Source organism: Hymenobacter mellowenesis (assembly GCF_030581005.1).
In the GTDB taxonomy this organism is placed as follows: Bacteria; Bacteroidota; Bacteroidia; order Cytophagales; family Hymenobacteraceae; genus Hymenobacter; species Hymenobacter mellowenesis.
This window is the reverse complement of the sequence record NZ_JAUQSX010000002.1, coordinates 173,015-229,232: the sequence shown is the minus strand read 5'-3', so window position 1 is coordinate 229,232 and position 56,218 is coordinate 173,015. Positions and strand designations below refer to the sequence as shown.

The window sequence follows — 56,218 nt, the reverse complement described above, 5'->3', positions numbered from 1 at the left end:
GCCGCGCCGGCCGCCGACGCGGCGCGCTACGTGGTCAGCCCCTCGGCCTCCTGCGTGGGCATGGTGCGTAATAGCTACTCCGAATTATTTGCCGGCACGCCGGAGCTGGCGGCCTGCCGGGGCGTGCAGGGCCGCACCTACGAACTCACCGAGTTTCTGGTCGATGTGCTGGGCATTACGGCCGTGCCGGGCGCCCGGCTGGCGGGCAAATACACCTACCACGACTCCTGCTCGGCCCTGCGCGAGTGCGGCATCCGGCCGCAGCCGCGCCAACTGCTCGACGGCGTGGCGGGGCTGGAGCGCCTCGAAATGGCCGAAACCACCACCTGCTGCGGCTTCGGCGGCACATTTGCGGTGAAGTTTGAAGCTATTTCGGTAGCCATGGCCCAGCAGAAAGTGGAGCACGCCCTCGACACCGGCGCCGACTACCTCGTGAGCACCGACGTGAGCTGCCTCATGCACTTGGAAGCCTACATCAAGCGCGAAAAGCTGCTGCTCAAGTGCCTGCACGTGGCCGATGTGTTGGCCAGCGGCTGGTAAGATTTCGCGGGGCGGCATACGGCGTAGCGGCGGTCATGCCGTTATTAGGGTTCAGTTTGCCTTGTATTCGAACACAAAAAGAACGTCATGCAGAGCACAGCGAAGCATCTTTACCACGAGAGTAAATAATTACGTTGCGCGGTAAAGATGCTTCGCTGCGCTCTGCATGACGTTCGGGCGACTTCCTAAATAGCTTCAATACTCCTCCCATTGCTTCAACACTACCTCTCCGGCCGACTTTCCCAATACCTGCTGCTGCTGGCCTGCCTGGCGGGCATCGCGGGGCTGCTTTCCTCGCGGGCGTTGGTGGCCATTGCGCCCATCGTGGGTGTGGTAGCCGCCCTGGCCAATCCGGAGTTGCGGCGCGACTGGCGCAGCTATTTCCGCAACGGCTCGGCCATGCGAGCGGCTGCCATGGTCGGCTTCCTGCTGCTGAGCGGGCTCTATACCAGCGAGTGGCCGGTGTGGCAGCACGAGCTTTTCCGCAGCCTGGTGTGGTTGGGGGTGCCGCTGGCGTTTGCGGTGGCGGTACCGCTGGCCGGGTGGCAGCGCCTGGCCGTGGGCAGCACGTTTGTGCTGGCCACGGCGGCCGTGGGCCTGGCTACGCTGGGCAATTATTTGCTCGACCCGGCCTCGGCCAACGAAGCCATTCGCATCGGCCAGAACGTGCCGGCCATCACGCACGTTTTTCACATTTCCTTCGGGCTGATGCTGGCGCTGGCTTTTTTCTGGGGCCTGCTGCTGCGGCGCGACGCGCTGGCGGGGCCGGTGCTGCGTGCGGCGCTGCTGGCGGCGGCCGTGGCGGCGGCGCTCACGCTGCACGTGCTGGCGTATCGGACGGGGCTGCTGGTGTTTTACGTGGGCTTGCTGGCGGTGGCGCTGCGGCTGCTGGGGCGGCGGCACTGGGCGCTGGGCGCGGGCGTGCTGGTGCTGCTGGCGCTGGGGCCGCTGGTGGCCTACAAAGTGCTGCCCTCGGTGCAGGAACGAGTGAAATCCTCGATTTGGGATGTGCAGAAATACACCCTTAAGCAGGACATGAACGACTACTCGCTGGCCCGCCGCCTGGCCGCCATCGAAACCGCCACCAACATCATCAACGAGCACTGGCTGCTGGGCGTGGGCCCCGCCGATACCCACGCCGCCATGCTACGCCAGTACGCCTGGCACGACTTCGGCCTGCGCCCGGCCAACCGCGTGGAGGTGCACAACCAGTACCTGAGCACCCTGCTGGGCGGCGGGCTGCTGGGCTTCGCGCTGCTGCTGGTGCTGCTGTTCTGGCCGCTGGCCAAGCCCTGGGCGCAGCGCCATCCAGCCATCGGCTTTTTCCTGCTGGCCCAGGCCACCACCATGCTGGTCGATGCCGTATTCGACCTGCAAACGGGGCTGAATTTCTTCGTCTTCGGCTACGGCTTTCTGATTGTGGCGGCCGAGCGCCGGGCGAGTTCCGAAACGATGTAGAGACGCAACACTTTGCGTCTCGTCGTTGAACAGTAGAACCCGCGCCGAACTAGCCACAACTGCGCAGGCTAAACAACATCAGCAACGACTAGACGCGAAGTGTCGCGTCTCTACATCGGCCAGTTGACAGGAACAGCTATTACAGCGCCTTCCGAATCCGCTCTTTCAGTCCTTCGGTGGCTTCGAGCAGCGGCAGGCGCACGGCCGCGCCGCACACGCCCAGGGCTTCGAGGGCCGCTTTCACGCCTACGGGGTTGCTTTCCTCATACATGAGCGGATTGAGGGGCAGCAGGCGGAAGAGGCCGGCGCGGGCGGCGGCGAAGTCGCCGGCCAGGGCGGCGCGGGTCATATCAGCGAAGCGCTTGGGGAAAGCGTTAGCCAGCACCGAGATGATGCCTTCGCCGCCGCAGGCGATGAGGGCGGGCGTGAGCATGTCGTCGCCCGAAAGCAGCAGGAAATCCTGGGGTTTGTTGGCGGCGATGGCGAGGCACTGCTCCACGAGGCCGCTGGCTTCCTTGATGCCGATGATGTTGGGGTGGTGCGCGAGGCGCAGGGTGGTTTCGGCGGTGATGTTGGAAGCCGTGCGACCGGGCACGTTGTAGAGGATGAGGGGCACGGGGCTGGCGTCGGCCAGGCGCTGGTAGTGGGCCACCAGGCCGGCCTGGCTGGGCTTGTTGTAGGCCGGGCTGGCCGAGAGCACGGCGGCCACGCCCTCCAAATCCGTGCTGCGAAACAGCTCCACGGCCTCGGCCGTGTTGTTGCTGCCAATGCCGTATACCAGCGGCACGCGGCCGGCCACGTGCTCCTTGGCCACGCGCAGCAGCTCGGCTTTTTCGGCGGCCGTGGTGGTGGGCGACTCGCCAGTGGTGCCGTTCACCACGAGGTAATCGACCCCGCCTTCGATGCAGAAATCCAGCAGGCGGCGCCAGCCGTCGTAGTCCACGGCGAATTTGGGCGTGAAGGGCGTGATGAGGGCCACGCCGGTGCCGTGAAAGCGCGGAAGGCGGGAATTTGTGTTGGTCATGCCGGGCATTGGGAAGTAGTTTTGTGCAAAGGTAGGGGCGCGTCGCACGCGCCCGGCCCGCCAATGCCGGCGGCAACCCCCGTTTTTTCCCCGCCCGTGCCGGCGGATGCGTGCGACGCAGCCTAGTTTCCATGAAATTCACTTCTGCTTCCCTCCTGCTGGCCGCCCTCGCGCTGGCCGCCTGCGACACCAAAACCGCCACCACCGGCGAAACCGGCACCAGCGCCGCCACCCTCGAAAAAGCCGACACCGCTAACGCCACCGACCCGGCCGCCGCCGAAACCTCCGGCACCAAAGCCATTGCCGCCGACGAGGCCAACGCCACGCCCGCCCCAGACCCCAGCACCATTTCGGCCGCCAAGGCCGGCGATGCGGCCGGCATCTTGGCCCGCCCGCAGGTGCCCATCCTCTGCTACCACCAGATTCGGGACTGGACGGCTCGCGATTCTAAAGGCGCCAAAGATTACATCGTGCCCATTGCCGCGTTCAAGGCCCAGATTAAAATGCTGGCCGACTCGGGCTACCACACCATCTCGCCCGACCAGCTCTACGCCTACATGACCACCGGCGCCAAGCTGCCGAGCAAGCCCATCATGCTCACGTTTGACGACACGGACCTCGACCAGTTCACGGTGGCCCGGCCCACGCTGGCGCAGTACAACTATAAGGCCATGTACTTCGTGATGACCGTGAGCCTCGGCCGCCCGCGCTACATGAGCAAGGCCCAGGTGAAGCAGCTTTCCGACGAGGGCAACGTCATCGGCTCGCACACTTGGGACCACCACAACGTGAAGAAATACCAGGGCAAGGACTGGGAAACCCAAATCGACAAGCCCACCAAAACGCTGGAGGAAATCACGGGCAAGAAAATCGTGTACTTCGCCTACCCCTTCGGCCTCTGGAACCCGCAGGCCTTCCCCGAGCTGAAAAAGCGCGGTTTCGTGGCCGCCTTCTCGCTGGCCGAGAAGCGCGACCAGCAGGACCCGATGTTCACCATCCGCCGCATCATCGCCAGCGGCTACTGGTCGCCCAAGACGCTGCGCAACAACATCGTGCAGAGCTTTTAGGCTGCATGAATTCAAGCGGGCGTTTCGCAAAACCGTTTGCTACAGAAATAGCCTGGCTGCTTGGCAGCTGGGCTTTTTCGTATCTGTTGGTCGGGGCATTGCTTGGGCTTGCAGGTCCGCTGGGTTACCGGTTGTTCTGGGCCAGCCCACTCGAGATTCAGATGCACAACACCTATTTCATATTGGGTGTCTTTGAAGCCACACTGCCCTTTTTTCTGTTTACGGCGCTGCTGGTCACCGGCATCCGGGCTTTGCGGGGCAGCCACCGACGCGCTGCTACTGTCACCTTGGGCACCCTGTTACTCTTTATGCTATTGACAGCAGTGGCAATTGGTATTGCCTATTCCAAATTTCGCACCAACCTGCATTGAATCAACCTGTTATTTTAAACGCATACGCCAGCCCCGCCGCCGGCGCCTGGGCCGGCAGCGCGATGCGCAGGCCCTCGGCCATAGCCTCGAACGCCAGTGCGCCGCCTGCGTGGCCCAGTAGCTCGACGCGGCGCACCGGCTGGGGGCGCAGGGCGTTGCCGGCCGCCAGGGAAGTGATGAGCAGCTGCCCATCGGCCGGCCAGCCCAGGGCGGTGGCGTAGAGCACGTCGCCTTTGGTGGCGAAGCGAATATCTTGGGCGCCAAAGGCTTTGCCCTTGCCTTCGTTGAAGCCTTGGGCACTGAGCTTGGCGGCGTTGGCCTGGGCGGGGCCTTCGCCGAAGATTTTCCAGGGGCGGGTGCCGTATATGCTCTCGCCGTTGGCCTGCATCCAGGTGGCGATTCCTTCGACCACGGCCCGCTCCTGCTCGTCGATGCTGCCGTTGCCGCGCACGGGCACACTCAGCAGCAGGTTGCCGTTTTTACTTACCACGTCGATGAGGGTGTGCACCACGGTTTGGGCGCTTTTGTAGCCGTGGCGGTCGTAGATGCGGCGGTCGTAGTGCCACTGGCCCAGGCAGGTGCAGGTTTGCCAGGGCAGCGGCTCAATCTGGTTGCTCTGGCCGCGCTCGATGTCCCAGACCATGCACTGGCGCTGCTGCTCCGTCAGGATTTTGCCGTTTATCACGGCCTCGTTGCGGCCGCCGTGGCGCTTCATGCTGGTATTGTAGAAGTGGGCGGCCAGGCGCAGGCCAACGTCGTTCACCGGCCACAGCGGCAGCGCGGTATCATCGTAATAGATGAGGTCGGGTTCGTACTTGTTAATCAGCTCGGCGGTGCGGTTGAAGAACTTTTCGCAATATTCGGCGCTGGGCTTGGCGGCGCCGTTGCCCCAGTCCCACTGCCGGTGAATGGCGCCGTTATCCTGGCTGTTCTCGCTGAGCGGGTGGTTTTGGGCGTAGAGGGCCTGGGGGTCGTAGCCCTGCCACCAAGTGCCGGGGCCGGTGGCCGCCGTGAGGCGGCCATCGTAGGGCACGCCGGCCAGCGGCCCGGCCTTGTCGGCCCGCTGGCTGGGCTCGAACCAGCTCCAGGCGTGGGCGGCGTGCACGCTCACCCCGAAGCGCAGGCCCTGCTTTTTGGTGGCCTTGGCCCAGCCGCCGATGAGGTCTTTTTTCGGGCCCAGCCGAGTGGAGTTCCAGGGTTGGTGCTTGGAGTTGTAGAGGTCGAAGTTGTCGTGGTGGTTGGCCAGGGCCACGAAGTATTTGGCGCCGGCTTTTTTGTAGAGGGCCAGCAGCTCGTCGGGGTTCCACTCCTCGGCTTTCCACTCGTTGATGACGTCTTTGAAGCCGAACTTGGACGGGTGGCCGTATTTCTTGACGTGGAAGTTGTATTGGTCGCTGCCTTCCTGGTACATGCCGCGGGCGTACCAGTCGCCGTGCTCGGGCTGGCACTGCGGCCCCCAGTGCGCCCAGAGGCCAAACTTGGCGTCGCGAAACCACTCCGGCGTCTGGTATTGCTGCAACGATTCCCAAGTGGGCTGAAACGGGCCGGCGGCCATGCGCTCGGGCGCGGGCGCCAGCGGACTCCAGTTGAGGCCGGCCACCACGCCGGGCAGCCAGGCCGCGGGAGCAGCCAGGGCGAGGTTCTTGAGCAGGGTTCTGCGGTTCATAGAATCAAGAGTGGACCTGAGCCTTTAAATGCAAATTTTAATAGCTGATTATCGATGTATACACCTGATTTACAATACTAAACCATGTCAACACTTACGTTCCCAGTCCACTCGCTTAGAGTTTATTTCAGCTTTACCGGCCGAATGCCCGCGTGCGTGGGCACCACCGGCCGGATGCTGCCGTCGGGGTTAAACTCTAGCTTATCGATGCACACTTCGCGGTTGAAGCCGGCCGCCTTGCCCATGCCGATGCCGCGCGGATAGGTGAAACGATGGTACACCAGGTACCATTCGTCGCGCCCCGGCACCTGGATGACCGAGTTGTGGCCGGTGCCGTAGATGCCGGCCGCCGGGTCTTTGGCGATAACCGAGTTGCTGGCCGGTACCGTAATCGGGCCCAGCGGCGAATCAGCGGTGCCGTAGCGCACCTGATAGTTGGGGCTGCGCGTGTCGTCCTCGCTCCACATAAAGTAGTATTTGCCGTTGCGGAAAAAGGCGTAGGCGCCCTCGCGGAAGGTCCCGTCGGGCGTCATCACGCGGGTAGTGCCGGGTTTGAGACTCGTCAGGTCGTCGTTCAGCTCGGCCCCGGCCATGTAGCCATTGCCCCAATACAGGTAAAGCTTGCCGGTTTGCGGGTCGCGGAAGGCGGCGGGGTCAATCTGCTGGCCGCCCTTTACGCCCTCGGGCAGCTTGTCGAGTAAGGGCTGGCCCGAGTCCTTGAATGGCCCGGTGGGGCTGTCGGATAAGGCAACGCCGATTTTAGCGCCCGCGCAGAAATAGTAGGCATAGCGGTAGCCGCCGGCCGTTTTCTGTTCGAGGATGGTGGGGGCCCAAGCGCTTTTCTTGGCCCAGCTCACGTCTTTGGGCAGGTCCAGAATCACGCCCTCGTCCTTCCAATTCACCAAATCCGACGACGAAAACGCCTTGAAGTAAGTGCCTGACCAGTTGGTGAACCCGTCGGAAGTCGGGTAGAGATAAAACCGGCCGGTTTTCTGCGAGTACAGAATGTCGGGGTCGGCAAAGTAGCCGGGCAGGGCGGGGTTGTGGGTTTCGGCCACGCTCACCCGGTAGCGGCGCTGGGCGGCCCCCTGCCCCACCGTGTAGGTCACGGGGCCTTTGGTGAAGTTTTGTGGGCCACTGGGTGTCACGGGCAGCGCGGGGTTGCTGATTTTCAAGTCAAACGCTTGCAGGCTGGTGCCCGGCAGCGCCAGGAAAGCCACCTTGCCGGCGGCGCTGTCCACCACAGTATTGAGCTTGCGCAGGGCGGGGTTGGCGGCCGTCAGCAGCACGTCGGAGGGCGTCAGCCAGCGGGCGGCCAGGCGCGTGGCCTCGGCGGCCGTGATGGGCAGCACCGTGCCGTGGCGCGGGTGGAAATTCATGCTCACCTCCTGGTCCACCACCGTGAAGTGCTCCAGGTCGGGGGTGCGCGTGAACTGGTACTTGCCGCTGGTGTACAGGTCGTACATCAGCACGTAGTCGTTGGAGTTGTTCAGCTTGAAAGTACCGGCGCCCTCCACCGGGCTGCTGGTTTGCTGCACGTATTTATCGCGCAGCACGTAGCCGCTAGTCAATTGGTCCGATACGGCGATTTTGATGCCGTTGCCCTGGCCTTCGGTCTTGAAGAAAAGGTAAAACCTGCCGTCCCGGGCCACTATGTCTCCGTCGATGCACGAGCCATTGGTGAGCGAGAAAAACAGCTGCTTCGGCTCGCCTTCCAGGTCAGTAAAGTCCTTGTTGGCGTAGGCGTAGTAGATTTTGTCGGGCTCCGAGCCGTATTGCAGCGAGAAGTACACCAGATACTTACCCGCCTTGGCGTCGTAGATGGTTTGGGGCGCCCACACCCGTTTCAGGTTGTCCTGACCGGCGTAGCGCTTCTGAAAATTGACGGCGCTCGACTTCCAGTTAATCAAGTCGTTGGACTGCATCAGCACCATGCCCCGGTTCGAGTTCCAGCCCTTGGCCGACACCATGTCGGTAGCCACCATGTAGAAGGTTTTGCCGTCGGCTCCGCGCAGAATATGCGGGTCGCGCACGCCGCCCGTCTCGCTGATGGCGGCCGAACTCACCACTGGCCGGTTGCCGTTCAGGGCCGTGTAGTGGTAGCCATCGGGGCTGAGGGCGAAGCGAATGGCTTCCTCAGCCTTGTCGTTGCCGGTGAAGTAGGCGAAGAGGTAGGCGCTGGGCTGCACCTTTTGGAGCGGCTTCGCGCCAGCCGCCAGCCCCATCAGCAAACTAGCCCAAAGCGCGGCAAAACGGCCCCCGTTCCCAATAAAGAAAAGCGCACTTAACACCTTATGCATGGCTGTATTGAAAGGTTGAATAACACCTAACCAGAACCCAATGAAGCACAAAGGCCGGAGCCTGTCCTCACCGACAAACTCCGGCCGCAGCGCTAGCCAATCCCACAATTGTTAGGCACCGATAACAACCCAAAAGTAGTCGAGCACGCCGGCCAATGAGGCGTATTATTTAAGCTTACTAGGGGGATAAAATAGTCAATGCGTCATTTTGAGGGCAATTGAAGTGGTAAGTCGGCTTCAATTGCTCCCAATTAAGCTTAAAACAACGTGCCCTGCTCCCCCAGCCCTGCCGCCGGGCCCGGGGCAATAGCGGCTTCAGCAGCCCCGGCCTCATCGGCCGCTGGCAGCAGGGCCATCAGCTCGCTTTCCGAGATGATGGGCACTTTAAAACCCAGCGCCTTTTCGCGCTTGGCGGGGCCCATGTTGTCGCCGGCCACCAGGTAGCTCAGCTTCTTGCTGATGGAGCCCGTGATTTTGCCCCCGTTGGAAATGATGAGCTGCTGCAACTCGTCGCGGCTGTGGTTTTCAAACACGCCCGAAATCACGAAGGTGAGCCCCGCCAGCCGGTCTGAAGCCGGTACAGGCGCCTCGCCGGTCACGGCCAGCTGCACGCCGGCCGTGCGCAAGCGTTCAATCAGCTCGCGGTTTTCGGGCTGCTGAAACCAGTGCGCGGCGGCCACGGCAATCACGCCGCCCACCTCCGGCACAGCCGCCATTTCTTCAGCCGAAGCTGCCATCAGCGCGTCGATGCTACGGTAATGCGCGGCCAGCTTCTGGGCCACGGTTTCGCCCACGTAGCGAATGCCCAGCCCAAACAGCACGCGCGGAAACGGTACCTGCTTGCTGGCCTCAATCCCGGCAATCAGGTTGTCGATGCTCTTCTGGCCCAGGCGTTCCAGCGTCACCAACTCCGGCCGGCGGGCCGGCAGATCGTATATATCGGCGGGGGTGCGCACAATTCCCAACTCGAAGAAGCGACCCACCGTTTCGGCGCCCAAGCCGTCTATATTCAGCGCCTTGCGCGACACGTAATGCTCCAGCCGGGCTTTGAGCTGCGGGCCGCAGCCGCGCTCGTTGGGGCAGCGGAAGTGGGCCTCGCCCTCGGGCCGTACCAGCGGCGTGCCGCAAGCTGGGCACTCGGTGGGGTACTTAATGGGCACCGCATCAGCGGGGCGGGCGCTCAGGTCGACGCCGGTGATTTTGGGGATGATTTCGCCGCCTTTTTCCACATAAACGGTGTCGCCGAGGCGCAGGTCGAGCAGCTCTATCTGGTTGGCGTTGTGCAGGGTGGCGCGCTTCACCACGGTGCCGGCCAGCGGCACGGGCGTGAGCAGGGCCACCGGCGTCACGGCGCCGGTGCGGCCCACGTTGTATAGCACCTCGTTGAGGCGGGTGCGGGCAGCCTCGGCGGGGTACTTGTAGGCAATAGCCCAGCGCGGGCTTTTGGCCGTGTAGCCCAGTTGGTCCTGCTGCCGCAGGTCGTCTACTTTAATGACGATGCCATCAGTAGCTACGGGCAGCTCGAAGCGCTTCTTAGCCCAGTAGTGCACAAAATCCAGCACTTCTTCAATGTTGGACGCCCGCCGCCAGGTGTCCGAAACCGGCAAGCCGTAGCGCGTCAAGGCTTCCAAGGCCGCGCTGTGGCTGGGGAAGTGGCGGCCCGGCGTGAGCAGCGAGTAGGCATAAAAGCGCAGTTTGCGGGCCGCTACCTGGCTGGAATCCTGCAGCTTGAGGGTGCCGCTGGCGGCGTTGCGCGGGTTGGCCAGCAAGGCCTCGCCGTTCTGCTCACGCTCGGCGTTCAGCTCGTCAAACACCGGCAGCGGCAGAAACACCTCGCCGCGCACCTCAAAATCCTGGGGCTGGTCGGGGCCGGGGCGCAGGGCCAGCGGCAGGGTTTTGATGGTGCGCACGTTGGCCGTCACCACATCGCCGCGGGTGCCGTCGCCGCGGGTCACGCCCTGCGTGAGTTGGCCGTGCTCGTAGCTCAGGCTCATGGCCACGCCGTCAATTTTCAGCTCGCACACATAGCTGTAGGGCGCGCCTTCTAGACCCTTTTGCACCCGCTCGTCGAACTCCCGCAGGTCGTCTTCGGAATAGGTATTGCCCAGGCTGAGCATGGGGAAGCGGTGCGCCGCCGTGGGAAACTGCTTGGTGATGGTACCGCCCACGCGCCGGGTGGGCGAGTTGGGCTGGGCCAGGTCGGGGTGCTCGGCTTCGAGCTGCTGCAGCTCGGCCAGCAGGGCGTCAAACTCCTGGTCCGATACTTCGGAAGTATCGAGCTGGTAGTACTGGTGGTTGAGGTGGTGCAGCCGCTCGGTGAGGGCCAGCATGCGTTGCTGGATGGCAGGTGTATCGGGCATTGGAAGAGAATGCAAAGCGGTTTCAACGAAAGAACGTCATGCTGAGCGTAGTCGAAGCATCTCTACCGGGTAAGTAACTAATTACTATTGCGGTAGAGATGCTTCGACTACGCTCAGCATGACGTTCTACTTTTTCTAATTCTTGTCAGTGCTTAGTTCTGTACCAGCACGCCGTCGGCCAGAAAACTCACTTCTTCTTTGGGCTGGGTGATGGCAGCAATCTCCTTTTCCGACTTGCCGGCATCGCGCAGGTAGTGCTGCTGGTCGGCCACGGTGGTGGTGGTGCGATGGGCCCAGCCGCTCACCACTACGTCGTGGCCGCTGAGGTCTTTGGGCACAAAAAATGCGTAATCCTTGAAGCGCACGCGCATTTCCTTGCCGTCGGCGGTGGGAAGCGTCATCCAGCATCCTTTGGCTTGGCACACAGCCGAGGCCTTGCCAACCAGCTTCACCTGGGCCGAGTCGCGGGTGCCGAGGGCGGTGGGCAGGGCCGTCATGGGCAGGGCGCCGTCGGGCGTGACGGCCGCGCCGTAGGTCTGGCCCGGGGCTACCGGCGCGATGCTGGCACCGGAGTGGCCCTCTTCGCCGGCTTCTTCGTCCTCGGTGGCGCCCTTGGGCACCTCGGCGTTATGGCCATTCACTTCCTCCTGGCCCTGGGGCACGGGCAGCACCGGGTTGATGGGAGCCGACGGGAAGAAGCGGAAATACGCCAGTATCAGCACGAGGACAACGGCGAAGGAAATCAGGAATTTCATGAGGAAAAGGGTGTTTTTTTGAAGCAAGCACTACCTGCGGCCAGACTTAACAAAAGCCGAATCGAAGTGCGTTATTGGTTAATAACAACCGCCTTACGCAGCTTGCGGGCGTAGGTGATGCGGCGCTCGGCGCCGCCAGCGCCCGTGTAGTCGAAGCCCACGGCGGTGGGGTCGGCGCGGAGGGCGGCCCAGGTGTTGGTGTCCATTTCGGCGGGCTGCTCGGTGCCGGCCGGCACGGCGGGCTGCATGAAATGCGCATCGGCAAAAAAGGCGTTCATGCCCTGCAGAATGGCAATTTCCTGGTCGCGCACGCTGGAGGCTTGCGGGTCGCTGAGGGCTTTTTCGCTGAGCAGGGCGCGGGCGGGCATCACCTCGTGGCGCAGGGTGTCGCCCTTGCTGTCGGTCACAATAAGATGGGCCTGGGCCGTGAGAACGCGGGGGCCGCGCAACTCCAGCACGAAATTGTCCTTGGTGGCGGGATCCGAGAAAGTGTGTGCCGTGCTCACCGTATTAAGCACGGTTTTGCTGCTCACGCGGGTGCGGGAACCGGCGGGCGGCGGCGTATAAGTGGCACGGGGGTCGACAGTCGAACTGCTGACTTCGCGCTCCGTGCTCACGCACGAAGTGAACTGCAACGCCAGCCCGGCGGCCAGCACCCATCCAGCGGTTTGTTTAAGGGGGAATGTTTTCATGGGTAATGCCCGGCGCGGAGTGTGGCCGGGCGCACGAAGGTAAGGGAGGATAAGGAGGCTGTCGCCATCTGCCAGCGTGGGCAGTGCCTTCCAGCAGCAGTATTTTTACGAAATACTGAAACCATTGGGTTTACCCCGCGCTCACCGCAATATCAGAACAAACCGATTTCAACCCCCAGCGCCCAGCGGGGCAGCTCCGGCCAAGCTGCGTAGGCCGGGCCAAACGCGGGCGTGAGGCGGTAGCGGGCCGTCAGGGCATAGCGGTCGAAGCCCAGCCGGGCGCCCGCGTTCCCGGTCCAGCGCCGCAGGTACGGCAGGCCCACCTCCGTTGTTTCGACGGAGCCGATGCCGGGCGCGGGCTCATCTTCGGTGCTGTGCGTAGTGCGGGCCACCCAGCCGCCGCCGGCTATCAAATCGAGGTAGCTGCCCACGGAGTTGCCGCGCCGGCCGGCGTTCAGCCGCAGGCTGACTTCCGAGTACAGCTGGTGCAGGTTCAGGCCTTCTGCCCGGTGCCGGGTGGGCGTGGGCACCACCTTGTAATCGGTTTGGTCCAGTTCACAATGCTGGAAGGCGTAGCCCAAATCCAGGTTCAGGGCCACGTTTTGGGTGAAGCGCACCTTGAAGCGCCCCCCGCCCCGCAGCTCCGCCGACGCCAGGCCCGTGCGCACCTCGGCCCCCCGGCCGGCCGGGCCGGCCAACAGTCCGTAGCCAAAATAGGCGTGGCCAAAGTAGCGCCGGTTGGGGCCGAAAGTGGTTTTGATAGTGTCGTTGGCCACGTTGGCCTGCACCAGCACTTGCTGGGCCTGCACCAGTGGCGCACCTGCCAGGAAAGTCAGAGCCACCAAGGCAAACAGACGCCGGGTTTCAGAGCTGCCCGCGTGCCGGCTGGCCCCGGCCCAAATCAATTGCAAGACGTCCTTCTTCATTCCGAATACGTGCCGGTATAGCCTTTGAAATGCACCCGCAACACATCGCCGCCGCGTAGCAACCGGCGCGGCACCTGCACCACCAAGCGCTGCGTCACGGCGTGAGCTTCGTAGCGGCGCAACACGCCCCGGTGGTCGGCCAGGTTCCAGTAGAGGTAGGCCGGGTAGTTAGGCTCGGGCAGCGGGTTGAGCGGGGCGCTGCCGGGCGCCACCGGCTGCTCGTGGCCCACGCGCGGCACCGAGTTGTCGTTGGCCGGTTTGGCTTCTTCCGGCGGGGTGAGGCTGGGCAGCACGGCGCCGCTTTGCTCGGCCACCAAGGGCAGCATCTCGGCCGGCCGCAGGGCTGCTTCGGGCCGAATCACAACGGCAACCAAACTGTCGTGGGGCACAAAATCGAACGTCGGCACCAGCGCGGCCGTTGGTGCGGGCAGCGCAAAATGCGCCAGCCGGGGCCTGCCAAAGCCGTGCGCGTAATCGAAATAGGGGTACAGGTCGGCCGATTTTTCCAGGGCCTGAAACAGCTGCATGGCCGTGAGCTGCCGGTTTTTCTGCCACAGGCATGCGGCAAAACCTGCCACCAGCGGCGACGAGAACGAGGTACCTTCCAGTCGCTCGTAGTCATCCGTAGTGGTGGTGAGCACGATGCCGAAGGCGGCCAGGTTGGGCTTGGGCCGGCGGTCGGCGGTGGGGCCGTAGGAGCTGAAATCGACGTGTAGGCCGGTTTCGGGGTCGAGGCCGCCAATGGCCAGCACCGAATCGGCATCGGCGGGCGTGCCGATGCGGACCCAGTCGTCGTCGCCGTCGTTGCCAGCGGCACTCACCACCAGCAGGCCCTTGCGGGCGGCCAGGTTGGCGGCGCGGGCAATGAGGCTGTGGCGGCCGTCCATCTGCTCCGGAAAGTAGCGCTGCTCAGTGTAGGCCAGCGAGGAGTTGATGATGTCGGCCCCGAGGCGGTCGGCCCATTCCACGGCGGCCAGCCAGGCTTCTTCCTCGGCATACCGCTCCCGGTGCAGCTGCTCGGTGCGGGCCAGCAGGTATTCGGCGGCGGGCGCTAAGCCCAGGCAGGGGCCGGGCACATCGCCCGGTCCGCCGGGCAGCCGGCCCGCCAGACAGCCCATTACCTCGGTGCCGTGGCTACCGCCGATAAAGACGTTGTCGGTATTACGCAGGAAGTCATGCATGGCCACGATGCGCTTGCCCGCCACCAGCTCCCGAAAAGCCGGGTGCGTGGGCAGACCTTTGAAGCCCACATCGAACACGGCAATGCGCAGCCCCTGCCCTTCCAGACCGGCGGCGCGCAGCGCGGGACCGTCGAGGTGGGCCGTCTGGCGGCGCGCCAGCAGGAAATCATTCGGCGACAGCGGCTTGTGCGGCAGCAGTGGCTGTCGTGGCTCGTTGTCAGGTTGTGGCTCTTTACTAGCAGGTGCATGCGCCGCCACCTGTACCTCCCGGTACGGCCACGCCGCCACGGCGCGCACGCCCGGCAGGCGCCGCAACGCCGCCGCCTGGGCCGCCGTGGCTCGACACGCCACCGCATTGAACCAGCGGCTGACCAGCGTCACGGTATCGACCCGCGCCCGAATGGCGGCCACGTAATCGGCCCGCACAGGCAAATCAGACGCTTCAAAAGCGGGCAGGTGCTGGCGCTGCCGGCGGGCCCGGGCCTCCGGTGCGAAGTATCGTCCGGGGTTGAATTCGACCCCGGTTTTATCACTGAGCGTAATCCAGTAGCGGGTTGGCTGCTCCGCCGGGTGCGCGGCCGGATTAGGCTGGGCGGCGGCCGGCCCCAGCAGCCACAGGCACAGCAAGCCGCTCAGCAGCCTGCGTTTCTGTGCGCCTATCGCCTGTTTAATATCAACCACTTACAGTCCGTACTTGCTCAGCAGATAAATCAGCGAGGCCATGCTGGCGCCGCCCAGCTCCAGCTCGCGGCGGTTCACCTTGTCGAAGGTGTCGGCGGCGGTGTGGTGGATGTCGAAGTAGCGCTGCGAATCACACTTGTAGCCAATCAGGGCCTTGGGGTGCACGGCTTCTTTGAGGGGCCCGATGTCGGTACCGCCGTGGCCGGCCGTGATGTCGTCGGCGTTGTAGGGCTTGAACAGCAGGGACCACTTGGCCACTTTGGCCAGCGTGGCCGCGTCGGATTCCAGGCCGAAGCCGCGGGGCGTGAAGCCGCCACCGTCCGACTCGATGGCCGCGACGTGGGTTTCCTGGTTCTGGGCGGCCAGGCGGGCGTACTCGGTGCCGCCGCGGTTGCCGTTTTCCTCGTTCATGAAAAGCACCGCCCGGAGGGTGCGCTCGGGCTTGAAGCCGGCGGCGCGCAGCAGGCGCAGGGCTTCGATGCTTTGCACGCAGCCGGTGCCGTCGTCGTGGGCGCCCTGGGCGAGGTCCCAGGAATCGAGGTGGCCGCCCACGGTGATGATTTCCTGCGGGAATTTGCTGCCCTTGATTTCACCCACCACGTTGTAGCTTTTTTCATCGGGCAGCGTAACGCACTCCATTTCCAGCTCAAACTGCAGCTCGGGGTTGGCCTTGAGCAGCTGGCTGAGCTTGTCGGCCCCATTTGTGCTGATGGCGGCGCCAGGAATGGTGGCGGGCCGCATGGTGCCGGTGTGGGGGTTGTCGTCGCGGGCGCTGCTCATGGAGCGGACCAAGGCCCCCACGGCACCGCGCTTGGCCGCTTCGGCAGCTCCCATGGCGCGCTGGTCCACGGCCCCACCGTAGGCCGCGCCGGGCTCGATGAGGGCGTCGTTGAAAGGGCGGTTGAAGAACACGAATTTGCCTTTCACAGCGGCATCGGGCAGCTTTTGCAGCTCGTCGAAGCTATGCACTTCCACCACACCGGCCTTGAGCTTGCCGCCCGTGCTCACCGAGCCGCCCAGCGCGCACACCGGCACCTTGATGCCCTTGTCCTTATTGCCCACGATTTCGCCCTTTTCCCGGCCGCCACGCACCCAGTGCGGCACCATCACCTCCTGCAGGTACACGCGGTCGAAACCGGCTTTTTCCATGGTGGCCTTGCCCCATTCCACCGCCATCTGGGCCTGCGGCGAGCCCGCAAGCCGCCCGCCAATGTTGTTGGTGAGGTAGCGCAGGTTGTCGTAGCTCTCGCCGCGCAGCAGGGCTTCGTCGAAGATTTTGCGCAGGGCCACCGAATCCGACACGGGCGCGGCGGCTACCGCCGGGGCAACGGCGGGTGTGGCGGCAGGGGCTTTGGCTTTTCTACGAACCTGGGCCTGGCCGGAGGAGGCCGTGAGCAGCAGGCCGGCAGCCAGCAGAAGGGATAAGGATGGGCGCATAACCACGAAGAACGCAACTTTTACCTAAATGCGCCCCGGCCGGCGTCAATCCAGGGCCCGCCACAGGCCCCGCTCGCGCAGCATGCGGGCCACCGCCGAATCGGGGTTGAGCAGGGTCAGCAGCTCAGCGGCGCGTCTGTTTCGTAGCCCTCCTGGCCGATGGACAGCTCGACGGTGACGTGCTCAGTGCCCAGGGTGCCGCGGAAACGATGCTTGCCCACAAGCAACAGCGGCCCGGCGCTGGATGCACCGGGCCGCTGGGCCATTGTAGCACTAACGGGCACCCCCGACAAGCTGACCAGTAGCAGCAAATGCTGCGCTGTGCCCCAGCCGAGTTGCGCCGCGAGGCTTATTTCTGTGGCGCAGCCGGGGCCGTCATGCCCTTGGCAGTGGCGTCAGATTTCACTTTCACCTTGGTCTTTGTTTTGCGCTCGGCGCCGTAGCCGCGGGTTTCCACGATGGGCTGCATGCCCTCGGCGGTGAGCACCGTGAACAGGTACTCGTATTCGTTTTCGCCGATTTCCTCGACGGGCGGAATGGCGCCGAAATCGTCAATGAGCGACAAGATGGTGTTGGAATGGCCCACGATGACCACCGATTTGCCGGCGTAATCCTTCAGCACCCGGTCGGCGAGGTCGCGCCCACGGCGCGGGTCATACACCTGCGGCTCCAGCTTGAGGGCGCCGGCCAGGGGCTCCAGCGTGGCGCGGGTGCGCTTGGTATCGGTGGTGAAAAGGGCGCTGGGGTGGCGCTTCTCCAGCGTCTGGCGCAGGGCCAAGGCGCGCGCCTGGCCCAAGGGCGAGAGCGTAGGGTCGGCCGCGTCGGAGGTCGAATCTTTTTCGGCGTGGCGCACGATGTAAACGGTGGTCACGATGGGCTTGACCTTGGTTTTGGAAGATGAGGCGTTGGTTTGCGCCAGGGCCGAACCAGGGGTCAACAGGTTGCCCAAGGCAGCCAGCGCCACGACAAGGAATGTAGACAGGGATAGGCGTGTGGTCATAACAAGCAGGAAGAAGTCGAAATGCGGTGAAGTTGCCCCAGCAAATTACACCACAAACCTGAAACCGCCGCCCGTGTTGGCTTCATGCGGCCTTCAGGCAGCCGTGCCGTAAGTTGCATCCGCTTACCTCAACCATTGCCCCCAACCCCGTCCCATGCACGTTCTGCTCATCGAAGACGAAAAAAGCCTGCACCAGGAAATGCGCCAGTTTCTGCTCCAGGCCCAATATTTGGTCGACTCGGCCTATACGTACGCCGAAGCCTCCGAAAAACTGTACGTGAGCAGCTACGACTTCGTGCTGCTGGACCTGGGCCTGCCCGGCGGCGACGGCCTGGATTTGCTCAAAGAAGCCCGCCTCAACGAAAACCAGGAGGCCAGCTTCATCATCCTCACCGCCCGCGGCGCGCTCGATGACCGGATTCGGGGCCTCGACCTCGGGGCCGACGACTACCTGCCCAAGCCCTTCTCGCTGCTGGAGCTCACCAGCCGGATGCAGGCCATCACGCGCCGCAAGTTCAACCTGAAGCGGCCCGAAATCAGCTTCGGCCAGGGCTTTAGCATGGACCCCAACGCCCGCATCGTGCGGCACGGCAGCCAGGAGGTGCCCCTCACCAAAAAGGAGTTCGACCTGCTGCACTACCTGCTGCTGCACCGCGGTCGGGTGCTTACGCGTCTGCAGTTGGGCGAGCACCTGTGGGGCAACGTGCTGGAAGACGATTCCGACTCGAACTACATCGACGTGCACATCAAAAACGTGCGCAAGAAGCTGGCCCAGTTCGGCCCGGCCGATTTTCTGGAAACGGTGCGCGGCATCGGGTACCGGGCGGCGGAATAGGCAGGCAGCTTTCAATTCAAAGAACGTCATGCTGAGCGCAGCCGAAGCATCTCGCTTGTGGTAGTAATCCAAACGTCAGGATTTACTATTGCACGCGAGATGTTTCGGCTGCGCTCAGCATGACGTTCTTTTTTGTCCGTCTATCCCACCAATCCTCCCCCCCACCAACCCGCCACCGCATGCGCCTCGAAGCCAAACTTGCCATTTCCAACGCCGTTTCGAAGATGCTGCTGGTGCTGCTGGGGGCGCTGGTGATTCCGCCCATTGTGCAGCAGGTGGCCGTGGCGCACACCGATTCGCACCTGCGTGAGAAGAAGCGGCTGGTGCAAACGCTCATTGCCCGCGACGGCCTGCAGGCGTTTGAGCGCGGCGAGCGGGCCGAAACCTACGCCGACTACAACATTTTTAAGCAGGAATACATCACCCTTACGCCCCTGCCCGAAGGTGCGCCGCTGCCACCGGAGCGCATTTTTGAGGAGCCCCGGCAGGTCGACCAGCAGGTGGAGGACTTCCGGATTCTGAGTTTCGCGCTGCCGGCGGGTGGGCTGCACCAGCGCGCTTTCCGGTTGGAAATAGGCTCGTCGCTGGAAACCGTGGAGCTGCTCACGGCTACGCTGCGCCAGCTGGCGCTGTGGGTGCTGGTGGCGGCCTCGCTGCTCACGGTGGTGAGCGACGCGGCGGTGGCGCACTACCTGCTGGGGCCGCTGCGCGAGCTGATTGTGCGCAAGCTGCGCGGCATCCGGCAGCCGTCGGACTTTAATTTTGAAGTAATTGATACGCAGACCACCGACTTCCGACGGCTCGATGACCGGCTGAATTCGCTGATGCGGCAGGTGCAGTCGGCCTTTGCCAAGGAACGGGAGTTTATGAGCAACGTGAGCCACGAGCTGCTCACGCCCGTCAGCATCCTGCAGTCGCGCTTCGAGAACATGCTGCAGGACCCTACCCTGCCCGAAGCCCACGCCCAGCAGATTGTAGAATCGCAGCGGACCCTGCACCGCCTGCGCAATACCGTGCGGACCCTGCTGCTCATCGCCAACATCGAAAACGAGCAGTACCTGCGCGAAGAATCGGTGCGCCTCTCGGAAGTGGTGGCCGACGTGGCCGAAGAGCTCGACGACCGCCGCCAGCAGCGCGATATTGACCTGGAAGTGGACCTGACCGGGCCCGACGTGCGCCCCCACGCCAACGCCAGCCTGATGCACACGCTGCTGCGCAACCTGCTCTCGAACGCCATCAAATACAACCACGAGGGCGGCCGCATCCGGGTGCTGGGCCGGCCGGCGCCCGGCGGCAGCTACACGCTGCGGGTGGAAGACACGGGCCCGGGCATTGCGGCCGAAAACATTCCGTACCTGTTCGACCGGTTCCGGCGCTTCAATTCCAACGCGCCGGGCTCGCCGGAGGGCTACGGCCTGGGCCTGCCCATTGCCCAGACCATTGCCGGCTTCCACGGCGCCACGCTGCGGGCCGAATCGGTGGTGGGCCAGGGCACGGCCTTCGTGCTGGATTTTGGGCCGAATGCGAGCCCGACGGCCGGTTTCATGCCGTCTTCATAGGGTCGGAAATAACTTTCGGGTGTAATCGAAACTCCCGTGCGTAATCTTCTCAAATTTCTCGTAACGGTCCTGCTGCTGGTGCTGGTGGTAGCGGTGGGCACCGAGGTGGCAGCCCTGCACCACAGCGCCGACCCGGACCCGGACACGCTGGTGGCGCCCGTGGTGGTGCGTAAAGCGCCAGACGTATTGCCCCCGGTAAAACTGGTTCGGACCTTGCCCAAGCCCTCCGCGCAGCGCAGCATGGCGAAGGGCCGCTAGCAACGGTCATTCAAACCGTCATGTCGAGCGCAGCCGAGACATCTCGCGTGCTGAAGTAATTAAAACCGTTTCCAAAATTGAGTTACTACCCCACGCGAGATGTCTCGGCAAGCTCGACATGACGCGCTGCCGGGTTGGGTGACTTTCCGAATGACTCCAATAAAAAAAGCCTCAGTATGTAATTACTGAGGCTTTTTTTATTGGAATCAAATCAAGTAGCGGCGTTAGTGCTCATTGGCCACGCCGTAGTCTTCGGGGGCTACCGGCTGGGGCGGCGCGGCTACTGTGCCGGCTTCGGGCAGGGGCAGCTGCCACTGCTGACTGAGGTGGGCCAGGCCGTGGGCGGCGGTGAGGTCGAACTGGCAGGGCACTACGGACACATAGTTGTGGGCCAGGGCCCATTCGTCGGTGTCGGTGCCGTGGTCGAAGTTCACGAACTCGCCACGCAGCCAGAAGTAAGGACGCTGGTAGGGGTCGAGGCGGCGGTCGAACTCCTCCTGCCACTTGGCGCGGGCCTGCCGGGCCAGGCGCAGGCCGGCAATGGGCGTGTCGGACTTCTTGGGGATGTTTACGTTCAGGGCCGTGCCGGCGGGCACGCCGTGGGCCAGGGCATGCTCACACACCTGACGCACCCACTCGGCCGCGTGCGAGAAATCGGCCTTGGGGCCGTAGTCGCACAGCGAGAAGCCCACAGCGGGCAGTCCTTCAATGGCCGCCTCGATGGCCGCCGACATGGTGCCGGAATACAGCACGTTGACCGACGAGTTGGAGCCGTGGTTGATGCCGGACACCACCAAGTCAGGCGTGCGGTCTTTGAGCACGTAATGCTTGGCGATTTTCACGCAGTCGGCGGGCGTGCCGGAGCACTCGTAGGCTTGCACGTCGGGACCGAAAATCGGGTTTTCGGTGAGGCGCATGGGGTGGCCGATGGTGATGGCGTGGCCCATGCCCGACTGCGGCGAATCGGGGGCGACGACCACGACTTCGGCGCCGAGCCCGTGCACGATTTCAACCAGGCAGCGGATGCCGGGGGCGGTGATGCCGTCGTCGTTGGAAACCAGAATAAGGGGGCGGGATACTGCCATGAGAAGATGGGGCGGTTGGAAAAAGACCGGCTGCGAAGGTAACGGGCCGCCGGGGCGGGTGGTTTTTGTTTACGGTCCAGCTTCGTTGTTTGCGACAGGCTTCACCCCTCACTTCAATTCGCATGTTTTTCACCAACCGCTACCCCGCTCACGACTTTGGCCTGCTCATTATCCGCGTGGGCATCGGCCTCATGTTTATGCTGCACGGCTACCCCAAGCTGACGGGCGGCCCCGCGATGTGAGCCGAAATTGGCGGCGTGATGGCCAAGGTGGGGCTGAACTTCGCGCCCGCGTTCTGGGGGCTGCTGGCGGCCCTGGCCGAGTTTGGCGGCGGGGCGCTGCTGGCGCTGGGGCTTCTGTGGCGTCTGGCCGTGCCGGCCCTGCTCTTTACCATGCTCATGGCCACGGTGATGCACCTGAGCGGCGGCGACGGCTTCGACGGCTACGCCCACGCGCTGGAATCGGCGCTGCTTTTTGCCGGGTTGCTGCTGGTGGGACCGGGGCGCTACAGCCTCGACGAGAAGCTGTTTGGGGGGCGGGTGCGGTAGATTGGCCGGACCGGTGGGGCCAGCGGTGGCGGCAGTGGCGTGGCGGGCCAAACGTTGTTCCTTTGCGCCCATGTTCACCCTGCTGCTCGCTTCGCTCATGTCCCTCGCCTCCACCCCCGCCCCGACGCCCGCCTGGCGCACGCCCTTCGAAAACGACCCCGCCGGCAACACCACGGCCACCTACGCCGAGTGCATCGCCTATTACCAAAAGCTGGCCGCCACCTACCCGGCGCACCTGCATCTGGCCGAAGCCGGCCCCACCGACGCCGGCCGGCCCCTGCACGAGGTGGTGCTAAGCGCCGACGGCGACACCGACCCGGCCAGCACCCGTCGCAAAAACCGGCGCATCCTGTTCATCCAGAACGGCATCCATCCCGGCGAACCCGAAGGCATCGACGCCAGCATGATGCTGGTGCGCGATCTCATGCAACAGAAGGCGCTGCTGAAGCTGCTCGACCAAGTCACCATCGTTTTGGTACCGGTTTATAACATCGACGGGATGCTGAACCGCAATTCTACCACCCGCGTGAACCAGAACGGGCCGGCCGAATACGGCTTCCGGGGCAACGCGCGGCACCTGGATTTGAACCGCGACTACATCAAGCAGGAATCGCGCAATGCCCGCTCGTTTGCGCAGCTTTTTCAGAAGTGGCAGCCCGATGTATTTGTGGAAACCCATACCTCGAACGGGGCCGACTACCAGTACACGATGACGCTCATTGCCACCCAGCACAGCAAGCTGGCGCCGGCGCTGGCCACTTATCTGCAAGTCCAGCTGCTGCCGGCTTTGTACAAGAGCATGGAGCAGAAAAAGTGGCCGATGACGCCCTACGTCGACTTTGAGGGCCGGACGCCGGAGAGCGGCCTGCAGGCGTTTCTGGAGTCGCCGCGCTACTCCACGGGCTACGCGGCGCTGTTCAACACCATCGGCTTCATGCCCGAAACGCACATGCTGAAGGCCTACGCGCCCCGCGTGCATTCGACCTACGACTTCCTGAAAACCGTGCTCGAAACCGTGGACGCGCAGGCGCCCGCCCTGGCCGCCGCCCGCGCTCAGGCCGCCGCCGACATGGCCGCCCAAACCACCTTCCCCCTCACCTGGGTTCTCGACGACAGCCAGCACGAAACCGTGCAGTTTATGGGCTACGAGGGCCGCACCAAGCCCAGCGACGTGAGCGGCCAGCCGCGCCTCTACTACGACCGGGCCGCGCCCTTCACCCGGCCTGTGAAGTACTTTAACACCTTCAAAGCCACCACCACGGCCAGCCGACCCACCGCCTACCTCATCCCGAAAGCCTGGGTGGAAGTAGCCGACATCCTGCGTCGCAACGGCGCCACGCTGGAACCGCTAACCCACGAGGTGACCGTGCCCGTGGAAACCTACTATTTAGAGGATTTCAAAACCACGGCCAAGCCCTTCGAAGGCCACTACGTGCACAGCCAGGTGAGCCTGCGCACCCAACCAGAGACGGCCACTTTCCACGCGGGCGACTTGGTGGTGTACATGAAAGAAGGCGCCCCCATCCGCTACCTGATGGAAACGCTGGAGCCACAGGCCACCGACTCCTTTTTCGCCTGGGGCTTCTTCGACAGCGTGTTGCAGCAAAAAGAGCATTTCTCGGACTATGTATTTGAAGACCTCGCCGCAGATTTGCTGCGTCGCGACCCCGCCCTGCGCGAACGGCTCGAAAAGCTCAAAGCCGGCAACCCTGCCTTTGCCGCCAACGGCCCGGCCCAGCTCGAATGGGTGTACCAGAACTCGGCCTACCACGAGCCCGGCCACAACCGCTACCCGGTGGCGCGGTGGCTGGGCACCGGGCGCGTGGGCGAGTAAGAACGAGGGCCGGACTGCTTCATCACCATTCATATGCGTCAGCGTCCTCGTTTCCGCCGCTTCCGGTGGCTTTTGCTGCTGGCCGGGGTGGCCCTGGCCGGTGGGCTGTGGCGCTTTACCGGCCGGCCGGCCCCGCATCGGCCTCCAACCAAGGTGCTGCTTCCTAAAAAGCTCGCGAAACCCAGGCCCCGCGTTCCGGCCGTGGCCGCCTCGCTGCTGGGTTCGGAGGAACACCTGGCGGCGGTGGGCGACTTCGACGGGGACGGGCACCTGGACCTGGCCCTCACCAACGGCGACGACAGCCCCAGCCACGACCCGCAGGGCACCGTGAGCCTGTGGCTGGGCAATGGGCGCGGCGGCCTGCGCCACGCCCCCGCCCTCGAAGGCATCGAAGCCTCCCTGCTGGCCACCCTCGATGCCGACGGCGACGGCGATGACGACCTGCTGGCCGGCAGCTGTTGCGACGACCTACTGCTGCTGTGGCGCAACGAGGGCCCCGGCCGGCTCGTGCCCACCCGAATTCCGGTGAGCGCCTCGGCCGATGACCTGGCCGTGGGCGACCTAGACGGCGATGGCGACCCCGACATTGTGCTGCCGCAGCGCTACCAGTATGAGATTGGCACCAACGACGGGCAGGGCCGCTTTGCCTGGCGGCTGCTGGAACCGCAGTCGGGACCGATGAACCCCGGCGACCTGCTGGAAAAAGCCAGCCTGGTGGACGTGGACGGCGACCACGACCTCGACCTGCTGTCCATATCGGGCAAGGGCAGCGTGCTGTTTAACGACGGCAAGGGTGGGTTTGGGCACGAGGAACAGCTGCCCAGTGTGTATTGCGCCACGCTGGCCCTGGGCGACCTCGACGGCGACGGCGCCCCCGACCTGGCCGTGACCGACGGCCAGGAGCACGTGACGCTGATGCTCAACAATGGCCACGGCGGTTTCGGCGCAGCCGGCGGCCCGCGCCAGCTCACCTACCCGGTGCGCTTCGGGGTGGAATGGGTGGGGCTGGCCGACGTGGACCACGACGGTGACCTCGACCTCGTGCTCAACACCCTGAACGACGTGTGGGTGCAGCTCAACGACGGCGCGGCCCACTTCGACCCGCCCTATCAGGTTGATTTACCCGATTCCGACTCATCCCTGGAAGAAGTGCTGTTGGCCGACATGGACCGCGACGGCCAGCCCGAACTGCTCGTCCCCGTGCTCCCCAGCCGCCTGGCGGCCCGGCGGCCCAACCGCAGCACGCTGCCCACGCTGCCGCGCCCCACCCGCCGCGAAGCCTACGCCGACGCCGACCAGCTGCCCATCACCCCGGCCGGCGCGTCGGTCGAAACGGCCATGGCCGCGGCCATGCAGGCGCGGCTGGTGCTGCCGCCCGGCTACGTCCTCACGGCCGAGCGCGCCACCTACATCGTGGATTTGGAGGTGGGGGCCGACGGGGTGCTGCGCCACCCGGACCTGCAGTGGCAGTCCCTCACCCCCGCCGTCGACTCGGTGATGGCCCGCACCCTGCGCCACCTGCCCCCGTTTGTGCCCGCCCGGCTGCACGGCCGCCCCGTGCGCGTGCGGCTGTCGCTCACGCCCCGGCTGGAGGGCAAGGGGCCGCCCCGCTCGCCCGCGCCGCCCCCGCCGGAGCCGCCGGCGATAACCCCCGCCGCCGAAAAGCGCGAAGCCCAAACCTGGCAAAGGGGCCAGGCCCAGCGCCGGCCCCACGAGGCCCCGGCCGCTTTTCTGGGCCGGGTGCTGCCGCACACCTTCCCGCTAACCTGGGACGTGAACGAGCTGCGGATGCGCTTCGCGACGGCCGCGTGGCGGCCCAGCGCCTTCGGCCCGCAGCTGTTTCTGGAAAACCAGGACGACGACCGCATCGGCCTCGTGGTGCTCGACCCCTACCGGCCCAGCACGTACGCCGTGCAGCGGCTGCCTCTGAGCCACATCGAGGGCGAGCCCACCAACGTAGCCGCCATTTTCTTCGCCGATGCAAACCACGACGGCCGCCGGGAGCTGCTGGTGCTGCTCGAAGCCAACCTCCGCGATGTCCTCAGCGTGGACAAACACGGCCGCCGCTTTTACGGCCACGCCACGCACTACCGCACGCAGGTGTTCCAGTACCGCGCCCCGGCCGCCAACGGCCGCCCGCGCTACCGCGAAGACCTCACGTCCCGCCCCTATCTCGACGAACTGCCCACGGCCGCCGCCGTGCGCAAAGCCCTGGCCCGGCACTGAGCCACGCGGCCTTACCCCACATGCTGCCAGCCCCAGCGTAACAGCACCACGCTTCCCCAGCCCACCAGCGCCACCACGGCGGCCAGAAACAGCAGCAACAGCACCACCAGGCCCTTGCCGCTGCCCGTGTGCCGGCCTTCGGCGTAGTGACGACGCAGCAGGGCTACGTTGCGCTCGTTGCTGCGGTAGGCGAAGTCGAAAACGTTGCCGAGGAGGGGAATGGCGCCCACCACGGTGTCGAGCAGGATGTTGAGGGCCATGCGCACCACCACGGCCCCGCTGGCCCCGTGCCGGAACATGGTCAGGAGCAGGGCCACGGACACCGCCGTGGTGCCCAGGTCGCCCACCACGGGCAGCAAACCCAGGATGGGGTCGAGGCCGAAGCGGAAGCGAGTGCCGGGCAGCGTAAACTGGCTGTCCATGAGCTTGGCAATGCGCTCGACCCAGCGCAGGCGCTCGTCGGCATCGAAGGTGGCGGGGGCGGCGGTTTGGGTGCGGAGGAGCATGGGTATGGGGTTTAGACCTGTTACGAAGAACAGGTTTTGTTGGCCGACAGCCGGCTATACATAAAAGCCCCGCGCACCTTTCGGCACACGGGGCTTTTCTATTATTTGACGAATCAGATTACCGCCGACGGCGCGGCTTTTCCTCTTCGTCCTCATCCTCGTCGTCATCATCCCCAAACGTGGGCATGGTGAACATCGACGACAGCAAGTCCTTGAACTGCGCGCCGGCCGTGAGGCGGTTGCGCGAAATCAGGCTGTGCTCGCTCAGGCCGTGGAGCAGGAATTCCATGAGGAAATAGGTGTGCTCGGGCGTCTCGTTGGGGTGCAGCTCGGCCACGATGTCGCGCAGGCCGGGCACGTTGTCGAGGGCCTTGCGGTACTCCTCCGTACTGGCGTCGTGCAGCAAATCCAGCGTGTTGCCGTTGCCGAACCACTCCTGAATGGCCTTGTAGGGCGAGACGCGGTTTTTGAGTTTCTTGCTCTTGTCCGGGTCGGGGAAGTAGTTCAGGAACAGCGTGCGGATGGCCTTGCCCATCAGCTTCTCGGCCACGATGTCCGCGCCCTCCTGCTCGCCCTCGTACACCAGCTCCACCTTGCCCGTCACGGCGGGCACGGCCGAAATGAAGTCCCCCAGGCGTACGTAGGTGTTGCTTTCGCCATTCACCAGCGCCCGGCGCTCGGCGCCCGCAATCACCTGCTCGTAGGCCGAGATGGTGAGGCGGGCCGACACGCCCGACTTGGCGTCCACGAACTCGGAGCCGCGCGCCTCGATGGCCACCTGCTCCACGAGGTCGTGAATAACTTCGTTGCTCGTCACCATGCCCTTCTGCTCGTCTTTGATGCGGGCTTCCTGCTTGGTGATGCGCTTGCCGATTTCGATGGATTTCGGATAGTGCGTGATAATCTGGGCGTCAATCCGGTCCTTGAGCGGCGTCACGATGCTGCCCCGGTTGGTATAGTCCTCCGGGTTGGCCGTGAACACGAACTGGATATCGAGCGGCAGCCGCACCTTGAAACCGCGAATCTGAATGTCGCCCTCCTGCAGAATATTGAACAGCGACACCTGGATGCGCGCCTGCAAGTCGGGCAATTCATTAATCACGAAAATGCCCCGGTGAGCGCGCGGAATCAGGCCGAAATGAATCACCCGCTCATCGGAGTACGGCAGTTTCAGCGTGGCGGCTTTGATGGGGTCGGCGTCGCCGATAAGGTCGGCCACCGACACGTCGGGCGTGGCCAGCTTCTCGGTGTAGCGGTCGAGGCGGTGCAGCCAGGTTACGGGGGTGTCGTCGCCTTTTTCGGCAATGAGGTTTTTGGCGAATACCGACAGCGGTTGCAACGGGTCGTCGTTCAGCTCGGAGCCGGCCACCACGGGCATGTACTCGTCGAGCAGGTTGATGAGCAGGCGCGCGATGCGGGTTTTGGCCTGGCCGCGCAAGCCCAGCAGGTTGATGTGGTGCCCGGCCAGAATGGCGCGCTGCAGCTCCGGAATCACGGTTTCGTCGTAGCCGAAGATGCCGGGGAATACTTCCTCTTTGTTTTTGAGTTTCTGAATCAGGTTTTCCCGGAGCTCGGCTTTCACGCTGCGGGGCTTATAACCACTGGCGCGAAGCTGGCCCAGGGTGCGGATGGTTTCGTGCTTCATACAGGACATTGGCGGGAAACTGGCTTCCCAAGGTCTTTAACCGCGAAAGGGGGGCTGAGGTTCAGGCGTCCGGCCCCGGCGCTGGCGTCGGCCGCGGGGTCGACCAAAATCAGCTGAAAACGAATTTCATTATTTGATTTATTCTCTTATTTTTTAGTACTTGCTGCCAAACTTAAAATTCACTTTTTCCCCACAATTACCTGATAAGCATCTTATGAGAAAAGCGTTACGAATTGTGGGCCTGCTGGTCGGGCTGGTGGTGCTGGCCGGGGCAGGTTTTGCCGTTTTTGTTTCGGCGCGCGGCATCCCAAGCTACACGTCGCCTAAGCCGGCCGTAGCGGCCATCGAGGCCACGCCTACCCGCATCGAGCTGGGCGAAAAGCTGACCCTGGCCGCCTGCGGCGACTGCCACCTCAACCGCGAAACCAATAAGTACTCAGGCCACCTGCTGCAGGACCTCACGCCCGATTTTGGCAAAGTCTACTCGGCCAACATCACCCAGGACCGCGCGCACGGCATTGGTGCCTGGACCGACCAGGAGCTGGTGGGCCTGCTACGCACCGGCATCGGGCGCGACGGCCGCTACCGCGTCATCATGCCCAGCTTCGCCCTGATGTCGGACGAAGACGTGGCCAGCATCGTGGCGTTCCTGCGTTCGGGCAGCCCGCAGGTGCAGGCCGATGCCACGCCCTCGCATTCGCAGGAGCCGTCTTTTCTGCTCAAAGCCCTCACCAACACCGTGATGAAGCCCACGCCGCTACCCGCCGCGCCCGTACTGGCCCCCGCCCCCACCGAGGCCGTGGCCTACGGCCGCTACCTGGTGGTGGGCCGCTACAAGTGCTACGAGTGCCACTCCAAAGACTTCAAAAGCAACAACCCGCTCGAACCCGAGAAGTCGGACGGCTACCTGGGCGGCGGCAACCGGCTGCTGAACATGCAGGGCCAGACCGTGGTATCGCGCAACATCACCGGCGACGCCGACACCGGCATCGGCGACTGGAGCGAGGCGCAGTTCGGGCAGGCCCTGAGGTTCGGCACCACGCCGCACGGCCCGCTGAACTACCCCATGCCCAAGTACTCGCGCCTGGATGATGCGGAAATCCACGCCCTGTTCGCCTATCTGCAATCGGTGCCGAAGCTCAAAAACGTCACACCGGAAGACGGCGCGGTGGCGGCGAAGTAACCACGCGGCCATTCGCCCACCGGCCCAAACCAACAACGGCCACCGTGTTATTCGGTGGCCGTTGTTGGTTTTAATACTTATCAATTTTATTTACAGCGTCTTGCGCCGGTTCTTCTTGTAGTCCTCAAACACCAGGTGGCCCAGTCCTTTCAGGCCGGAGTAGTAAGCCTTGCCCTGGTTTACCTCCGTGAATTCCTCCACGAATTTCTGCAAATACGGGTCGGAGGTAATCATGAACGTGGTGATGGGGATTTTGACGCGGCGGGCGGCAGCGGCCAGGTTCAGCGTCTTGTTCACCACCTTGCGGTCGAGGCCGAAGGCGTTTTTGTAGTAGCCGTTGCCTTCCTTCAGGCAAGTGGGCTTGCCATCGGTAATCATGAAAATCTGCTTGTTGGGCGTTTTGCGCTTGCGCAGTAGGTCCATGGCCAGCTCCAGGCCGGCCACGGTATTAGTGTGGTAGGGGCCCACTTGCAGGTAGGGCAGGTCCTTGATTTCAATCTGCCAGGCGTCGTTGCCGAACACGATGACGTCGAGGAAATCCTTGGGGTACTTCTGCTTCACCAGCTCGGCCAGGGCCATGGCCACTTTCTTGGCCGGCGTGATGCGGTCCTCGCCGTAAAGAATCATCGAGTGCGATATGTCAATCATCAACACCGTGCTGGTCTGGGACTTGTGCTCGTTTTCGCGCACTTCCAGGTCGCCCTCGGTCAGCATGAACTCGCCGCTGTCCATGCCGTGGTTGAGCTGGGCGTTGCGGATGGATTCGGTCATCTGGATGGATTCCAGCGAGTCGCCGAAACGGAACTCGCGCAGGTCGGTGCTCTGCTCGTCGCCCTGGCCGGTGTGGGGCGTGCGGTGGTTGCCGGTGCTGCTTTTTTTCAGCTTGCCAAAGATTTCTTCAAGGGCTGATTTGCGGATGCCCTGCTCGGTTTTGGGCGTAATCTTGAATTCGCCCTTTTGCTGCTCATTCTCATCGATGTAGCCTTTTTTCTTGAGGTCATCGATGAAATTGCCCATGCCGTACTGGTCATCGGTGAGGCCGTACTGCTTGTCGAGCTCGTTGAGCCAGGACAGCGCCTCGCCCACGTCGCCGGAGGTGATGGTAACAAGCTGCATGAACAGCTTAAACAGCGACTCGAAGCCCTTTTCGGGCTGGTCTTCGGGCACAAAATCGCGGAAGCGGAAGCCAACGGCCATAGAATTCTTCTTTCAGGTAGGACTGCGAAAACAAGCGCGGCGCGGGCAATGTTCAATTGGCTCATCTGTCATTCCGAGCGTAGCGAGGAATCTGAGGCATAATCACCGCGTTTTTCAGATTCCTCGCTCTGCTCGGCATGACACTTTCACCCCATCCCACCCATGAAAGCCATCTGGAACAACACCGTCATCGCCGAGAGCGACGATACCGTGGTTGTCGAAAACAACCACTATTTCCCCGCCGATTCCATCAAAAAAGAGTTTTTCGAGGACAGCATTGCCCAAACCAGCTGCCCCTGGAAAGGCCGCGCCAGCTACTACTCGCTGAATGTGAACGGCGAGAAAAACAAAGACGCCGCCTGGTACTACCCCGAGCCCAAAGACGCCGCCAAGGAGATTAAAGGCCGCGTGGCGTTCTGGAAAGGCGTGAAAGTGGAGAAGTAGGGCTTTGATTGGGCTTCTATCAAATACGGTCATGCTGAGCGCAGCCGAAGCATCTCTACCGGTGAAGTAATTATTTACTCTTCGCGGTAGAGATGCTTCGGCTGCGCTCAGCATGACCGTTCCTCTTTAGGCCCTTAACCGTGCTAATCCTCGCCGGCCGCCACGTCCTCTATGCCTTCCTCAATTTTTTCCTCAGCTTCTTCATGGTCGTCGGCGTCGGCGGCTTCCAGGTTCTGCTCCTGCTCATGCCAGCCCTGGGGCTCGTAGCTGAGGCGCATGTAGATGGGAAAATGGTCGGAGCCGATGTGGGTGAGGCGGCGCAGGTCCTGCAGGCGGAAGTGGGCAGAGTGGAACACGTGGTCGAGGGGCCAGCGCAGCAGCCGGTGGTCGGCGTGGAAGGTGGGCAGCATGCCCCGGCCCACGCGCGGGTCGAGCAGGCGCGAGAGGCGCCGGAACAGCTCAGAAGTGTGCGACCAGGCCACGTCGTTGAGGTCGCCGGCCACGATGGTGGGCCCGTCGTGGTGCTGAATGACCTTGCCCACCACCAGCAGCTCGGCGTCGCGGCGGGCGCTGGACTTGGCTTCCTGCGGGGCTGGCGGCTTGGGGTGTAGAAAGTGCAGGTTGGTGGTGACGCCGCTGGGCAGCCGCACGCAGCCGTGAAACGACGGAATGTCGGGGTCGAGGATGTAGCGAATCTGCGGCTCGATGAGCGGCAGGCGCGAAAACACCAGCATGCCGTAGGTGTTTTCCAGCGGGGCGTGGCAGGTGTAGGGGTAGTCTTTGGTGATGACTTCGAGCTGGCTCAGCCACCAGTTGTCGGTTTCGACGGCCAGCACAATGTCGGGGCTGAGGTGGCGCACGTGGCCCAGGCAGCGCGAGGCGTCGCGGTTGTACATCAGCACGTTGGCCACCATCAGGCTGATGTGGTGGTCGTGGTCGTCGGCCGGGCGGCTGGCGTCGGCCACCTGCTTGCTATGCAGCGGCGTGTAGGGCCAGATGCGGTAAAACTGGTACACCAAGGCCAGCGCCAGCGCCACCTCAAAGGCGGTGCCAGCAAAGTGGTCCAGGTCGGGTAACAGTAGCGCGGCCACGAGGCTCAGAAACAGCCCGGCCACAATCTGCAGTCGCGGAAAGTCGCACACCCGAATCCACCAGGCCGTTTGGCGCAGGATGGGCAGCAGCGTGGCCAGCAGCCCAATGCCGCCCACTATCCACACCACCCAGTGGCCGACGGTTACGAGCGTTGAAAGAAAAGCGGGCATGAAAGGGGGTTGGGTGGGGATTTGCAGCAGGGCGACTAGGCTTGTCATCCTGAGCGTAGCGAAGGACCTTATCACGCCAGAGTCTGTCTTTCGACGGCGATAAGGTCCTTCGCTACGCTCAGGATGACATATTTGATTCAACCGATGAAAAAGCAGGTTTACACATCGTCCTGAAAACCGCCCTTGCGCAGCTCCTCAATCGTGCGCATCACCCGGTCCTTCAGCGTGGTGCGGTATTTCTCCAGCGAATCGGCCAGGCGGGCGTTGTTCAGCGCCAGAATCTGGATGGCCAGGATGGCGGCGTTGGCGGCGTTGTCGAGGCCGACAGTGGCCACGGGCGTGCCGGCCGGCATCTGAATCATGCTCAGAATCGAATCGAGGCCCTGAATGGACAGCGAGCTGTTGATGGGCACCCCGATGACGGGCAGCGTGGTGAAGGCCGCCACCATGCCCGGCAGGTGGGCCGCCCCGCCCCCGCCACAAATGAGCACGCGCAGGCCGCGCTTGCGGGCGCTTTCGGCGTATTCCACCATGCGGTGGGGCGTGCGGTGCGGCGAAACGAGGGTGATGTCGTAGGGCACGTTGAACTGGCGGAGCAGTTCGGCGGCGGCCGACATGATTTTCAGGTCCGACTTCGAACCCATGATGATGCCCACGATGGGGTTTTCGGTGGTGGGCCGGTCGGCCTCAGAGCCGCTTGCGGCGGTAGCAGAATCGGGATTCATATAATCAGGAAGCGGAAAAATGCAGCTTTTGCCCGGCGTTAGCCGTTTTCGGGCACCGTTGCGGCGGCAAAATAGGGCTTTTCCGGCCGGCTCGGCCCGCTGCCTACCTTTGCGCCCATGGAAATTCTGCTCGCCACCTTCACCACCCTGTTTTCCATCGTCAATCCGTTTGGGGCGATGCCGGTTTTCCTAACGCTCACGGCCGACGACCGGGCCTCGGAGCGGGCGCGCACGGCGCTGCGGGCCTGCATCTACATGGTGGCCATTCTGAGCGTGGCGTTTTTTGGCGGGCAGTACATCCTCAACTTCTTCGGCATCAGCATCCAGCACCTGCGCATTGCGGGCGGTATCTTACTCATGCGCTCGGCTTTCGAGCTGCTCACGCCCGGCGCCAACCGCGACCGGGTGGGCCCCGACGCCCTCGAAGAAAGCAAGCACAAGGACGACATCAGCTTCACGCCGCTGGCCATGCCCATGCTCTCGGGCCCGGGCTCGATGGCCATTTGCATCGGCCTCATCCGCCCTACTTATGTCGATAAAGCCATGACCATCTTAGGGTTTGCGCTGGTGGCGCTGGCGGCGTTTATCATCCTCATTTTCTCGTTGCGCCTCACGCGGGTGCTGGGCAAGCCCGGCATGGCGGCCATGTCGCGCATTATGGGTTTCATCACGCTGGCCATCGGGGTCAATTTCCTGGCCTCGGCCATCGCGGCGCTGTTTCCGGGGCTGACGCGGTAGGCGTTCACCTCACCCCCGGCCCCTCTCCTCTGGGAGAGGGGAGCCAGCCGACATTAGAAGCATCTCCGGTGCCCCCTCTTTTTTGGAGAGGGGGTCAGGGGGTGAGGTTGACGTCAGGCCGGACGGGTTAAAGCCTGCTACAGCATCAGCTTATATCCAATGCCGCGGATGTTCACAATCTGCACCTGGGGGTCGTCTGCCAAGTAGCGGCGCAGGCGGCTGATGAACACGTCGAGGCTGCGGCCGTTGAAAAACGAGTCGTCGCCCCACAGCTCTTTCAGCACCTTGTTGCGCTCCAAAACCTGGTTGCGCTGGTCGTAGAGGCGCTTGAGCAGCTCGGCTTCGCGGTTGGTGAGGGTTTCTTCGCGGGCGCCGAGGCGGAGCTTTTGCTTGGGGTGGTCGAAGAGGTAGCGGCCGATGGCGAGCGGGCCGCCGGGCGCGGGCGCCGCCGCGGGCTGCCGGGCCAGCTGCGCCTTGATGCGGACAATCAGCTCATCCATGCTGAAAGGCTTTTTCAGGTAGTCGTTGCCGCCCAGTTCGAAGCCACGCACCACGTCGGCCGTTTGGGAGCGGGCGGTGAGGAAAAGGATGGGCACCGTGGCGTTTTCGCGCCGGATTTGCTCGGCCAGCGAGAAGCCGTCGAGCTTAGGCATCATCACGTCGGCCACCACCATATCGGGGCACTGCTGGCGGAACTCGTGCAAGCCGGCCTCGCCGTCGGCGGCCAGCCGCACGGCAAATCCGCGGCTTTCGAGGCTGTCTTTCAAGATGAGACCGAGGGACGGCTCGTCTTCGATGAGGAGGATGGTGGGCATGAGTTAGAATAAATGAAGAACGGTCATGCCGAGCGCAGCCGAGGCATCTCGCGTGCCGAAGTAATCAAAATCGTTAAGCTGATTGAATTGCGTTGCGCACGCGAGATGCTTCGGCTGCGCTCAGCATGACGTCCTATTTGAGCAGATGCAAGTCCAACCATTATTCCTGCGGAATCCAAACTTCAAACCTACTCCCCCGCCCCGGCTCGCTGTGCACGGTAATGCGCCCGCCGTGGCGCTCCACCACCTGCCGCACGTAGTACAGGCCCAGGCCGAAGCCCTTCACGTTGTGCAGGTTACCGGTAGGCACGCGGAAGAACTGGTCGAAAATGGCCGCCTGGTAGCCGGGCTCGATGCCGGGGCCGTCGTCGGCCACGCTCAGGTGCCAGCCTGTGGCGTCCTGCCGACTGCGAATGGTGACGGTGACGGCCGCGCCAGAGTACTTGATGGCGTTGTCGATGAGGTTGTTGAGCACGTTGCCCATGTGTAGCTTGTCGAGCTGCACCACGTCGGCGGGCGGCACCTGCACGTCGAAGGTGACTGGTTTGGGGGCTTGCAGCTGGTGGCGGGCCACGATGTCGGCCACCAGTGCAGCGGGGTGCACGGGTTCGGGTTGGAGCTCCAGGGGCTGGCGCTCATCGACGGCAATGTTGAGCACTTTTTCTACTAAATCGGACAGGCGCTGCAGCTCGGTTCGCGAGATGTTGAGGTAGGTTTGGGTGCGGGCGGGGTCGTTGAGGGCGCCGAAGTTTTGCAGGGCCTCCACGGCGGCCGAGACGGTGGCCAGCGGCGTTTTCAGCTCGTGCGTCATGTTGTTGATGAAGTCGTTTTTGACTTCGGACAGCTTTCGCTGCTTGAGAATCGTGCTCAGCATCAGCATGAAGCAGCCGGTGGTGAGGGCCAGCAGCGCCACCGAGCCGCCCAGCAGCCCGCCCATGCGGCGCAGAATGTAGAAGGTGGGCTGCCGAAACGAAGCCTGGAGCTTGAGGTTGCCGCCGCCGGGCGCCATCAGGTCGAGCGACACGGGGCGGGTGTGGAGCGTGTAGGCGGGCGGGGCCTCGATGCGCGGGCCGTAGCCGTCGGTGGGCGTACGGAGGTCGACGGTATCGAGCACGAAATCGGCGTCGGTGTCGCGGCGGCGCAGCTCGGCGCGGTAGGCGGCGGCGAGGCGCGTCAGGCTGGGCATGGCGGCCGAATCGGGGGCGAAGTGGAGCGGCCGACGCTGGCGGGCGCTGTCGGCAGGGGAACCCGGCGGGCGGCGCACCACCACAATGCGCTTGATGTCCGAGGCCGGCAGGTCGCGCCCGCTGCTATCGGAAGACTGTGAAAACGTCACCACCCGCCTGGTCGGGCGGGCGCCGATGCTGTAGCCCTCGGTGGTCACCCCGTTGCCGTCGCTGATATTGATGCTGAATTTGCGCAGGCCGGCGTGGGCGAACTGCTGCTGCAGCACCACCGTGAGCAGGGCCTCGTTGGTGGTGCGGGTGAACTGCTCGTTGGCCAGCTGGTAGGTGTTGTAGAGCCAGTACGCCTGAAAGCCGTTGATGCCCAGAATGCACAGGGCCAGCAGCCAGAAAATGGAACGAATGCGGGATTTCATGCGGTCGGAAGGGCGAAAGTACGCTGCAAACCTACGCGCCTTATGGAAGGCCGCCCAAGGCCATTAACACTACTTAACACACAATAACAGTACTTTACAAAAGAATGCCGGTGCTTTGCAGTGTTCAATTCAACACCTCTGCATTCCCATGAAAAACCCTGCAAAAAACCTGGTGCTGGCCCTCACATTCGGCCTGTTAGCCACCGGCGCGGCTCTGGCCCAAACCACCGGCCACATCAGCTACGAGGCCACCCAGCGCGTCGACCTCAGCAAGCTCAACATCGTAATAAACGGCCAGCCGGTGAAGCCCGGCAGCCCCGATTTCCCCACCGACATTCCCGAAACCCGCTCCTTTGGCCTCACGCTGACTTTTGCTGGCCCGGCCGCCAAGGAACAGCGCGAAGGCGGCGGCATGACCATTCGCACCGTGACCATGAACGGCGGCACGGGCGATACCCCGGCCAGCGCGCCCCAAATCAACAACTTCGCCCGGCCCTTTGAGGAAGCCACCTACCTCGACCTGGCCAACCGCGCCACCACCACGGTGCTCACCGTGAAAAAAGACGACGCCCCCACCACCTACCGCGCCGACGCCCCCATTGCACCCGCCACCGGCTGGAACATCAGCAGCCAAACCAAGAAAATAGCCGGCTACACCTGCCGTAAGGCCACCGTGCCCTACAAAAAGGAAACCTACACCGTCTGGTTCACCACCGATTTGCCCTTTACCTACTCGCCGGTGCGCGACCTAACGCCCGACAAGGGCGTGGTGCTGGCCTTGGAAAGCGAGCAGGAGCAATTCCGCGCCGCCAAAGTGGACCTCAAGCCCGTGCCCGCCGCCGAGGTGCAGCCCATCGCCACGGCCCAGAAAGTGACGCCGGCCGAGCTGAAAGACCTGCGCGAAAAGGCGCTGGCCGATTTTCGCCAGAAGATGGTAGAAGGCGGCGGCCTGCGCATCAACCGCAACTAAGGTGCTTTCGGCTTTAGCTAGTAGCGCGAACGTTGTAGTTCGCGTGTCCCGCGCCGTTCGGGTATCGTTTTGGTACGCGAACTACAACGTTCGCGCTACGTCCGCCGGCCCAACCGCGAACAGGCCGGCCCTGCGCCTGCTGCTCCTGCTAGCCATCCTGCTTGGCTTGGCGGCAACTTCTCGCGCCCAGACCACCGTGCCCGCCCCGGTCCGCCAGCATCAGGACAAGGGCAGCATCAGCGGGACGCTGGCCGATTCGGCCTCCGGCAAGCCGCTGCGCGAGGCCTCCGTGTCGCTGACGCTGGCGCGGGATTCGAGCTACGTTACGTTCGGGATTACCGATAGCGATGGGCATTTTGTGCTGCGTGAGGTGGCGCTAGGGCGCTACGTGGTGCAGGTGTCGGCGCTGGGCTACCGGGCGCGGCGCGTGCCGGTGGCCGTCACGGCGGCGGCCCCGGCGCCTACCTTGGGCACGCTGCGGCTGGGCGGCCTCAGCCAGAAGCTGGGCGAAGTGGTGGTGACCCAAGAACGCGCCCCGGTGAGTGTGAGTGGCGACACCATCGCCTTCAACGCCAACGCCTTCAAAACCCAGCCCAACGCCGCCGTGGAGTCGCTGCTGAAAAAGCTGCCGGGCGTAGAAGTGGACCGCGACGGCAGCATCCGGGCGCAAGGGCAAGCAGTGAACCGCGTGTTGGTGGATGGCAAGCCCTTCTTCGGCGACGACCCCAAGATGGCCACCAAAAACCTGCCCGCCGACATTATCGACAAGGTGCAGCTCTATGACCAGCAGAGCGACCAGTCCTCGTTTTCGGGCATCGACGACGGCAACCGCCAGCGCACCCTCAACCTCGTGACGAAGCGCGACAAGCGCAAGGGCTACTTCGGCACCAACGGCGCCGGTGCGGGCACCGACGGCCGCTACCAGGCCCGCCTCGGCCTCAACCGCTTCAACAACGGCCGCCAGATTTCGGCCCTGGCCCAGGCCAATAATATCAACCAGCAGGGTTTTGCCGACGAAGGCGGGCCCGCGGCAGCCAGCTTCGGGCCGGCGAGCGGCGGGCCCAGCGGCGGCGGGGCCATCATGCGGATGGGCGGCGGGCGCCAGAACCCGCTCGGCAGCAGCCCCCAGCCCACCAGCATCACCGAAAGCGGCGCCGTGGGGCTCAACTACCGCGACGCCTGGGGCCGGCGCGCCGAAGTGGCCACCAGCTACCTCGCCAGCCGCGCCACCACCACCACCGACCAGCTCCTGCGCCGCGAAAACGTGGCCAACCTCACCGGCCCCGAAGCCGGCCCGCCCCTGTTCACCGACCAAAGCCTGCTCAACCGAACCACGACCACCAGCCACCGCTTCAACCTGCGGCTCGACTACGTGCTCGATTCGCTCACCTCACTGCGCCTCACGCCCTACGCTTGGTGGCAGGCCAACGACCTCGCCCGCCAAAGCAGCCAGCAGTCCAGCCTCGGCGGGCGCCTGCTCAACCAAGGGCTGAACGGCTACGCGGCTACCAGCACCAACCCCAACGCGGGCGGCAACTTCCTGCTGATGCGCCGCTTCGGCAAGCCCGGCCGCTCGGTGTCGGCCAACCTGAATTCGACCCTGAGCGACCAGGACGCCACGGCTTTCAACCAAAGCACCAACACGTTTTTTGACGCCGCCGGGCGGCCCACCGTGCAGCGGCTCAACCAGCGCATTGCGCAGGCCACGCCCACCCGCAGCAACGTGCTGAGCCTCTCCTACGTGGAGCCGCTAAGCCTGCGCACCAAGCTGGAAACGCACTACGCCTTCACCGATTCGCGCAACGACGGCCGCCGTTTCACCACCGATTTCAACGAAATCAGCCAGCAATACGACCTGCTGAACCCGGGCCTGAGCAACGAATTTACCAGCCGCTTCCAGGCCAGCCGGGCGGGGTTCACCTTGCAGAAAAAGCGCCTGCGCTATACCGTGGGGCTGGGCTTGGATGCTCAGCAGGCCGATTTGCGGGTGCGCAACCTCTCGGCCGATACCACCGTGGACCGCCGCTTCCGCAGCCTGCTGCCCAACGCGCTGTTCACCTACAACGGCAGCCGCAGCCGCTCGCTGCGCCTCAGCTACCGCACCCGCCTCAACGCGCCCACCGCCGCCCAGCTCCAGCCCGTGCGCGACAACTCCAACCCGCTCAGCATCCAGGCCGGCAACCCCAGCCTGCGCCCCGAATACGTGCAGGCGCTGTCGGCCAACTTTTCGCAGTTCAACGCCACCACCAACCGCAGCGTGTTCGCCACGCTCGGCGCCAGCCGCGTCGACGACCGCATCGTGTCGGCCACCAGCTTCAATACCCGCGGCGTGCAAACCACCCGGCCCGTCAACGCCGACGGCTTCTATAGCGTGAACGGGTTTTTCTCGCTGGGCCAGCGTTTATCCAACCACAAAATCAACCTCAACCTGACCACCAACACCGGCTTCATCCAGTCGCCCAGCCTGGTGAATGGCCTACCCAACACCAGCCGCACATGGAGCCTGGGCCAGGGCGCCAGCGCCAACTCGGCCTTCAACGAGCAGCTTGAATTCGGCCTCAGCGCCAACCTCACGTACCAAAACGCCCGCTACTCCGCCCTGCCCAACCAAGACACCGACTACCTCACCCAAACCCTCACGGCCGATATTTTCTACCAGCTCCCCGCCCGCTTCGTGCTCACCTCCGACGTGTGGGCCAGCAACAACACCGGCCGCGCCGCCGGCTTCAACCAGCGCGTCGTGCTCTGGAATATCGGTCTGGCCCGCCAGCTCTTCGCCAACAAGCAGGGCGAGCTCAAGCTGCAAGCCTACGACCTGCTCAATCAAAACCGCAGCGTGCTCCGCAACACCACCGAAACCTACGTGGAAGACGTCCGCAGCCGCATTCTCCAGCGGTATTTTCTGCTGAGCTTCACGTACAACCTGCGGCAGTTTGGGAAGTAGCTGGTGAATTGAAAGGAAAAAAAGCACGGTCATGCTGAGCGCAGCCGAAGCATCTCTACCGCGCAACTAATCCCATCGAAAGGGTTTACTACTGCGGTAAAGATGCTTCGGCTGCGCTCAGCATGACGTTCTCCTTTGGCGGAGGTAGACACTCGTCTACCTCACGGCGTACCTTTGCCGTTCCTTATGCTGAAAAACGACCTTTTCCTCCGCGCCGCCCGTGGCGAAGCCACCGAGCGCACCCCCGTCTGGCTCATGCGCCAGGCCGGCCGCATCCTGCCCGAATACCGCGCCCTGCGCGCCCGCCTCTCCGGCTTCAAAGAGCTGGTGGAAACGCCCGAGCTGGCCGCCGAAGTCACCATCCAGCCCATCGACGCGCTGGACGTGGACGCCGCCATCATCTTCTCCGACATCCTGGTGGTGCCCGATGCCATGGGCCTGCGCTACGAAATGGTGGAAGCCCGCGGCCCCCTGTTTCCCGAAACCATCAAGTCGGCCGCCGACGTGGCCAAGCTCCGCATTCCCGACCCTGAGGAAGGCCTCGGTTATGTGCTCGAAGCCCTGCGCATCACCAAGCGCGCCCTCAACGGCCGCGTGCCCCTCATCGGCTTCGCCGGCGCCCCCTGGACGCTGCTGGCCTACATGGTGGAAGGCCACGGCTCCAAAACCTTCTCGAAAGCCCGCGGCATGCTCTACCGCGAGCCCGCCCTGGCCCACCAGCTGCTGGCCAAAATAACGGCCACCACCATCGCCTACCTCAAGGCCCAGGTGGCGGCCGGCGCCCAAGTGGTGCAGGTGTTCGACTCCTGGGCCGGCACCCTACCGCCCGCGCACTACACCGAGTTTTCGGCCCGCTACATCGCCGAAATCACCGAAGCCCTGGCCCCGCTCGTGCCCGTCACGGTGTTTGCCAAAGGCGCCTGGTGGGCCGTGCCCGAGTTTGCCGCCACCGCCTGCCGCACCATCGGCCTCGACTGGAACCAGGACCCCGCCCAGGTGCGCCTGCAGGCCGCAGGCAAAACCCTACAGGGCAACCTCGACCCCTGCGCCCTCTACGGCACCCGCGAGCAGGTGAAAGCCGCCACCGAAACCATGCTGCGCCAGTTCGCCGGCGGCCCCCACATCGCCAACCTCGGCCACGGCGTCTACCCCGACACCGACCCCGACAACGTCCGCGTCTTCGTGGACACGGTAAAGGCCTGGCGGGGGTAAGTTTTGAATATGGATAACAAAAGGCTAACTGCGGCAGCCACTCAGGAGATTGAGCAGCCTACTTTCGGGGTGGTGTCGCAGTTCCTGGAAATCCACGAAATAGCTTATCAGGACGGCAAACCGGTAGTGGCCGGCATTACAACCGATGAGGTAGAAAGCCAAGCCGTCGTTTACTTCACAGTTAAAGGCGAGGCTTTCTATTTCGCGGTGCAGCTCACCACCGAGCCCCGGGTCCAAGTTGTTTGGGCCGATACGGCCGCCTTTGCCCGGGTTTCTTTTGAGGCTTATTCCGAAACCCACAGCTTGCCGCAGCTTCTTGGCTTCACGCGCTTATTTCCAACGGAAACCGATGAAACTCCCGAGGGCATTAGCTTTCTAACATTTGAACCAAATCCTGAACCGGGCACTCCCGAGGGAAAAATCAAGAAACTGCTGACGCTACTGGAGCAAGACGCTACGGGGGTCAAAAAATTGGCTGAAAACGCCAATGGTGCTATCCGGGCCTATGTCGTTTTTCACAACGGCAACACGATGCTCGGTGGTATTGTACTGGGCAAAAGCGAAATACAGAGGCTGGCAACATTAAACCTGGAAATTAACTTTGACCTGTACGCCGCGGGCAACAAGTTCACCTAAGAAACATTCGCATGGCCCCCACCTTCAGCCCAGTCTTTTACCTCACCCTGGCCCTGCTACTGGCGCTATTGGTGTTCATGTGGCGCTGGTACCTGCGCAAGTCGGAGCGCTCGGGCATCGAAACGGCCATGGTGGTGCTCGTGACGCTGGGCAGCCTCTCGCCCGTATTTTTCCTGGCCTACCTGCTGCTTTTCCGGCGCTAGGTCAGCGCTGTTTGAACGATGTAGGGGCGGGGCTTGCCCCCGCCCGGGCGTTTGCTTCGTTTCCACGATTCCGTTCAATGACCGGGCGGGGGCAGGCCCCTCCCCTACAGCGTTCAGCGTTTACCCCGACCACGGAACCTCTCCAATTATCCCTCCTCTCACATGGACGTAAAAGACAGCAACGGCGCCCTGCTCGCCGAAGGCGATTCCGTCATCCTCATCAAAGACCTCAAGGTAAAAGGCTCCTCGCTTACCCTCAAGCGCGGCACGCTGGTCAAAAACATCCGCCTCACCAACAGCCCCGCCGAGATTGAAGGCCGCGCTGGCGGCAGTACCATGGTGCTCAAAACCGAGTTTCTGAAGAAAGCCTAGTGCCGAGACAACTGCTGATTTTCCTGCTCGGGCTGCTGGGCTGGGTCCCGGTAACTCGTGCCCAGCCCAGCGCGCAGATTCTGCTTCGGGTGGAGCCCGGCAGCAAGCATTTCTGGTGCCGCTATACCCTACGGCTGCCCGCCGGGGCCGCTCCCGCCCCCGTGCTGTTGAATCTGAACCGCAGCTTCCGGGTGCTGTCGGTGCGCAGCCCGCGGGCTTGGCAGGTTGTGACGAAGCCTTACTGGTACGCCGGATTTCAGGATACGCTGCAGGGCATCACGCTTCAATACCCGTCTGGCGACCTGCGGCCGAGGCAAATCACCGTCACCTACGAAGGCAACCTCACCGCCCGGTACGCCACGGACCAGGTGCTGGAATTCAGCCGAAATACCGTCTGGGTGCCCTTCCTGCCCTATAAGGAAGACGAGCTGACAAAATACGAGTTGGAAGTGCGGGTGCCAGCCGGCTACGACGTGGTGAGCACCCGGCACCCGGCGGCGCACCGCGGCGGGCGCTTCAGATTTCGGGGCACCACCGCGGCCCTTGAGCCCACGGCGCTGATTTCCCGCGATTTTCAGCGGCTGGCATCGGCCCCGCCGGGCCCGCCCATCACGGTGATAAAGGCCGGCGCCCTGCTTCCGGCCGATACTTTGCTGCTGGCCCAAGCCACGCAAATTGTCGCTTTCTACAACCAGACCATCGGTCGGCGCGACACCATCCCGCGCTTCACGGTGCTGCTGCCCGGCACCAACCGCAACGCCGCCGGCCTGCTCGACAACGCCGTCGACATCACCTATGCTGATTTCGACGTGCGCAAACGCGACGACCGCCTAATTCTGGCGCACGAAATCAGCCACAAGTGGTGGAGCTACGGCTCCATCAGCGGCTACGAGGAGTGGCTGAACGAAGGCTTCGCCACCTATTCCAGCCTGCTCTACCTGCAAGCCAGCGGCGATACCACCGGCTTTCGGACAGAGCTGGCCCAGCGGCTGGCTTCGGCCGCCGGCGCCCCGGCCATTATTGGCTTCGACAAAGCCACCCACGACTACCACACCGCCCGCCGCGTGGTGTATGCCAAAGGCACGGCCGTGCTGCACGCCCTAAGCACCCGCGTGGGCAATGAACTGTTTGTGCGCATCATGGCCGCCACGGCCGCGCAAAAAACCGCCACAACCGAAGCCTTCCTGACCACCGTAGCCCAGGAGGCTGGCCCCGAAACCCAGCGCTGGCTCCGCGACCAGCTGACCCGCTAAGCCTCCGCCCCAGACCAAACCGTTCTTCCAACACTTCCCGCTACCATGCCCACTGAGCAGGAGAAAATGCTGGCCGGCGAGCTTTACGCCGCCTTCGACCCTGAGCTGCTGCAGGCCCGCACCCGCGCCAAGCGCCTCCTGCACCGCCTCAACGTCACGGAATACCTCGTCATCGATGCCGCCCGCGCCATTCTGGCCGAGCTCATCCCCCACGCTGGCCGCAACCTGTGGGTCGAGCCGCCCTTCCACTGCGACTACGGCAGCCACCTCCACTGCGGCGACAACGTGTATTTCAACGTCAACTGCGTGGTGCTCGACGCGGCCAAAATCACCATCGGCTCCAACGTGCTGTTCGGCCCCGGCGTGCAGCTCTACGCCGCCACTCACCCGCTCGACGCCGGAGTGCGCCGCACCCTGGAGCTGGCCCGCCCCATCACCATCGGCGACGACTGCTGGCTGGGCGGCGGCAGTATCGTCTGCCCCGGCGTCACCATCGGCCCGGGCTGCGTCATCGGAGCAGGTTCGGTCGTCATCAAGGACATCCCACCCTATTCGCTGGCCGTGGGCAACCCGGCACGGGTTATCAGGAACCTCGCGGCCTGATGCTGCGTCGGCCCACTGGCTGGTTGGCTACCGACGCCGTTTGGGTGGCATGGGTGGCGGCAGAAATTCGACCATTTTAGGGTCTCGGTACTCAATGCCGACCTCATAATTATGCCCGGTCCCTTTGGCTTCAAAAGAAAGAAAGATGTGCTGATGCGGCCCATCGAAAACCATGAAGTCGCTATTTGCCGGTCCGCTATGGTCTGAATAAGGTAAACGGCGGGCTTTCACCGCAGCCCAAATCCGCGCATATTCGTCCCGTTTGGGAGAATGGTAGCGCAGCATTCCCATTTCCAGCGGAAACTTCCCCGTCGAAAGCATGAGCGTGTCCGCCACCCCGGCCGATTCTGGCCTGGGATAGGTCCAGATGTACGCGGTGCGGGCATACCTAGGGTCGGGGGCCTGGGTGTCGTTGTCTTCGCTGATAAACTTCCAGCCCCGGCTTTGCAGGTAGCGGTTGGCGGCCGGAAGGGGCTGGTCCCGCAGCCACAGGAGCCGGTCAAGGGTAAGGGAAGAAGTCAGAACTGGCGAAGGAGCGGAAGGCTGTGGCTTGCCTTGCAGCGGTAGCAATTCGTGGCCTGCCACCGATAGCACCTTACCAACGAGCGAAAAGAAAAAGGCTTTCATGCATCCAGACGATTCGTCGCAGCAACATTACCGCGCAACGTCAAAAAATGTTGGTTTCAGCGCCTGCGGAAATGGCCCAATCCTGTCGGTATCTCTGTGGTGGCTAGCGAAGCGCAAGCCCCGCCTCCTGCGCTTCTTCCAACAGCCGCTGTTTCTCCACGGGCACCACGCCTACCTGCTCGCACACCAGCCCGCCGCCCAGGTTGGCCAGCGCCGCCGTGAAGGCTGCCGGCCGGCCCAGCGCCACGCACAGCGCCGCGATGCTGATGACGGTATCGCCCGCGCCCGACACGTCGGAAATGGTGCGCAGGTGGGCCGGCAGATAGGTTTTCTGGCCGTTTTGCTGGGCAAATACGCCGTACTCGGAAAGCGTCACCAGCACAATTTCGGGCGTTAATTCTTCTTTCAATCGCACCACGGCTGCCTCAAAGCCGGCGCGGTCGGCCACCGGGTCGCCGAATTCCAGCTTCAGGCCTTCGCGCAGCTCTTTCAGGTTGGGCTTGAAGAGCGTGCAGTGGCGGTAGGCCAGGAAGTTCTTTTTCTTGGGGTCCACCACCGTGGGGATGTTGCGCTGCCGGGCCCGGGCAATGCACTCCGTGATAATGGCTTCGCTGAGCACGCCCTTGTCGTAGTCCTCGAACACCACCACGTCGGCGCGGGCCAGCAGGTCGTCGTAGGCCGAGAGCAGTTGCGCGCTTTCGTTGGTATCCAAGTCGGTTTCCACCTCGGAGTCGATGCGCAGCAGCTGCTGCCCTTGGGCCAGAATGCGCTGCTTCACGGTGGTGGGCCGGCTGGCGCTGCGGATGATGCCATCGGCGGGCAGGTCGCTGTCGTGCAGCAGTTGCAGCAGCTGGTCGCCGCCCGCGTCGGTGCCGATGACGGCGCAGAGCAGCGGCGTGGCGCCGAGGGCCTGCACGTTCAGGGCCACGTTGGCGGCCCCGCCGAGGCGGTTTTCGGTGCGGGCCACGTGCACCACGGGCACGGGCGCCTCGGGCGAGAGGCGCGTGGCCCGGCCCCACACGTAGGCATCCACCATCACATCGCCGATGATGAGCACGCGGAGGCGGTTAAAATCGTTGAAAAGGTCGGTGAGGGAAGGTGTAGGCAAGGTTTCGCTGAATTTGCGACGGTCAACAGAACGTCATGCAGAGCGCAGCGAAGCATCTCGCGTGCAATGGTAAACCTATTGATTGAGTCAGTGGCGGCACGCGAGATGCTTCGCTGCGCTCTGCATGACGTTCTGTTGTAAACTAACTACGCCAGCTTGGCCAAGCTGGCTTTCACCCGCCGAAACGCCTCCGTCAGCTTCTCATCCGAGGCAGCGGTGCTGAAGCGCATGCACTCCGGCGCCCCAAATGCCTCGCCCGACACGGCCGATACCAGCGCGTCGTTCAGCAGGTACATTGCCAAATCCATGGACGTGCTGATGGAGCTGCCGTCAGGCGCGGTGCGGCCAAAGTAGGCCGAGACTTCCGGAAAGATGTAGAAGGCGCCGCTGGGCGTGGGCGTGATGAAGCCGGGAATGTCCTTCACGATGTCGAGCACCAAATCGCGGCGGCGGCGGTAGGCGGCCACCATTTCATCGGCCGAGGCGCGGCCGCCGCGCAGGGCGGCCAAGCCGGCGCGCTGCGCGATGGAGCAGGTGCCGGAGGTAATCTGGCTCTGCATTTTCTCGCAGGCGTAGGCAATGTCGGGGCGAGCGGCCAGGTAGCCCAGGCGCCAGCCGGTCATGGCGTAGCCTTTCGAGAAACCGTTCACGGTAATCACCCGGTCGGCCACTTCGGGGAACTGGGCCAGGCTGGCGTGCTCGCCCACGAAGTTGATGTACTCATAAATCTCATCGGCCAGCGCATAAATCTGGGGGTGGCGGGCCAGCACTTCGGCAATGGCGCCGAGCTCCGCGCGGCTGAAAACGGCGCCCGTGGGGTTGCAGGGCGAGGAATACATGATAAGCTTGGTGCGGGGCGTGATGGCGGCTTCGAGTTGCGCGGCGGTCACCTTATACTCGTTTTCTAGAGTGCCCACCAGCGTCACGGCCACGCCGTCGGCCAGCTTCACCATCTCCTCGTAGCTCACCCAATAGGGTGAAAACACGATGACTTCCTCGCCCGGGTTTACTAGGCTCATCACGGCGTTGGCCAGAGCTTGCTTGGCGCCGGTGCTCACCACAATCTGGTTGGGCTGGAAATCGAGCTGGTTGTCGCGCCGGAATTTGTCGCAGATGGCCTGCCGCAGCTCCGGGATGCCGGCCACGGGCGTGTAGAACGTGAAGCCGTCATCGAGGGCCTGCTTGGCGGCGTCCTTGATGTATTGCGGCGTTTGAAAGTCGGGCTCGCCAAAGCTGAGGTTGATGACGTCGAAGCCTTTGGCTACCAGCTCCCGGCTTTTTTTGGCCATGGCAATGGTGGCCGATTCCTGCATGACCGTGACCCGGTCGGATAGCGGGGAAGTGATGGCGGGGGCAGCAGTTTCAGACATAAAGAGGGCGCAATTGGAGCAGCAAAGGTAAGGCCGGTAAGAAGTAGCGCGGACTTCGCAGTCCGCGTCCCCGCGCCGTTAAAGCCGTGCGGGCGTCGTTCGGGTTTCCGTCAGGGACGCAGACTGCAAAGTCCGCGCAACTGTACGGCCTACTCCCCCATGCGGCGCCAGCAGCGCCAGAGCACGCTTAGGTCCGTGGCGGGCTCGTAGTCCTTGGCGTAGAGCAGCTCCAGGCGGCGCTTGGTGGTGTCGTTGAGCGGCGCGGCCGACACCGCCGCATCGGCCGGCGACACCACGGCGGGCACGGCGCGGGCCGGGCCTGGTGTGTAGCGTAGGCCCACCCAGGTGCGCCGGCCCAGCAGCACGGCTGCACAGTTGCTTAGGAAACCCGCTTTCTGCGGATGAAACCACAGCAGCAGTGGGGCCAGCCCCAGCAGGCCGGTGCTGAGCAGCACGTCGAGCAGGCGCTTGGCGCGGGCTTGCCGGGGCTGGTAGAGGTTCAGGGCAATGTCGAGGGTGTAGTAGTCGCCGGGCGCGTCCTTGCTGCTGCTGCCGATGATGTACTGGCTGTCTTCGGGCAGGATTTTGTAGGCCACCGGCGGGTGGGTGGGCAGGCTCAGCATGAGGGCGATGATGCGGCTGGCGGGCAGGTCTTTGCCGCAGAAAATCAGCTCATCGAGGGCGTAAAGGCGAATAATGTCGCCCAGCTGACGCAACTCACCCAGCGGTTCTTCGGGCGGTTCGGGCGCGTCGTAGCGGTGCGAATAAGTTGCTTCCACGGTAGCGGCCACCAGGGTTTCGACGGGCGCTACGGCCACGTAGCCGATGACGCGGGCCTGCACGCCGGCGGCTTCGAGCAGGCGGCGCACGCGGCGGCTTTCGGGGCCGGAGCCGACGATGGCGATATTTTTCTGGCGGCGCTCGGTCAGGCGCAGGTCGCGGTAGCGCAGGAAGTGCACCAGCACCTGCCGGCCCACCAGCGCCGCCACCGTCCACACGCCACCCAGAATTATCAGGGCTTTTGAGAAGCGCCAGGCATCCAAGTAGTTCGAAGCTGCCGAAATCACCAGCGTGCCCACAAAGGCCCCGCGCGCCACCCGGGAGGTCCGAATGGGCGGGTCGTAGCCCCCGCTCAGATACACCGACACCAGCCAGACCACGATGTAGACGGGCACGGCCACCTCCATGTATTGGGGCGGGTAGGCGCCGGGCACAAACTTGTGGTTGTGCTCCCAGTACGTTTTCAGGAAGTACATGCCGCCCCAAATCAGGCCGGCATCGAGCAGCAGCGGGGCAATGCGGACGGCCAGCCGCTCCAGCACGGCCGCGCCGGCCCGTAGCCAGATTGCGGCGTTTATCAGCAGCGAAAACAGGCCCGCCCGGCCCGGCGCGAAGTGCTTTTGCGCGAAAATCACCATGGCCCGGTAAAACACGAATACGTAGTTCACGCTCGTGCGCTTGGTGCTTTCGCCCTTGTAGTGAATGATGCGGGTGCCGGGGAAATAATAGTTTTTCCAGCCGCCCTGGGTGAGGCGGTACGAGAGGTCGATGTCCTCGCCGTACATGAAATAGTCTTCGTCAAGCAGCCCCACCTGGTCCAGCGCCTCCTTGCGCAGCAGCATAAAGGCGCCGCTGAGCACTTCTATTTCGTGGGTTTCGTCTTTATCGAGAAAACCCAGATGGTAGCGGCCAAACGTGCGCGACTTCGGAAATACACTCGCCAGCCCAAACATCTTGTAAAACGCTACCGCCGGCGTGGGCAGCGCGCGCTTGCTCTCGGGCAGGAAATGGCCTTGCCCATCGAGCATTTTCACGCCCAGGCCGCCGCAGTTGGGGTGCTCGTCCAGGAAGGCGCAGCAGGCCCGGAAGGTGTCTTCCTCCACCACCGTATCAGGGTTGAGGAGCAGTTGGTACTGGCCGGTGGCGCGGCGCAGGGCCTGGTTGTTGCCCTTCGAGAAGCCCGGGTTGTCGCGGTTGGCGATGAGGATGACCTCGGGAAAACGCTCGCGCACCATGGCCACCGAGCCATCAGCCGAGTTATTATCCACCACAAAAACCTCCACGGGCTGGCCCAGCTTCTCCACCGCCCGCCGCACAGACAGTAGCGCCTGCTCCAGAAAGTAGCAGACGTTGTAGTTGACAATGATGACGGAGAGCTTTACCACAGCGGGCGAAATTAAGCAGCGCCGCCCAGCCAGCGGCTACGGAAGCTTCTTTCGGGGCCCCAGCCGGGACCGGAATAGCGAAAGGAACTCCTGTCAGGCGTCCAGTTCAGCCTGCGTCGGTAAAACGAATATTTCCGGCCAAACAAGTACGTCGTAATAGCACAAGGCCCCGGCTCTATTCAGAACCGGGGCCTTGTGCTCAAAAGTAAAGTAGCCGCGCTGCCATCGCTCTCAGGCAACGGGGAGGCGCGCGCAGCGCCTGCCTTATAGCATCATGCCGCCCGTGGCTTCGAGGCGCTGGCCGTTGAGCCACCGCGCGGCATCGGTGCAGAGGAAGGCGACGATGCCGCCGATGTCGTCGGGCTCGGCCACGCGGCCCAGGGCCGTAATCTGGGCCACGTAGGCACGGATTTCGGGCGTGTCCGTCATGGCGCCACCGCCAAACACGGCCCCGGGCGCCACCACGTTGGCCGCAATGCCCCGCGGGCCCAGCTCCAGGGCCAGATAGCGCGTGAATACTTCCACCGCGCCTTTCATGCTGGCGTAGGCCGAGGTACCGTCGAAAGCAACGCGCGTGGTACCGGAGGAAATGTTGATAATCCGGCCGCCGTCGCGCAGTAGCGGCAAGGCTTTCTGAGTGAGAAAATACACGCCCTTGAAATGAATGTTGAGCATCTCGTCAAACTGCGCCTCGGTGTTCTCGGTAATGGGGGCGGTGAGGCTGGTGCCGGCGTTATTGATGAGGAAGTCGAATCGGTCGGTGCCGAAAGTATCGGCCAGCGCCGTGGTGACCTGGGCAAAAAACGCCGCGAAGGTGCTGAGGTCGGCCGCATCCAGCGGCAGGGCCACGGCGCGGCGGCCCAGCGCTTCTATTTCGGCTACTACGCCGGCAGCTTCGGCCTGCTGGCTGCGGTAGGTCAGGATAACGTCGATGCCCTGCTGGGCTAGTTTCAGGGCCATGTCTTTGCCCAGGCCGCGGCTGCCGCCGGTGACGAGGGCGATTTTGGAAGTATTCATGGGGAGGGTATTTGGGGTGTTGATTGAACACGACAAAGGTCCCCCGGCCTGCTGACGGCCGTGTTGTACCGGCCAATCAGCTTCTTGTAGAAATCAAACCGGCACGGCGTGCTGCGTCCGAAAAGCACCGGGGCTCACGGTGGCGTAGCGGCGGAAAAAGTGCGAGAAGTGGGCCACATCCACGAAGCCCAGGCTGTCGGCAATTTCCCAAAGCGTCCATTCCGACTCGCGCAGCAGCACCTTGGCTTCCTGCGCCAGCCGCCCGCCGATGAGGTCGGTGGTGGTGCGCCCGGTGCTGTCCTTGAGCACCTTGTTGAGGTGGTTGACGTGCACGGCCAGGTGGTCGGCAAAGTCCTTGGCTGTGCGCAGCTGCACGCGCTGCTGGGGCGTGGTGAGCGGAAACTGCCGCTCCAGCAGCTCCACGAAGCGCGAGGCCAGCCGGGCGGCGGCCGTGTGAACGGGGTGCAGCGTGGTGGCCGGCTGCCGCTTCTGGCCCAGGTGCAGCAGCTCCAGCACGTAGGCCCGCAGCAGGTCGTACTTGTGGGCGTAGTCGGACGCCAGCTCCTCGCGCATCTGAGTAAAAATGCCCGTCGCCCGCGCCGTTTCGGCCGGTGTCAGCTGAAACACGAGGTAGCCGTCGGCCCGGAACAGCGGCAACTCGTCAGGGGTGAGCCCACCCAGAACCGGCAGCAGAAACTCAGCCGTGAATAGGCAGAATTGCCCCTGCTGCGGCTCGGAAGGCCGCCACTGGAACGACACTTTGGGTGTCGAAATCACCAGGGCATCGGGGGCAATGGCAATGGTTTGGTCGGCGTACTCAGCGTGGCTGTGGCTGCGCAGCAAACTGATTTTATAGAATGAGCGGCAGGGGTACGATGTGTCGGGCCGCAGCCGGGTAGCGTCCCATAAATCGGCCAAATCAAATACGTTGAAGTGCCCAACTTCGCGCTGAATTCCGCCGGGCAGCAGGGTTGTCAGGTCGGGGCCAAGGCAGGGAGCCAGCTCTTGGTAGAGGGTATTGAGCGCGGTGGTCGTCATGGCAGCAGCTTGCTTGTAGAATTCAAAGCTTCAGCAACTTGCTATGGCGCGAAAGGTTTGCCGACGGCGGCGCAGTGCAAGGGCAGCAAAAAGCCCCGGTTCATTTGCAGAACCGGGGCTTATGACACCATTGGGTTGGTCGCTGAGAACAGGACGGATTAGCTATGCTGACCTTCGGTTGCTTCGCTCTGCTCGCAATGACAGGCAGGAGGCAATTCTTACCGCGCCTGGCGCAGGCGGTCTACAATGCTGCGGCCGAGGGTGATTTCGTCGGCGTATTCCAGCTCGCCGCCCATCGGGATGCCGCGCGCGATGGTGCTGATGTGCACGTTGGGCAGGTCGCGCAGACGGCGCGAGAGGTAGAAGGCGGTGGTGTCGCCTTCCATGGTGGGCGAAATGGCCAGGATGACCTCGCGCACCTCCGAGTCTTCGGCCGCGGCCCGCTCCACCAGCGAATCGATGTGCAAATCGGACGGGCCGATACCTTCAATGGGCGAAATCACGCCGCCCAGCACGTGGTACACGCCCTTGTACTGGCCGGTGTTTTCGATGGCAATGACGTCGCGCACATCCGACACCACGCACACCAGGCTGTGGTCGCGCAGCTTATTGGCACAAATACCGCACTCCTCCGAATCGGAAATGCTGTGGCAGGTTTTGCAATAGGTGATTTCAAAGCGCATTTTGGCCAGCGCTTCGGCCAGCGAAGCGGTGGTATCCATCTCGGCCTTGAGCAGGTGCAGGGCAAGCCGCAACGCCGTTTTGCGGCCAATGCCAGGCAGGCGGGAAAGCTCGCCCACCGCGTTTTCAATCAGTTTGGAAGGAAACTCCATTCAAAAAATATGAAAATGTGTTGATGTGGAAATGAGCGAAATGAAGCTGTGCAATTGGAAATCAACACATTTTCACATCGTCACGTTTTCACATCAAATAACGTCGGCCGAAATGCCGCGGTCGTGAATGGCCGTGCACATGGGCTCCAGCTCTTCGTAGGTGCCCACTTTCACGGCGCACTTGCCTTTGTAGTGGATGAGCAGAGTGCACTGCTCGGCCTGCTCGGGCTGGTGGCCACACACGTCCATCAGGGTTTTGATGACGTGGTCGAAGGTGTTGATGTCGTCGTTGTACACCACGAGGTTGCGCAGCTCCAGTTCTTCTTCGAGCACCAGAACGTCTTCATCGTGCTCAATTTGGGGGCGAGTATTCATAAAGCAAATTTACGCAGGAAAGCCCGCGCGGGGCAGCTCCTGATAACTGTAAACGGCGCAGATTCGTTTCGCTGGAAGGAGCTTTGCTGCGCGAACTTTGTCGTTCGCGTTTCCGCGCCGCCCGCTCGTTTCGGCCCGCGAACCATCTGTTCGCCCTACTCCCCTTCCGTCGCCCATGCCCGTTCCTTCCGCCGACTTCAAAAAAGCCCTCAAGCGCCTCTCCGAGCCCGAAAAGGAGGCCCTGCTCCTGCGCGCCGTGCGCCGCGACGCCGAGCTCTACGAAACCTACCGGTTCGAGCTGCTGGCCGACGTCACGCTCGGCCAGATTCAAGAAGAAACCGCCGACCGCATTCACGAGCTGTTCAACGTGGCCGTGACCGGGCGCCTGCTCAACCGTAGCCTCGTGAAAGCCGTGCGGGCCAGCATGCAGGAGGCCGCCCGGGCCCGCCGCATCACCAAAAACAAGCAGCTCGAAATCGACCTGCTCCTCTACATCCTGCGCCAGTGCATCGACAACTACTCCGGCCAGTTCGACAGCGTTTATGACGGTTTCTACCGGGCCACGGCCCGGCTGGCGGCCAAGCTCCCGGCCCTCGTCCTCAAGAGCCTGCACGAAGACCTGTGGGTAGAATACAAGGACGACATCGACGAAATCCTGCGCCAGCTGCACAGCCGCAGCAAAAGCCACAACCTTAGCTTCGAGCTACCCCGAAAGCTCGAAATTCCAGAATAAAAAAAGCCCGCCAAATGGCGGGCTTTTTCATTGTTAATCGGCTCGCAAGGCAACGTCCACAAAATCCGTGGAATCCGAGCGAATTCGTAATTAGGCTTTCTTGGCAATCACGTTGAACGTCAGGTCGAACGTGTCGTAGATGGCTTTGTCGCCGATGCTCTCGAAGAACGACTTCGAGCCGTACTTCAGGCCGAATTTGGTGCGGTCGATGGTCACTTTGCCGGTGGCCGAGGCCAGGTCGCCTTTCACGCCCACTTTGGCGGGGAAACTGATGCGCTGCGTCACGCCTTTGATGGTCATGTCACCGGTGATGGTGGCGTTGTCGGCCTCTTTAGCGGCGCCTTTGATGGGGGCTACGCTCACGATTTTGAAGGTCGAAGTGGGGTACGTAGCCACGCCGAAGAAGTCGTCGCTGCTCATGTGGCCCACAAATTTGCCTTGGCTGCTTTCGTCTTTGATGTCGGTGGCCTTCATGGTTTTCATGTCCACGGTCACGGTGCCGCCCACAATGGCGTTGCCTTTCACCAGCAGCTCGCCCGAGCTGAAGTTCATGGTTCCGTTGTGGCCGTGCGTCACGGCTTTACCTTCCCAGCCCAGGGTGCTCAGCTGCGGCTGCACGGCGTAGGCGGGGGCGTTGGTGGCCATTTTGGCGCTGTTATTTTTTTGGGCCGAAGCAGCGGGGGCGGCGCCCAGTACAGCAACAGCGAACAAAGCGGGCAACAGGAGATTTTTCATTTGAAGAAAAAAGTAAAAAAAGGGTAATTCTGAAATAAAGCGTGGCTGGGCAGCCACTAAAAAACGTGCCAACCCCTACTCGCAGGAAGGCTGGTGCAGGGTTGTCCCGTCGCCGTCCTCGGTGCGGATTTTGTCGAGCAAGACATTCAGCTGACGGGCTTCGTCGGGGGTAAGAAACTGGGTACCATTCTTTTCCATCAGGCCGGAATCCTCAATGGTTTTCAGCAGCTCCAGGCCAGCCGGGGTAATGCGGATGTCCACGGCCCGGCGGTTGGCGGGGCACACGGTGCGGGTCACGAGCTTCTTTTCCTCCAGCCGGTCCACGATGCGGGAGGCGTTGCTGGTTTTGTCCAGCATGCGGTCGATGAGCAGCGCCACGGTAGCGGGCAGCGGGTGCTGGCCCCGCAGAATGCGCAGAATGTTGAACTGCGGCAGCGTGAGGCCAAACGTCTTAAACGCGGTGGCTTGGCGCAGCTGCAACCAACCGGTGGTGTACACCAGGTTGATGATGGCCTTCTGGTACTCGTCGCGGAAAGTGGGCTGCTTGATTTCGTCTTCGATGCGCATAAGAGGCAGTGGAATCGGTTGCAAATTTATGTACATACATTTAATGTCGCAACATCGTTCCCATAAATTGTTAAAAAAAGTTTGGTTCGATAGCGAAATATGGCCGTGGCAGCCGCAAAAACGTATTCCCCGGCATCATTCACATTTCCTTACAGCTATGTTTCGCTTCCTGTTGATTGCTTCTGTGGCCGGCTGCCTGGCCGCCTCGCCCCGCCTCGCGGCTGCCCAGGACGGCGGCTTTCCGGTCCAAACCACCGCCAACACCCAGTTTCTCATGAAAGATGGCGAAGTGGTGCGGCGCGAAGGCAGCCAAATCACGCCGCTCACACAAAATGTAAAATTGCGCAACGGCGTTAAAATCAATTACAAAAACGGCATCGTGGAAATGCCCGCCGACAAAATAAACCCCAAAGGGAAGAAAATCACGCTCCACGACGGCGACTACGTGCGTCCCGACGGCGGCGTGGTGTTTGCCACGCCCAGCAGTGCCGCCGCCGCCCGGGGCGATGCTGCCGCCGGCATTCCCGGGGCCAACGGCGCTCGTTACGAAACCTACACCGAGCGCGGCCCCGGTTTCTCCGACCCCGCCGTTCAGGTGGGCCTGCTCCAGAAAAAAGTGGAACTGCTGACGCAAAAAGTGCAGCTGCTGAGCCAGGGCCGCACCGACCTGCCCGATACCAAATCCATCGACGACCAGCTTACGCAAATCAATTCGCAGCTGAACTCGCCGAAATAGCACGCTGTACCAGTCGAAAAGAGCGGCCATGCTGAGCGCAGCCGAAGCATCTCGCGTGCAGAAGCAAATAATTACTGGCGCATTAAAGATGCTTCGACTGCGCTCAGCATGAGAATTTTGCCTGATTCAATCAGCTGCCTCACGCCAGCAGCCGCAGCTGCCCGGCCGCTTCGGTCACGAGGCCAAAGGGCTCATCTTTCACGATGAGGAAGCCATCGAGGTCGTGCACATCGGCCAGGGCGCTGATTTGCAGGGCCGCCGCAATGCCCACCGATGTTTCGACCATGCAGCCCAGCATGGGAATAAGGCCGTGGGCGCGAGTGTTGCGCAGCAGCTCGATGCCGCGCCGGTAGCCGCCGGCCTTCATCAGCTTCACGTTGACGCCGTGGAACTGCTGCGCGATGTCGGCAAAGTCGGCCGCGTCCGTCACCGATTCATCGGCTAGCAGCGGCACGATGCTGCGCGGCTTTAGGTAACGATAATGGTCGGTGAAGGCGGCCGGCAGCGGCTGCTCCAGAAAGCGCAGGTTGAGGCCGGGCAGGGCGGCGGCTTGCTCCAGAAATTGCAGCACGGCGTCGGCGTCGGGCCACGCCTCGTTGCCGTCCACCAGCAGGGAGTGGCCGGGCAGCGTCCGCGCCACTTCGCGCAGCAGGTCGAGCCCCTCGGCTTGGTTCACTTTAATCTTGATGAGTTCAAAGCGCTGCATGTCCAGCTCGCGCAGGAAGCCGGCCACCTCCCCCACCTCCATAATGGGCAGCGAGAAGGCCGTGGGCACGGCCGGCGCTGGCGCGGGCACGCCCAGC

General features: G+C 63.3%; 54 protein-coding genes (2 of these 54 cut by a window edge). 24 read left to right on the top strand and 30 right to left on the bottom strand.

Translation table 11 applies throughout. The features are described 5' to 3' along the window. Together Q5H92_RS04985 and Q5H92_RS04980 are read left to right on the top strand one after the other, a co-directional pair. A protein-coding gene (locus Q5H92_RS04985; RefSeq protein ID WP_305010393.1) for a (Fe-S)-binding protein crosses the window boundary here: on the top strand, window positions 1-540 show its 3' portion. It extends 207 nt beyond the left edge of the window; only the last 540 of its 747 coding nucleotides appear in the window; the start codon falls outside the window, past its left edge; it ends in the stop codon at window positions 538-540. 210 nt (window positions 541-750) lie between these two features. After that, window positions 751-1,998 carry an O-antigen ligase family protein gene (locus tag Q5H92_RS04980; RefSeq protein ID WP_305010392.1) on the top strand — a complete coding sequence of 416 codons (1,248 nt, stop codon included), beginning with the start codon at window positions 751-753 and terminating at the stop codon, window positions 1,996-1,998. A gap of 139 nt (window positions 1,999-2,137) precedes the next feature. Here the strand turns inward: Q5H92_RS04980 and dapA are convergent, their stop codons facing one another. Beyond that, on the bottom strand, window positions 2,138-3,022 hold the full coding sequence (gene dapA, locus Q5H92_RS04975) for a 4-hydroxy-tetrahydrodipicolinate synthase (RefSeq protein ID WP_305010391.1): 885 nt from the start codon (window positions 3,020-3,022) through the stop codon (window positions 2,138-2,140). A 131-nt stretch (window positions 3,023-3,153) separates the two neighbouring features. Between dapA and Q5H92_RS04970 the strand changes: the two genes are divergently transcribed. Further along, window positions 3,154-4,089 carry a polysaccharide deacetylase family protein gene (locus Q5H92_RS04970; RefSeq protein WP_305010390.1) on the top strand — a complete coding sequence of 312 codons (936 nt, stop codon included), beginning with the start codon at window positions 3,154-3,156 and terminating at the stop codon, window positions 4,087-4,089. Window positions 4,090-4,094: 5 nt separating this feature from the next. Next, window positions 4,095-4,460 (top strand): hypothetical protein, encoded by a 366-nt coding sequence (locus Q5H92_RS04965; protein WP_305010389.1) that lies wholly within the window; start codon window positions 4,095-4,097, stop codon window positions 4,458-4,460. Window position 4,461: 1 nt separating this feature from the next. On the opposite strand, the gene Q5H92_RS04960 is transcribed toward Q5H92_RS04965, so the two are convergent. The 10 genes from Q5H92_RS04960 to Q5H92_RS04915 form a co-directional block, all read right to left on the bottom strand. Then, window positions 4,462-6,126, bottom strand: coding sequence for an alpha-L-fucosidase (locus tag Q5H92_RS04960; protein ID WP_305010388.1), 1,665 nt, complete (start codon window positions 6,124-6,126; stop codon window positions 4,462-4,464). Window positions 6,127-6,248: 122 nt separating this feature from the next. Continuing rightward, on the bottom strand, window positions 6,249-8,426 hold the full coding sequence (locus Q5H92_RS04955; protein ID WP_305010387.1) for a glycoside hydrolase family 43 protein: 2,178 nt from the start codon (window positions 8,424-8,426) through the stop codon (window positions 6,249-6,251). Window positions 8,427-8,683: 257 nt separating this feature from the next. Next, on the bottom strand, window positions 8,684-10,786 hold the full coding sequence (ligA, locus tag Q5H92_RS04950; protein WP_305010386.1) for an NAD-dependent DNA ligase LigA: 2,103 nt from the start codon (window positions 10,784-10,786) through the stop codon (window positions 8,684-8,686). Between the two features lie 152 nt (window positions 10,787-10,938). Then, window positions 10,939-11,541 (bottom strand): DUF4920 domain-containing protein, encoded by a 603-nt coding sequence (locus tag Q5H92_RS04945; RefSeq protein ID WP_305010385.1) that lies wholly within the window; start codon window positions 11,539-11,541, stop codon window positions 10,939-10,941. A gap of 71 nt (window positions 11,542-11,612) precedes the next feature. After that, complete coding sequence (locus Q5H92_RS04940) at window positions 11,613-12,233, bottom strand: hypothetical protein (protein ID WP_305010384.1); 621 nt, start codon at window positions 12,231-12,233, stop codon at window positions 11,613-11,615. A gap of 152 nt (window positions 12,234-12,385) precedes the next feature. After that, window positions 12,386-13,159 carry a hypothetical protein gene (locus Q5H92_RS04935; protein WP_305010383.1) on the bottom strand — a complete coding sequence of 258 codons (774 nt, stop codon included), beginning with the start codon at window positions 13,157-13,159 and terminating at the stop codon, window positions 12,386-12,388. After that, entirely contained in the window at window positions 13,156-14,967 is a 1,812-nt protein-coding gene (locus tag Q5H92_RS04930; protein ID WP_305010382.1) for a S8 family serine peptidase, read from the bottom strand. The genes Q5H92_RS04935 and Q5H92_RS04930 overlap by 4 nt, the downstream gene beginning before the upstream one ends. Window positions 14,968-15,021: 54 nt before the next feature. Further along, window positions 15,022-16,458, bottom strand: coding sequence for a M28 family peptidase (locus Q5H92_RS04925; protein WP_305010381.1), 1,437 nt, complete (start codon window positions 16,456-16,458; stop codon window positions 15,022-15,024). 116 nt (window positions 16,459-16,574) lie between these two features. Next, entirely contained in the window at window positions 16,575-16,769 is a 195-nt protein-coding gene (locus Q5H92_RS04920) for a hypothetical protein (protein ID WP_305010380.1), read from the bottom strand. Between the two features lie 38 nt (window positions 16,770-16,807). Continuing rightward, window positions 16,808-17,458 (bottom strand): phosphoglycerate mutase family protein, encoded by a 651-nt coding sequence (locus Q5H92_RS04915; protein WP_305010379.1) that lies wholly within the window; start codon window positions 17,456-17,458, stop codon window positions 16,808-16,810. A 154-nt stretch (window positions 17,459-17,612) separates the two neighbouring features. On the opposite strand from Q5H92_RS04915, the gene Q5H92_RS04910 reads away from it, so the two are divergent. From Q5H92_RS04910 to Q5H92_RS04900, 3 genes are all read left to right on the top strand, one after another. Further along, a complete protein-coding gene (locus Q5H92_RS04910; RefSeq protein WP_305010378.1) occupies window positions 17,613-18,293 on the top strand; it encodes a response regulator transcription factor in 681 nt (226 codons plus the stop codon). A gap of 179 nt (window positions 18,294-18,472) precedes the next feature. Continuing rightward, on the top strand, window positions 18,473-19,852 hold the full coding sequence (locus tag Q5H92_RS04905; RefSeq protein ID WP_305010377.1) for a sensor histidine kinase: 1,380 nt from the start codon (window positions 18,473-18,475) through the stop codon (window positions 19,850-19,852). Between the two features lie 36 nt (window positions 19,853-19,888). Then, entirely contained in the window at window positions 19,889-20,110 is a 222-nt protein-coding gene (locus Q5H92_RS04900; RefSeq protein WP_305010376.1) for a hypothetical protein, read from the top strand. 224 nt (window positions 20,111-20,334) lie between these two features. On the opposite strand, the gene surE is transcribed toward Q5H92_RS04900, so the two are convergent. Then, entirely contained in the window at window positions 20,335-21,195 is an 861-nt protein-coding gene (gene surE, locus Q5H92_RS04895) for a 5'/3'-nucleotidase SurE (protein ID WP_305010375.1), read from the bottom strand. A gap of 122 nt (window positions 21,196-21,317) precedes the next feature. Between surE and Q5H92_RS26620 the strand changes: the two genes are divergently transcribed. From Q5H92_RS26620 to Q5H92_RS04880, 4 genes are all read left to right on the top strand, one after another. After that, a complete protein-coding gene (locus tag Q5H92_RS26620) occupies window positions 21,318-21,437 on the top strand; it encodes a DoxX family membrane protein (protein ID WP_369811116.1) in 120 nt (39 codons plus the stop codon). Window positions 21,438-21,455: 18 nt separating this feature from the next. Further along, window positions 21,456-21,743, top strand: a complete 288-nt coding sequence (locus Q5H92_RS04890; protein ID WP_305010374.1) for a DoxX family membrane protein — start codon at window positions 21,456-21,458, stop codon at window positions 21,741-21,743. A 70-nt stretch (window positions 21,744-21,813) separates the two neighbouring features. Continuing rightward, complete coding sequence (locus Q5H92_RS04885; RefSeq protein ID WP_305010373.1) at window positions 21,814-23,577, top strand: M14 family metallopeptidase; 1,764 nt, start codon at window positions 21,814-21,816, stop codon at window positions 23,575-23,577. 33 nt (window positions 23,578-23,610) lie between these two features. Continuing rightward, window positions 23,611-25,803 (top strand): FG-GAP-like repeat-containing protein, encoded by a 2,193-nt coding sequence (locus Q5H92_RS04880; protein ID WP_305010372.1) that lies wholly within the window; start codon window positions 23,611-23,613, stop codon window positions 25,801-25,803. A gap of 11 nt (window positions 25,804-25,814) precedes the next feature. On the opposite strand, the gene Q5H92_RS04875 is transcribed toward Q5H92_RS04880, so the two are convergent. Beyond that, window positions 25,815-26,309: a DUF4112 domain-containing protein gene (locus tag Q5H92_RS04875; RefSeq protein ID WP_305010371.1), complete on the bottom strand. Its 495-nt coding sequence runs from the start codon at window positions 26,307-26,309 to the stop codon at window positions 25,815-25,817. Window positions 26,310-26,427: 118 nt separating this feature from the next. Further along, a complete protein-coding gene (locus tag Q5H92_RS04870; RefSeq protein WP_305010370.1) occupies window positions 26,428-27,954 on the bottom strand; it encodes a sigma 54-interacting transcriptional regulator in 1,527 nt (508 codons plus the stop codon). Between the two features lie 214 nt (window positions 27,955-28,168). Between Q5H92_RS04870 and Q5H92_RS04865 the strand changes: the two genes are divergently transcribed. Beyond that, on the top strand, window positions 28,169-29,137 hold the full coding sequence (locus tag Q5H92_RS04865; protein ID WP_305010369.1) for a c-type cytochrome: 969 nt from the start codon (window positions 28,169-28,171) through the stop codon (window positions 29,135-29,137). A gap of 90 nt (window positions 29,138-29,227) precedes the next feature. Here Q5H92_RS04865 and Q5H92_RS04860 read toward each other — a convergent pair whose 3' ends face one another. Further along, window positions 29,228-30,334, bottom strand: a complete 1,107-nt coding sequence (locus tag Q5H92_RS04860) for a vWA domain-containing protein (RefSeq protein ID WP_305010368.1) — start codon at window positions 30,332-30,334, stop codon at window positions 29,228-29,230. 162 nt (window positions 30,335-30,496) lie between these two features. On the opposite strand from Q5H92_RS04860, the gene Q5H92_RS04855 reads away from it, so the two are divergent. Further along, window positions 30,497-30,778, top strand: coding sequence for a DUF427 domain-containing protein (locus Q5H92_RS04855; RefSeq protein WP_305010367.1), 282 nt, complete (start codon window positions 30,497-30,499; stop codon window positions 30,776-30,778). Between the two features lie 143 nt (window positions 30,779-30,921). On the opposite strand, the gene Q5H92_RS04850 is transcribed toward Q5H92_RS04855, so the two are convergent. Beyond that, window positions 30,922-32,040 (bottom strand): endonuclease/exonuclease/phosphatase family protein, encoded by a 1,119-nt coding sequence (locus Q5H92_RS04850; RefSeq protein ID WP_305010366.1) that lies wholly within the window; start codon window positions 32,038-32,040, stop codon window positions 30,922-30,924. Between the two features lie 158 nt (window positions 32,041-32,198). After that, a complete protein-coding gene (gene purE, locus Q5H92_RS04845; RefSeq protein ID WP_305010684.1) occupies window positions 32,199-32,684 on the bottom strand; it encodes a 5-(carboxyamino)imidazole ribonucleotide mutase in 486 nt (161 codons plus the stop codon). Between the two features lie 198 nt (window positions 32,685-32,882). Between purE and Q5H92_RS04840 the strand changes: the two genes are divergently transcribed. Then, a complete protein-coding gene (locus tag Q5H92_RS04840; protein WP_305010365.1) occupies window positions 32,883-33,503 on the top strand; it encodes a MarC family protein in 621 nt (206 codons plus the stop codon). Window positions 33,504-33,640: 137 nt separating this feature from the next. Here Q5H92_RS04840 and Q5H92_RS04835 read toward each other — a convergent pair whose 3' ends face one another. Then, a complete protein-coding gene (locus Q5H92_RS04835; RefSeq protein ID WP_305010364.1) occupies window positions 33,641-34,318 on the bottom strand; it encodes a response regulator transcription factor in 678 nt (225 codons plus the stop codon). Window positions 34,319-34,478: 160 nt separating this feature from the next. Continuing rightward, window positions 34,479-35,918 carry a sensor histidine kinase gene (locus Q5H92_RS04830; protein WP_305010363.1) on the bottom strand — a complete coding sequence of 480 codons (1,440 nt, stop codon included), beginning with the start codon at window positions 35,916-35,918 and terminating at the stop codon, window positions 34,479-34,481. Between the two features lie 148 nt (window positions 35,919-36,066). Between Q5H92_RS04830 and Q5H92_RS04825 the strand changes: the two genes are divergently transcribed. The 8 genes from Q5H92_RS04825 to Q5H92_RS04790 all read left to right on the top strand — a co-directional run bounded on the left by Q5H92_RS04825 (window position 36,067) and on the right by Q5H92_RS04790 (window position 44,111). Then, entirely contained in the window at window positions 36,067-36,888 is an 822-nt protein-coding gene (locus Q5H92_RS04825) for a GLPGLI family protein (RefSeq protein ID WP_305010362.1), read from the top strand. A gap of 166 nt (window positions 36,889-37,054) precedes the next feature. Continuing rightward, complete coding sequence (locus Q5H92_RS04820; RefSeq protein WP_305010361.1) at window positions 37,055-39,832, top strand: outer membrane beta-barrel family protein; 2,778 nt, start codon at window positions 37,055-37,057, stop codon at window positions 39,830-39,832. A gap of 186 nt (window positions 39,833-40,018) precedes the next feature. Continuing rightward, window positions 40,019-41,044, top strand: coding sequence for a uroporphyrinogen decarboxylase (gene hemE / locus Q5H92_RS04815; protein ID WP_305010360.1), 1,026 nt, complete (start codon window positions 40,019-40,021; stop codon window positions 41,042-41,044). A 9-nt stretch (window positions 41,045-41,053) separates the two neighbouring features. Further along, complete coding sequence (locus Q5H92_RS04810) at window positions 41,054-41,680, top strand: DUF4279 domain-containing protein (RefSeq protein ID WP_305010359.1); 627 nt, start codon at window positions 41,054-41,056, stop codon at window positions 41,678-41,680. 11 nt (window positions 41,681-41,691) lie between these two features. Then, complete coding sequence (locus Q5H92_RS04805) at window positions 41,692-41,883, top strand: hypothetical protein (protein WP_305010358.1); 192 nt, start codon at window positions 41,692-41,694, stop codon at window positions 41,881-41,883. A gap of 162 nt (window positions 41,884-42,045) precedes the next feature. Continuing rightward, window positions 42,046-42,255: a zinc ribbon domain-containing protein YjdM gene (locus Q5H92_RS04800; protein WP_305010357.1), complete on the top strand. Its 210-nt coding sequence runs from the start codon at window positions 42,046-42,048 to the stop codon at window positions 42,253-42,255. Beyond that, window positions 42,255-43,508, top strand: a complete 1,254-nt coding sequence (locus Q5H92_RS04795; RefSeq protein ID WP_305010356.1) for a M1 family aminopeptidase — start codon at window positions 42,255-42,257, stop codon at window positions 43,506-43,508. The genes Q5H92_RS04800 and Q5H92_RS04795 overlap by 1 nt, the downstream gene beginning before the upstream one ends. A 45-nt stretch (window positions 43,509-43,553) precedes the next feature. Beyond that, entirely contained in the window at window positions 43,554-44,111 is a 558-nt protein-coding gene (locus Q5H92_RS04790) for a sugar O-acetyltransferase (RefSeq protein ID WP_305010355.1), read from the top strand. Window positions 44,112-44,138: 27 nt separating this feature from the next. On the opposite strand, the gene Q5H92_RS04785 is transcribed toward Q5H92_RS04790, so the two are convergent. The 8 genes from Q5H92_RS04785 to Q5H92_RS04750 all read right to left on the bottom strand — a co-directional run bounded on the left by Q5H92_RS04785 (window position 44,139) and on the right by Q5H92_RS04750 (window position 52,644). Then, window positions 44,139-44,738 carry a hypothetical protein gene (locus Q5H92_RS04785; protein WP_305010354.1) on the bottom strand — a complete coding sequence of 200 codons (600 nt, stop codon included), beginning with the start codon at window positions 44,736-44,738 and terminating at the stop codon, window positions 44,139-44,141. 103 nt (window positions 44,739-44,841) lie between these two features. After that, a complete protein-coding gene (locus Q5H92_RS04780) occupies window positions 44,842-45,846 on the bottom strand; it encodes a bifunctional heptose 7-phosphate kinase/heptose 1-phosphate adenyltransferase (protein ID WP_305010353.1) in 1,005 nt (334 codons plus the stop codon). 146 nt (window positions 45,847-45,992) lie between these two features. Next, window positions 45,993-47,216, bottom strand: coding sequence for a pyridoxal phosphate-dependent aminotransferase (locus Q5H92_RS04775; RefSeq protein WP_305010352.1), 1,224 nt, complete (start codon window positions 47,214-47,216; stop codon window positions 45,993-45,995). A 149-nt stretch (window positions 47,217-47,365) separates the two neighbouring features. Further along, on the bottom strand, window positions 47,366-49,381 hold the full coding sequence (locus Q5H92_RS04770; RefSeq protein ID WP_305010351.1) for a glycosyltransferase family 2 protein: 2,016 nt from the start codon (window positions 49,379-49,381) through the stop codon (window positions 47,366-47,368). A gap of 264 nt (window positions 49,382-49,645) precedes the next feature. Beyond that, entirely contained in the window at window positions 49,646-50,398 is a 753-nt protein-coding gene (locus tag Q5H92_RS04765; RefSeq protein ID WP_305010350.1) for an SDR family NAD(P)-dependent oxidoreductase, read from the bottom strand. Between the two features lie 93 nt (window positions 50,399-50,491). After that, window positions 50,492-51,436, bottom strand: coding sequence for a helix-turn-helix domain-containing protein (locus Q5H92_RS04760; RefSeq protein ID WP_305010349.1), 945 nt, complete (start codon window positions 51,434-51,436; stop codon window positions 50,492-50,494). A 218-nt stretch (window positions 51,437-51,654) separates the two neighbouring features. Further along, on the bottom strand, window positions 51,655-52,269 hold the full coding sequence (recR, locus tag Q5H92_RS04755; protein WP_305010348.1) for a recombination mediator RecR: 615 nt from the start codon (window positions 52,267-52,269) through the stop codon (window positions 51,655-51,657). A 93-nt stretch (window positions 52,270-52,362) separates the two neighbouring features. Next, window positions 52,363-52,644, bottom strand: a complete 282-nt coding sequence (locus Q5H92_RS04750) for an ATP-dependent Clp protease adaptor ClpS (protein ID WP_305010347.1) — start codon at window positions 52,642-52,644, stop codon at window positions 52,363-52,365. A 175-nt stretch (window positions 52,645-52,819) separates the two neighbouring features. Between Q5H92_RS04750 and Q5H92_RS04745 the strand changes: the two genes are divergently transcribed. After that, the gene (locus Q5H92_RS04745) at window positions 52,820-53,377 is read left to right on the top strand and encodes a hypothetical protein (protein WP_305010346.1); all 558 of its coding nucleotides are present in this window, start codon (window positions 52,820-52,822) and stop codon (window positions 53,375-53,377) included. A 90-nt stretch (window positions 53,378-53,467) separates the two neighbouring features. Here Q5H92_RS04745 and Q5H92_RS04740 read toward each other — a convergent pair whose 3' ends face one another. Beyond that, a complete protein-coding gene (locus Q5H92_RS04740; protein WP_305010345.1) occupies window positions 53,468-54,112 on the bottom strand; it encodes a YceI family protein in 645 nt (214 codons plus the stop codon). A 75-nt stretch (window positions 54,113-54,187) separates the two neighbouring features. After that, window positions 54,188-54,679: a MarR family winged helix-turn-helix transcriptional regulator gene (locus Q5H92_RS04735; RefSeq protein WP_305010344.1), complete on the bottom strand. Its 492-nt coding sequence runs from the start codon at window positions 54,677-54,679 to the stop codon at window positions 54,188-54,190. A gap of 157 nt (window positions 54,680-54,836) precedes the next feature. On the opposite strand from Q5H92_RS04735, the gene Q5H92_RS04730 reads away from it, so the two are divergent. Beyond that, complete coding sequence (locus Q5H92_RS04730; RefSeq protein WP_305010343.1) at window positions 54,837-55,415, top strand: DUF6799 domain-containing protein; 579 nt, start codon at window positions 54,837-54,839, stop codon at window positions 55,413-55,415. 139 nt (window positions 55,416-55,554) lie between these two features. Here Q5H92_RS04730 and Q5H92_RS04725 read toward each other — a convergent pair whose 3' ends face one another. Next, window positions 55,555-56,218: the 3' portion of an enolase C-terminal domain-like protein gene (locus tag Q5H92_RS04725; RefSeq protein ID WP_305010342.1), read on the bottom strand. The gene runs 344 nt beyond the window's last position; the window shows 664 of its 1,008 coding nt (coding positions 345-1,008); its start codon lies beyond the right edge, outside the window — the gene reads right to left on this strand; its stop codon occupies window positions 55,555-55,557.

Coding starts and splice junctions, on each gene's coding strand:
- dapA (WP_305010391.1), bottom strand. CDS start 3,022: ATGACCAACACAAATTCCCGCCTTCCGCGCTTTCACGGCACCGGCGTG.
- Q5H92_RS04970 (WP_305010390.1), top strand. CDS start 3,154: ATGAAATTCACTTCTGCTTCCCTCCTGCTGGCCGCCCTCGCGCTGGCC.
- Q5H92_RS04965 (WP_305010389.1), top strand. CDS start 4,095: ATGAATTCAAGCGGGCGTTTCGCAAAACCGTTTGCTACAGAAATAGCC.
- Q5H92_RS04960 (WP_305010388.1), bottom strand. CDS start 6,126: ATGAACCGCAGAACCCTGCTCAAGAACCTCGCCCTGGCTGCTCCCGCG.
- Q5H92_RS04955 (WP_305010387.1), bottom strand. CDS start 8,426: ATGCATAAGGTGTTAAGTGCGCTTTTCTTTATTGGGAACGGGGGCCGT.
- ligA (WP_305010386.1), bottom strand. CDS start 10,786: ATGCCCGATACACCTGCCATCCAGCAACGCATGCTGGCCCTCACCGAG.
- Q5H92_RS04945 (WP_305010385.1), bottom strand. CDS start 11,541: ATGAAATTCCTGATTTCCTTCGCCGTTGTCCTCGTGCTGATACTGGCG.
- Q5H92_RS04940 (WP_305010384.1), bottom strand. CDS start 12,233: ATGAAAACATTCCCCCTTAAACAAACCGCTGGATGGGTGCTGGCCGCC.
- Q5H92_RS04935 (WP_305010383.1), bottom strand. CDS start 13,159: ATGAAGAAGGACGTCTTGCAATTGATTTGGGCCGGGGCCAGCCGGCAC.
- Q5H92_RS04925 (WP_305010381.1), bottom strand. CDS start 16,458: ATGCGCCCATCCTTATCCCTTCTGCTGGCTGCCGGCCTGCTGCTCACG.
- Q5H92_RS04915 (WP_305010379.1), bottom strand. CDS start 17,458: ATGACCACACGCCTATCCCTGTCTACATTCCTTGTCGTGGCGCTGGCT.
- Q5H92_RS04910 (WP_305010378.1), top strand. CDS start 17,613: ATGCACGTTCTGCTCATCGAAGACGAAAAAAGCCTGCACCAGGAAATG.
- Q5H92_RS04905 (WP_305010377.1), top strand. CDS start 18,473: ATGCGCCTCGAAGCCAAACTTGCCATTTCCAACGCCGTTTCGAAGATG.
- surE (WP_305010375.1), bottom strand. CDS start 21,195: ATGGCAGTATCCCGCCCCCTTATTCTGGTTTCCAACGACGACGGCATC.
- Q5H92_RS26620 (WP_369811116.1), top strand. CDS start 21,318: ATGTTTTTCACCAACCGCTACCCCGCTCACGACTTTGGCCTGCTCATT.
- Q5H92_RS04890 (WP_305010374.1), top strand. CDS start 21,456: ATGGCCAAGGTGGGGCTGAACTTCGCGCCCGCGTTCTGGGGGCTGCTG.
- Q5H92_RS04885 (WP_305010373.1), top strand. CDS start 21,814: ATGTTCACCCTGCTGCTCGCTTCGCTCATGTCCCTCGCCTCCACCCCC.
- Q5H92_RS04880 (WP_305010372.1), top strand. CDS start 23,611: ATGCGTCAGCGTCCTCGTTTCCGCCGCTTCCGGTGGCTTTTGCTGCTG.
- Q5H92_RS04875 (WP_305010371.1), bottom strand. CDS start 26,309: ATGCTCCTCCGCACCCAAACCGCCGCCCCCGCCACCTTCGATGCCGAC.
- Q5H92_RS04870 (WP_305010370.1), bottom strand. CDS start 27,954: ATGAAGCACGAAACCATCCGCACCCTGGGCCAGCTTCGCGCCAGTGGT.
- Q5H92_RS04865 (WP_305010369.1), top strand. CDS start 28,169: ATGAGAAAAGCGTTACGAATTGTGGGCCTGCTGGTCGGGCTGGTGGTG.
- Q5H92_RS04860 (WP_305010368.1), bottom strand. CDS start 30,334: ATGGCCGTTGGCTTCCGCTTCCGCGATTTTGTGCCCGAAGACCAGCCC.
- Q5H92_RS04855 (WP_305010367.1), top strand. CDS start 30,497: ATGAAAGCCATCTGGAACAACACCGTCATCGCCGAGAGCGACGATACC.
- Q5H92_RS04850 (WP_305010366.1), bottom strand. CDS start 32,040: ATGCCCGCTTTTCTTTCAACGCTCGTAACCGTCGGCCACTGGGTGGTG.
- purE (WP_305010684.1), bottom strand. CDS start 32,684: ATGGGTTCGAAGTCGGACCTGAAAATCATGTCGGCCGCCGCCGAACTG.
- Q5H92_RS04840 (WP_305010365.1), top strand. CDS start 32,883: ATGGAAATTCTGCTCGCCACCTTCACCACCCTGTTTTCCATCGTCAAT.
- Q5H92_RS04835 (WP_305010364.1), bottom strand. CDS start 34,318: ATGCCCACCATCCTCCTCATCGAAGACGAGCCGTCCCTCGGTCTCATC.
- Q5H92_RS04830 (WP_305010363.1), bottom strand. CDS start 35,918: ATGAAATCCCGCATTCGTTCCATTTTCTGGCTGCTGGCCCTGTGCATT.
- Q5H92_RS04825 (WP_305010362.1), top strand. CDS start 36,067: ATGAAAAACCCTGCAAAAAACCTGGTGCTGGCCCTCACATTCGGCCTG.
- hemE (WP_305010360.1), top strand. CDS start 40,019: ATGCTGAAAAACGACCTTTTCCTCCGCGCCGCCCGTGGCGAAGCCACC.
- Q5H92_RS04810 (WP_305010359.1), top strand. CDS start 41,054: ATGGATAACAAAAGGCTAACTGCGGCAGCCACTCAGGAGATTGAGCAG.
- Q5H92_RS04805 (WP_305010358.1), top strand. CDS start 41,692: ATGGCCCCCACCTTCAGCCCAGTCTTTTACCTCACCCTGGCCCTGCTA.
- Q5H92_RS04800 (WP_305010357.1), top strand. CDS start 42,046: ATGGACGTAAAAGACAGCAACGGCGCCCTGCTCGCCGAAGGCGATTCC.
- Q5H92_RS04790 (WP_305010355.1), top strand. CDS start 43,554: ATGCCCACTGAGCAGGAGAAAATGCTGGCCGGCGAGCTTTACGCCGCC.
- Q5H92_RS04785 (WP_305010354.1), bottom strand. CDS start 44,738: ATGAAAGCCTTTTTCTTTTCGCTCGTTGGTAAGGTGCTATCGGTGGCA.
- Q5H92_RS04775 (WP_305010352.1), bottom strand. CDS start 47,216: ATGTCTGAAACTGCTGCCCCCGCCATCACTTCCCCGCTATCCGACCGG.
- Q5H92_RS04765 (WP_305010350.1), bottom strand. CDS start 50,398: ATGAATACTTCCAAAATCGCCCTCGTCACCGGCGGCAGCCGCGGCCTG.
- Q5H92_RS04760 (WP_305010349.1), bottom strand. CDS start 51,436: ATGACGACCACCGCGCTCAATACCCTCTACCAAGAGCTGGCTCCCTGC.
- recR (WP_305010348.1), bottom strand. CDS start 52,269: ATGGAGTTTCCTTCCAAACTGATTGAAAACGCGGTGGGCGAGCTTTCC.
- Q5H92_RS04750 (WP_305010347.1), bottom strand. CDS start 52,644: ATGAATACTCGCCCCCAAATTGAGCACGATGAAGACGTTCTGGTGCTC.
- Q5H92_RS04745 (WP_305010346.1), top strand. CDS start 52,820: ATGCCCGTTCCTTCCGCCGACTTCAAAAAAGCCCTCAAGCGCCTCTCC.
- Q5H92_RS04740 (WP_305010345.1), bottom strand. CDS start 54,112: ATGAAAAATCTCCTGTTGCCCGCTTTGTTCGCTGTTGCTGTACTGGGC.
- Q5H92_RS04735 (WP_305010344.1), bottom strand. CDS start 54,679: ATGCGCATCGAAGACGAAATCAAGCAGCCCACTTTCCGCGACGAGTAC.
- Q5H92_RS04730 (WP_305010343.1), top strand. CDS start 54,837: ATGTTTCGCTTCCTGTTGATTGCTTCTGTGGCCGGCTGCCTGGCCGCC.